We start from the raw sequence: 55,385 nt of genomic DNA on the forward strand, positions 1-55,385 counted from the left end.
AGAAGCTGCTCGCGGGGCTCGACGAGGTCCGCCAGGAAGACAGGGTGGCGAAGCTGCGCTTCCCGAAGCCGGCGCCCTGCGGCAAGACGCCGATGATGGCGAGCGGACTGTCGAAGTCGTACGGCTCGCTCGAGATCTTCACCGACGTCGACCTCGCGATCGATCGCGGTTCCAAGGTGGTCGTGCTCGGACTCAACGGTGCGGGCAAGACCACGCTGCTGCGCATGCTCGCGGGCGTCGACCAGCCGGACACCGGACAGCTGGAGCCGGGGCACGGTCTCAAGGTCGGCTACTACGCCCAGGAGCACGAGAACCTCGACGTGAATCGCTCGGTGCTCGAGAACATGGTCTCGGCCGCACCCCACATCACCGAGACCGAGGCGCGCAAGGTGCTGGGTTCGTTCCTCTTCACGGGAGACGACGTCCTCAAGCCCGCGGGCGTGCTGTCGGGCGGCGAGAAGACCCGACTCTCGCTCGCGACGCTCGTGGTCTCCTCGGCGAATCTGCTGCTGCTCGATGAGCCGACGAACAACCTCGACCCCGCCTCGCGCGAAGAGATCCTCGGTGCGCTCGCACACTACGAGGGTGCGGTCGTGCTCGTGTCGCACGACCCTGGCGCCGTGCAGTCGCTCAACCCCGAGCGCGTGCTGATCCTGCCCGACGGCGTCGAAGACATCTGGAGCCAGGAGTACCAGGACCTCATCGAACTCGCGTGAGCGCGCGACGTACGACGCCGACCGTGCACTGCGTGACCGGTCTTCGGGCTCGCACCGAGGTTGCGACCGTGAGGCGTGCGGGCTCGCCGAGCCATCGGACAGCACGAATGTCGGTTGCGGCTTGTAGCGTGACGGGATGGACCTGGATCGCATCCGTGCCGTGTGCTGGGACTGGAACGGCACGCTGCTCGACGACACGGAGATCTGCCGGCAGGTGATGAACTCCGTGCTCGAGGAGCACGCGCTCCCGGCGCTGGCCGACGAGCACGCGTACCGGTCGGTCTTCCGGTTCCCGATCCGTGATTTCTACGGCGCGGTCGGACTCGGCGACGACCTGTTCGTGCCCGCCGCGACGTCGTACCTGGAATTGCTCGCGGCGCGCGTCGGCGAGGCGCGACTGCATGCCGAGGCGAGTGCGACGCTCGGCGCACTCCAGGCGTACGGTATCCGCCAGGTTCTCGCCTCGGCGACCCTTCCCCAGGCTCTCGCCCTGCAGATGGAGCCACACGATCTCGACGCCGTGTTCGAGCAGGTGCTGTCCATCGACGACCCGTATCGCGCCTCGAAGCACGAGGTCATCCGCGCGTGGCTTGCCGCGTCGGGGTTGACGGCGGACGAGGTCCTCGTGATCGGCGACACCAACCACGACAGGGAGATCGCCCACGATCTCGGCACCGCCTTCGTCCACTTCGACGGCGGTCATCAGGCCTGGTCCGGCGACACCCCGCGCATTCAGGCGCTGGGCGAGCTGGTCGGCCTGTTGACTCCGCTCCGTGCGGGCGTCGGTTCCGTCGAGACCGACTGAACCGGGGAGTCAGCTGCGCTCCCATGGATGGCGACCGTGGACGGGGAGGGGATGCCGGATTCGCGCATCCTTATCCTCAAGGACGCCGATCCACGGGGTGGGCGTTCGCCGGGGCGCGATCGTCGGGCGAACGTGGTGAACGCTCTTGCGTGCTCACCGCACGTCGAGCAGCTCGTCCTCCACGTCGGCATCGTGGTCTTTGCGTTTCGACTTCTTGACCGGGGCGGGGATTCCCTCGACCTCTTCGCGGTGCTTCACGATCTCGGTGCGGATGATGTACCCGATGAAGATGAAGCCCATCAGGGCGAACAGGATCCACTGGATCGCGTACGACAGGTGAGGGCCGGGATCGTCGGTGGGTGAGTCGAAGCCCCCCAGTGCGACGCTCCCCGCAGGGTCCTCGCTCATGAGGCGTCCGTAAGCGCCGGTGATGACGTCGCCGTCGACCTGTTCAGCGATCGACGGCAGGTTGATGGTCGGCACCTGGCCGTCGGGTGCACCCCGCCCGGACGCCGGCAGCTGCTCGCCCGGTCGCAGACGTGCGGTGACCACGACCTCTCCCTCCGGCGGTGCGGGTACGGCGTCGGGCGCATCGCCTTCACCGGGCGGCACCCAGCCGCGGTCGACGATGAACACGCGGCCGTCCACATCGCGGAAGGGCACCAGCACCTCGAACGCACTCGTTCCGCCGTGCGGGCGATTCCGCACCAGGAGCTGCTGCTCGGCGAGGTATTCGCCCCGCAGGGTCACGGGGTGCCATTCGTCCGACGGATCGAGTTCACCGTCCTGGCCGATCAGGTCGGCGAGCGGCACCGCCTGGGCGTCGTAGTTCTGCTCCACGAGCTCGATCTGCGCCGCGCGGTCCTCGTTGCGTTCGAACTGCCAGTTCGAGAGGAAGACGCACGCGATGGCGAATCCGATGGCGATGAGTACGTAGACGGCCCACCGGGTCAGTCGTCGACTCATCCGGGAACCCCGTCGCGCACCGTCACCGGGAAGTCACGGGCGGCGAGGTAGTCGCGCAGGAACCCCACATGCTCGTCGCACGCCGGCCAGATCTTCTCACGGTCGGCGGCATGGATACGGGGGTTACGCCATACGACGTGGCTGGTGGCGGCGCTCCGGCACCCGGCGCGCGCGCATTCGAGGTCTGTCATCGGTCCTTCGGGCCTTCATGGATCGTGAACACGTGCGGGGCGGGGGCTTCGCTCTCGATCGGGGCCGGTGCCGGGGCATCGAGCTCGCGAACGGGGGACTCGGCCGTCGTCTCGGTGCTGTCGCTGCCGGCATTCGCGAAGACCACGGCGATGTACGGAAGCACGGCCGCGGAGATCCCGAAGACCCAGGTGTACCACCCGTACGGCTGCACGAGCACCATGAGGCCGAAGCACACGATGCGGATCGTCATCGTCAGGGCATAGCGGCGCACGCGATGGTCGGCCTCATCCCGCGGGGACTGCGGCAGTGAGGTGACAGCCGGGACTTCACGCGTGTTCTTCACGATGACTCAAGCCTACGCCGGTGCGGGCTCGCCGGCATGCCGGTGTGCCTCCGGCTCAGCTCGAGAAGACGAAAGGAAGTGTGAACGCGCCGAGGAACAGGAAGCTGATGATGGTGCTGATGAGCACGAACGCTCCGATGCCGACCACCGCGTAACCGAGGATGAGGCCGGTGATGGCCAGTCCGCGGCCGCCGATCGACGGATCGCGCTTGGTCTGTCCGAGGGCCATGTGGCCGGTGATGACGGCCGCGATCGAGGCCAGCAGCGGGATGATCGCCCAGAACAGCGCGACGCCGGCGATGCCGCACACGAGGGAGGTGATCGCCAATCCGCTCGTGGGGCGTTGCGCGACTGCGGGGTAACCCTGTGCGCCATAGGGCGCGTATCCAGGCTGCTGAGGTCCCGGTTGCATCGGAGCGACAGCGTAGGCGGGCTGTGCGGGAGGCGGCGCGTAACCGGGCTGCGGCGCTGCGGCGGGCTGGGCGCCATAGGCGGATGGGCCGGCACCGGGGGAGGGCGGTGTGGCCGCCGGATAAGTGGGCGCGGCGCCCGGGTAGCTCTGGATCGGCTGCGGCGCGGGCTCGACCGGATACGCCGGAAGGGCGGGCGTTGCCGTCGGCTCGACAGGAGGTGGCGGCGGGGGTGGGGTGAACGATGCCTCGTCGCGGGGGGAGGGTGCCTGATTCTCGCTCACGGTGCAGCCTTTCGTCTCGTTCAGGGTTCCAGTCGTCGCAGCGTCTGTCAAACGGTCGGCGATAGGCGCTGCGGGCATCGTCGGTAGGATCGGACGTGGCTCGGATCCCCGTGCCATCGGCCCCTGTCAGGAGTGTGTCCATGAGCGCTGAGCGCGTCGTCCTCGTCACCGGCGGAAATCGCGGGATCGGTCGCGCGATCGCGGAGCGCTTCGTGCGTGACGGCTATCGGGTGGCCGTCACCGCCCGCAGTGGGGAGGGCCCCGAGGGAACGCTCACGGTGCGCGCCGATGTGACGGACGCGGCGGCACTCGACGCCGCGTTCACCGAAGTGGAGCAGCAGCTCGGACCGGTCGAGATCGTCGTCGCCAACGCCGGCATCACCAAGGACACGCTGCTTCTCCGCATGAGCGAAGACGATTTCGACAGCGTGGTAGCCACCAATCTCGGCGGGACGTTCCGCGTCGTCAAGCGTGCGTCGAAGGGGATGCTCCGCGCGCGCTTCGGCCGCATCATCCTGATCTCGAGCGTCGTCGGTCTGTACGGGTCGGCAGGCCAGGTCAACTACTCCGCGTCGAAGAGCGCGCTGGTCGGGTTCGCACGATCGATCACCCGGGAACTCGGCTCACGCGGGATCACCGCGAACGTCGTGGCTCCCGGATTCATCGAGACCGACATGACCGCCGAACTGCCCGAGGAGACGCAGAAGCAGTACAAGGCGAACATCCCCGCAGCGCGCTTCGCGACCCCGGACGAGGTGGCGGGTGTCGTCACGTGGCTCGCGGGCGACGACGCCGGATACATCTCGGGCGCTGTCATCCCGGTCGACGGCGGCCTCGGGATGGGGCACTGACCCAGCCCTCGGGCCTCAGCGTGTGATCGCCGCGGCGAGCAGCTCTCCCAATCGCTCGGGGACAGAGAACTGCGGCCAGTGACCCGAGCCGATGCGGACGACCTCCGTGTCCTCGATCGCACGATACTCCTCTGCGAACGGCCCCCACTGATCGATCATGCCCTCGAACGTCGGCTGGTCGAGACCGCCCATCAGCAGCGTCACCGGTACCCCGTATCTGGCCGGATTCTCGAGAGTGATGCCGTCCGTCGGGACTCGGGCGGGAACACTGCGCGTGAGCGGCTGCGTCCGGGTGCGCGTCGCGGCATCGAGGTCGCTGACGTCTTCTTCCGGGAAGAAGTCCCACCCCGGAAAAGGGACGACTCCGTCGGTCGACTCGAACTCGCTGATGCCGTTTCCGGGAGGCGGCGGAACGGTGTCGACGAAGACGACGCGGCGCACACGGTCGGGGCGTGCATCGGCGACACCCCAGGCGACGTTGCCGCCACCGCTGTGTCCGACCACGACGACCTCGTCGCCGGGGATGGCGTCGACGGCGGTGACGGCCGCCGCGACCCAGTCGTCGATGTCGATCTCGGCGGACTCGGACGCCGGCGCGCCGAGGCCCGGCATGGTGAGCGGGTGCACGCGATGACCCGCCCGTTCCAGAATCGGCGTCACGGCGCTCCAGCTGGACGCATCGAGCCAGAGTCCGGGAATGAGGATGATGTCCATGTGCCGACGCTAGCGACGGGCGCGGACATTCGCCACGGGCTGGTGCTACGGCAGCAGTGCGATGACTTCGGACAGGTCCAGCGGGCCGATCACCAGGCTGGCGGCCTCCCGCACGGCGGGCTTGGCGTTGAAGGCGAGTCCGAGTCCGGCGACTGCCATCATCTGCAGGTCGTTCGCCCCGTCGCCGATCGCGATCGTGGCCCGAGGATCGATACCGAGCTCTGCCGCCCACTCCTGCAGGGATGAGGCTTTCGCGGCGCCGTCGACGATCTCTCCGTCGACGTGCCCGGACAGGGAGCCCGACGCGACTTCGAGGCGGTTCGCGCGCCATCGGTCGACGCCGAGTCCGGGGGCGACGTCGTCGAGGATCTCATGGAAGCCGCCGGAGACGACGCCGACGACGCCACCGCGTTCGTGGACGGCTGCCGTGAGCTCACGTACGCCTGCCGTCGGCTCGATCCGCGCCCTGACGCGCTCAAACGCCGAGACGGGGACGCCCTCCAACGCGGCGACGCGGGAACGCAGGCTCGCGGCGAAGTCGACCTCACCCCGCATCGCCGCCTCCGTGGCGGCCTGCACCTCCGCACGTCGTCCTGCCTCGTCGGCGAGCAACTCGATCACCTCGTTGCGGATGAGGGTGGAATCGGCATCGAGGACGACGAGGAAACGCGCGGCGGTCACGTATTCGAGCCTATCGAGCGCGCGCGCATGCGATGTGCCGCGTGACGCCGTCAGCGTTCGATGAAGACGCCCTTGCCGACTACGGTGATTCCGGACTCCGTGACCGTGAAGCCGCGCGCGAGATCTCGCTCGCGGTCCACACCCACGGTGGCTCCGTCCTCGAGGACCACGTTCTTGTCGAGGATCGCACGGTGGACGCGTGCTCCCTGGCCGACCTGCACGTGATCGAACACGACCGAGTCGGTGATGGTCGACCCGCCACCGGCGAGGGTCCACGGGCCGACGACGCTCCGTTCCAGGTGGGTTCCTGAGAGCACGGACCCGAGCGACACGATGGAGTCGATCGCGTTTCCGATGCGGCCGACCGAGTCGCGGACGAACTTCGCCGGCGGCGAATTGACCGCCTGCGAATGGATCGGCCACTCCATGTTGTAGAGGTTGAACACGGGCAGCGTCGAGATCAGGTCACGGTGTGCGTCGAAGAACGAATCGATGGTTCCGACGTCTCGCCAGTAGGAGCGGTCTCGTGGTGAGGATCCCGGCACCTCGTTCTGCTTCATGTCGTAGTACCCGGCCTCGCCGCGATCGACGAAGTACGGCACGATGTCGCCGCCCATGTCATGGCCGGAGGTGGGGGACTCGCCATCGGCCTCGACCGCGGCGATGAGTGCATCGGCATCGAAGATGTAGTTCCCCATCGAGGCGAGGACCTCGTGGGGAGAGTCCTCGAGGCCGGCGATGTCGGTCGGCTTCTCGAGGAACTGCTTGATCCGGCCGGACTCCGCATCCGCGTCGATCACGCCGAACTGCGACGCCAGGGCGAGCGGCTGGCGGATGCCGGCGACGGTCGCCTTCGCCCCGGACGCGATGTGGGCTTCGAGCATCTGCCGGAAGTCCATCCGGTACACGTGATCGGCGCCGATCACCACCACGATGTCGGGCTTCTCATCGTTGATCAGGTTCATGCTCTGCAGGATCGCGTCGGCGGAGCCGGAGAACCACCGCTTGCCGAGTCGCTGCTGAGCCGGGACCGAGGTCACGTAGGAGTCCAGGAGCGCCGACATGCGCCAGGTCTGTGAGATGTGCCGGTCGAGGCTGTGGGACTTGTACTGCGTCAGCACCACGATCTGTCGGAGCCCCGAGTTGATGAGGTTCGAGATCGCGAAGTCGATCAACCGGTACTGTCCGCCGAAGGGCACTGCGGGTTTCGCGCGATCCGCGGTGAGCGGCATGAGTCGCTTGCCCTCGCCACCGGCGAGGATGATCCCGAAGACCTTCTTTGGAGCGGACATGGCTCCACCATAGATGCGTTCCCGGCCGCTGTACTAGCGTTCAGACATGCGAGTCGAGATGATCACGAAGGAGTACCCGCCCGAGGTGTACGGCGGTGCCGGCGTGCACGTGGCGGAACTCGTCGCCGCGCTTCGCGAACACGTCGAGGTGCGGGTCCGTGCGTTCGGGGCGCACCGGGACGAGCCGGACACCTTCGCCTATCGGGCGCCGTCGGAGCTCGCCGCCGCCAACCCCGCGCTGCAGACGCTGGGCACGGATCTCGAGATCGCCGCCGCCGTCGCCGATGCCGACATCGTGCACAGTCACACCTGGTACGCGAACTTCGCGGGACATCTGGCCTCTCAGCTGCACGGGATACCGCATGTGCTCACCGCGCACAGCTTGGAACCCCTCCGCCCCTGGAAAGCCGAACAGCTCGGCGGCGGCTACGCGATCTCGAGCGGCATCGAGAAACTCGCCTACGAGAACGCCGCAGCCGTCATCGCCGTGAGCGCAGGGATGCGCGCCGACATCCTGCGCAGCTACCCGCAGGTCGACCCGGCGAAGGTGCGCGTGATCCACAACGGCATCGACGTCGAACGGTGGCGGCCGGTGCACGACACGGCTTTCCTGCAGTCGGTCGGACTCGACCCCGCGAGGCCGTCGGTCGTGTTCGTCGGGCGCATCACGAGGCAGAAGGGCCTTCCGTATCTGCTGCAGGCGGCGCGGCTGCTGCCTCCGGAAGTGCAGCTCGTTCTGTGCGCAGGCGCTCCCGACACGCCGGAGATCATGGCGGAGGTTCAAGAAGGCGTGCGGACACTCCAGCAGAGCCGGGACGGCGTCATCTGGATCGAGCGCATGCTCCCGCGCGACGAGCTGTCGGCGATCCTCACGGCCGCGACCACCTTCGTGTGTCCGTCGGTCTACGAGCCTCTCGGGATCGTGAATCTCGAGGCGATGGCGTGCGGCGCGGCCGTCGTCGGCACCGCCACCGGTGGCATCCCCGAGGTCGTGGCGGACGGCGTCACCGGCCGGCTCGTCCCCATCGAGCAGGTCCAGGACGGCACAGGAACGCCGGTCGATCCGGAGCGCTACGTCGCTGACCTGGCCGCAGTCCTCACCGAGGTGGCCATGGACCCGGAACGCGCACGCGCCTACGGCGAGGCCGGGCGCGTGCGAGCACGGGACGAGTTCAGCTGGGCGGCGATCGCCGAGACGACGCGCGCGCTCTACGCGGAGCTGACCGCCTGAGCCGATAGGCTGGGAGCATGCCGAGCGCTCTGGAATTCACCGACGTCGTCGTGCGCCGTGAGGGGCGCAACATCATCGATCACGTGACGTGGGAGGTCGACGATGACCAGCGATGGGTGATCCTCGGCCCGAACGGAGCGGGCAAGACGACGCTGCTGCAGCTGGCCGACACGCTGATGCATCCGACCTCGGGAACGGTGACCGTGCTGGGGGAGACCCTCGGCCGCACCGATGTGTTCGAGGTCCGGCCGCGCATCGGGTTCGCGTCCTCGGCGATGGCGAAGCGCGTGCCCCGCGACGAGACGGTCCTCAACACCGTGCTCACCGCCGCGTACTCCGTTCTCGGTCGCTGGAACGAGGACTACGAGGACATCGATGAGCGTCGTGCGCTCCGCGTTCTCGGGGACTGGCGTCTCGACCACCTCGCCGACCGCACGTTCGGCACGCTCAGCGACGGCGAGCAGAAGAGGGTCCAGATCGCACGTGCGGTCATGACCGACCCCGAGCTGCTGCTTCTCGATGAGCCGACCGCCTCGCTCGACCTCGGCTCCCGGGAGGAGCTCCTCGCGCTTCTCAGTGGCTACGCCTCGTCTCCGACCACTCCGGCGATGCTGATGGTGACCCACCATGTGGAGGAGATCCCCGTCGGCTTCACGCATGTGATGCTGATCCGCGACGGCGCCGTGGTCGCGGCAGGGCCGATCGCCGAGACGCTCACGGCGGAGGCTCTCACCGAGACGTTCGGCATGTCGATCGTCCTCAGCAGCGATGACGGCCGCTACGCCGCCAGGGCTGCGTCCTGACGAGCATCTGATAGAATCGATCCTTGGTGCTCTCTGCACCGCAGACTTCCCTCGTCCCTGGCACAATCCAGGGCAGCAACTAAGGAATCCCATGAAGACTGACATTCACCCCGAGTACAAGGCTGTCGTGTTCCGCGACCTCGGTTCGGGCGAGACGTTCCTCACCCGTTCGACCGTCTCGAGCGACAAGACCATCGAGCTCGACGGCGTGGAGTACCCCGTCATCGACGTCGAGATCTCCTCGGCTTCGCACCCGTTCTACACGGGCAAGCAGCGCATCATGGACTCGGCCGGCCGCGTCGAGAAGTTCAACCAGCGCTTCAAGGGCTTCGGCGGCTCGTCCAAGTAACGACTGCCATGAAGAAGGCCCCATGCTCCGCGGAGCGTGGGGCCTTCTGCATGGCAGACTGCGTCGGCGACGTTCTCAGATGTCGATGACGATGCGACCGGCGTCGATGCGGCTCGGCGGATCGCCGGGCGAAGGAGCCGGCGCCGTCCGCTGGGTCTGACGGTCTCGTTCCTGGCTCGCTTCATGCGCTGTGGGCGACCAGACGCTGTCGAAGACGCCCACCAGGCCGCCGTTCGCTACGTGCTCGTACTTCTTCTCCACCGGCTTGCGCGAGAAGGTGTGCGTGAGACCCACGATCAGCAGGGCGGGCCCCATGGCGAGCACGCCGATCACCGTCGCCCACGCCATCACGTCCTTCATGACAACAGGATAGGCAGCCCGGCAGGCCGCGGCATCCTCCCCGAGGGGGACACGTCAGCGGATGCGACGCCCCTGCGCGAGGTCGATGAGGCGCGAAAGCACCGGTCCCGAGCGGAGGCCGTTGTGCTCGTGCTCGCTGGTCTGCCAGAGCTGGACCCCGGGAATGAGCTTCGCCGTCTCGATCGAGAACTCGTACGGCACGTACACGTCGTTGACGTAGACGGCCGCCGCGCCGGTGGCACCTGACGCGGAGATGGCTTCGGCGCGGTAGATGCGCGGCCACTCGAACTCCGCGAGGGCGAGCGTGACCTCTCGCCAGGGGCGGAACGCCGGAACGGTCTCCGTCCACTCCCGGCGGATGTGCTCGCCCGTGAACAGGGTCGGGTCATCGCGGAAGTCCGTGGGTTCGGTGCGCTCGGCCGACCACCGGGTGGCGTGACCGTCGGCGTAGCTCGACTCGTGGAAGGCGAAGTACAGCGGGTTCCTGCCGTCGAACGGCATCGCGTGCATGAGGTCGTACCGGAAGGCGTTCGAGGAGGGGTCGCGCTCGAGCAGGGACCAGAGGGTCTGCCAACCGTCGTCCGTGCCGAGTGCGGAACCCACCGAACAAAGCCGCGAGCGCGAGACGACCTCGCCGTCGGGAAGCACGATGTCGCCGGCGTCGGCCAGGTCGATCAGGCGTCGCATCGCGTCTCGGTGCTCCGGGAAGCGGCGGTAGTAGCGCTCGGACGCGGCGCGCATCTTGTCGTAGCAGAGGGCGTACACGTCATCGGGGTGGCGGCCCACGGCGCTGAGACCGCCGGTGATGAAGACGTCCTCGAGCGAAGCGGCGTCGGTCGAGAGGTAGGCGAGGGTCGTGAAGCCGCCGAAGGACTGTCCCAGCACGCTCCAGGTGCGGGCTCCCAGGTGCTCGCGCATCGCCTCGCAGTCGCGCACGATCGCATCGGCGCGCAGATGGGTGAGGTGCTCGGCCACGGCCTCAGCGCCGCGGGAGAGATCGTCATCGCCGACCGGGGTCGATCGCCCCGTGCCGCGCTGGTCGAGGAGCACCAGGCGGTAATGGGCGAGTGCCTCGTCGAGCCAGGCCGGTGAAGGGGAGGAGTGGAAAGGGCGTGGAGCCTCATGTCCCGGACCTCCCTGCAGGAACACGAGGTAGGGGAGGGCCTCACCGCCTTCACGCGAGACCACGCGCGCGAAGACGTCGATGGTGCGGGAGTCGGCGGGGTCGTCCCAGACGAGCGGGACGGTGAGCGTGTGCTCTTCGACGGTGAGATCCAGCAGTGTGCGGACGACTGTGCTCATGGTCACATCACATTCCCGATGTACGAGTACTTGACGAAGACCTCCGAGGCGATGCCCGACTCCTCGAGCACGCCCTGCACGGCGGTCATCATGTAGTTGGAGTCCCAGCCCATGTAGAGGAAGTGGCCCTCGTCGAGTTCATCCCACTGCCCCTTCCACGCCTTGTCCTGGTAGATCGGTCCGCCGTGGGCGGCGCAGTAGGCGAGCGCCGCGTCACGGGTGTCGGTCCAGGCCCGTCGGAAGACCCGGTTGAACAGGTACTTGACGTCGGGAACCTCCCAGCGCTCACCGCGGTACTCGACGTAGTCGAACTCTCGCTCCCATCCGGTCGGCCACCCGCGCCGGCGGACGGCGTCCAGGATCGGCGTCAGACCGTCGTCGTCGATCTCGGGCAGCGCAGGTCGGGCCCAGATGCGGATCAGCTCGGACGTCAGAGCGACGGTGCGCTGCGTGATCGCCGCGGTGCCCCAGGCCGTGACCTCTCCGAGGTCGCGCGTTGCAGGCACGGCGCTGCGGGCATAGGCCTCGGCCCGCTTGACCGGGAAGGCCGCGCCGAACACGCGCTCCGCGAGCGGCTGTTCCAGGAGCGTCAGGTTGCCCAGGGTCGGGGCCAGCGCGCGGTGGCTGTTCTGCTCGTCCTCGGAGTACGCGCTCCAGGGGCGTTCGCCATCGCCCGACCACGCGTCGCCGGGAACCATCGGCACGATGTGCTCCACGTCGAAAGCGTCGAGGTTCTCCACGCCTTCCAGACGCCCCAGGACATAGGCGGGGTGGGGGAGTTCGCTGTACTTCAGCACGGCACTCACGCGCTCGTCCGAGGGGGTGATGCGGGCGAAGGCGCGCGCCAGGGAATCACGTCCGTCGCCGCGCGCGCGGCACAGACGGGCGATCAGGCGCTCGGCCGGAAGGTTGACCAGCGCTCGACGCAGGTACAGCGTCTGCAGCCACTCCAGGGTCTCGATGAGTTCCGCCCTGTCGATGACGCCGCGGACATGGTCGCTGTACGCACTCATCACGAGCGGGGCAGAAGACCGGCCGAAAGTAGCCACGTGGCGCAGCTGCTGCGCGATCTCTGGGTCCTGCTCGCGGGACGGGTCGAGGAGGACCCCGTAGATCTCCGCGTAGTGACGCCACTCGGCCGCATCAGCCTGCAGGTGGGCGATGTCGACCCGGGGGAACGACTGACGGAAGGCGCTGTACACGCCGTGTTCGCCGTTCGCCGCGACCTCCCGGCCGGTCACGAGCACGAGGTAGTGCCGCCAGAACGCGCCGATGGCTTCGCCCGTATGCTGTTCGATGGGAGCCCAGAACCGGCTCTCGACGTCGACCTGCTCCGCGTGGCTGAGCCCCATCAGGATGTAATTGTGGATGAGCTCGTGATCGCGCAGCGGCTCGCCCGTGGAGTTCAGGCTCTCGAAGATCTGCTGCGCGTTCGCCTGTGCCCCCAGCGTGATGGACACGTGCTCGAGCTTCTGCAGGCCCTCCCAGATGAGCGGGACCTCATCGGCGTGGATCTGGCTGCGGAAGAAGGCGTAGTTGTCGTCGAAGCGGGATTCCCGGTCCGCGTCGTGACGACGGTCGAGCACGACGGACTCATACAGGTCGGCCCACGCGTCGTGGGGGCGCAGTTTGGTGCGGGTCGGCGCATCGGAGCGCACCAGGACGCGTTCGAGCTCGGCGCCAAGCAGGGGGTCGGAGTCGCGGACCGCGTGGTGCAATGCGGCGACGAGCAGCATGAGCGTGGTGATGCGCTGCTGCCCGTCGATGAGGATCAGAGCCGCGTCGGTGGATGTGCCGTCCTCCGCGGAGAGGATCGAACCGATGAAGTGTCGGTGCGCCTGGTCTTCCCTGGCGACGGCGCGGATGTCGGAGAGGAGCCGCTCACAACCGCCGATGTCCCAGCGGTACTGGCGCTGATAGACCGGGACCACGATGGTGGTGGTTCCCGCCGCGAGCCACTCGATCGTGTTGACTGCTGTCGCCTCGACGTTGGTCGCGGTGCTCATGCTGGTGTCTCGTCCTCCCGTAGCGACGGGTGCCGAGGCCTCGCCGGGCGCCCCGATCAGTCTATTCGGTTATGCACGGCCGACCTCCGGAGGGCGCGCAGGCTTCGCTGTTAGGCTTGCCTTATCAGGGCCTGTTAAAACGTGCTGGCCCCCGATGAAAGGAACATGACTCGATCATGGGTTACATCAAGTCTGCTGCGCTCGAGGAAAAGGGATTCGTCGTCCTCGACAGCTACAACCAGGAGCTCGACCCCAAGGAGTGGCTCGACATCGAGTACAACGACTGGAAGTCGTCGGGCGACACCCGCTTCGCCCCGCTCGCCAGTGCCTTCGGTGACATCGAGTGCAACGGCTTCTGGAACCACAAGCCGCCGCGCACCGACAAGGACGGCGTCTGGATCGACTCGCAGACCGAGAAGGCCCCGAACCTGACGCGCCGCGCGCAGGAGCCGGGCGCCAACGTCGGTCGCTGCCGCGTGATCGAACTGCAGCCGACGCCCTACGGCGACTGCCTCTACAACCTGCACCAGGACGACAACAACCGTCTGAACCCCGACGGCACCGGCTGGGTGGTCCGCGGGTTCTTCAACCTGACCGACGACAAGGACAGCTACTTCGTCCTGCGCGAGAACCGCACCGACCCGAGCATCGAGTACCGCATCGCCCTTCCGGCGGGCGCGCAGCTCATCGTCGACACGCAGCGCCTGTGGCACGCTGCCACGCACAACGGTACCGAGCCGCGCTACTGCCTCATCACGTCGTGGACCTCGGGTCCCGAGCTCGACGCATACATCGAGAAGTACCACGGCACCGACGACGTGCCCAACTACGAGGTCGACCAGGAGACGCTGGAGTTCGGCTACGCCGAGCAGGCGCGCAAGGATGCCGCTCGCGCGGCCTACTACGCCGCGAAGGGCCAGCAGGTCAAGCAGGCCATGAGCGAGGCCTGATCCTCTCTCGTTGAGCCCAGACCCGCTCATCGCCGAGCTCGTCGAAGCACACGAAGGCCCCGGTCCCCGCGACCGGGGCCTTCGTCATGAATGACACGCTTGTGATTTCCGGCGAACTCGGCGAGAATGGGCGCACAACCGTATATTCTCGCCACTTCGTGGTTCAGGTCGTTGGGGAAGACGCACCTGATGAAACGGAGAGATCATGGCGACGGCTTACGCACGCGGAGTGGTGTTCATCCACTCTGCGCCTCGCGCGCTCTGCCCGCACCTCGAATGGGCGGTGGGTCGCGCTATCGGGCGTGCAGTGAACTTCGACTGGACGGAGCAGCCGGTCCTCGAGGGGGCCCGCCGCGCCGAGTTCTACTGGGACGGTCCGGTCGGTACCGGCGCTGCCCTCGCGACATCGATCCGCGGATGGGAACACCTCCGTTTCGAGGTGACCGAAGACCCGACGCCCCGAAGCGACGGAGGGCGCTGGCTGCACACTCCCGATCTCGGGATCCACTACGCGCAGACCGACGCGGCGGGCAACATCGTCATCGGCGAGGACCGCATCCGCTATGCGATGGAGATCGCCGCCGGCAGTGCGGTCGAGCTCCAGCGCGAACTCGACATCGCGCTCGGCTCCGCCTGGGACGAGGAACTCGAACCGTTCCGTCACGCCAGCGATGACGCGCGGGTCGTCTGGCTCCACAAGGTCGGTTAACCCGGCGCCGCAGACCGGGAGCGGGGGAGGCGTGAGTATCGGATGCCGGTGAATCATCCCGGACGCTGAGAAGACGTATCCCCGCTCCGCACGACGAGGACCCCGCCCCGTGAACCGAGGCGGGGTCCTCGTCGTCACAGCGGCCGCCGTCAGATGACGGCGGCGTGCTCCAGTCGGCCGGGACGGGACGACGCGCCTCCTCGGACGTCGTCCCAGGCCAGCGCCAATCGCTGCATGGCATCCGTCGCCCGCTCCGGCGGGAGGGTGATGGGAATCCGCAGACGCCGTTCGAGCACCCCGCCGGTCGTGAAGCGGGGGCCGGGCGGAAGTATCAGTCGTCGCTCGCGGGCGGCGAGAGACAGGGACGTCGACAGCGGGGTGCCGATGTCGATCCAGGCGGAGAGCCCACCGGGAGTGGATGGCATCGAGAAGCCGGGGATACGGGCGACACCGGCTTCGACCGCAGCGCGGCCTTCGTGGAGTCGACGGCGCACGTGGGTCGTGAGCGCCGGCATGTCGCTCAGCAGCTCTACCGCGATGCACTGTTCCAACAGGGCTGTCCCGAGTTCGAACGACGGCCGCACGGCCAGCAGACGGGCGATGATCGAGCGCTCAGCGCGGATCCAACCGATGCGCATGCCACCCCAGGCGATCTTCGACATCGATCCGACGGTGATGACGTTGGGGCCGTTCGCGCCCATCGGGACGGGCGACCATCCCCGGTCGATGTCGAGCTCGGTCGTCGTCTCATCGACGATGAGATGCGTACCGACGTTGCGGGCCGTCGTCACGATGCGCGGGCGCTCTTCATCGGGGAGCGTCGCGCCCGTCGGGTTGTGGAAGTCGGGGATCAGGTAGGCGACGTGGGGACGAGAGCTCAGGAGCGTCTCGTTCAGGTGCCGTGTGTCCCAGCCGTCCACGTCGACGGGAGTCGGCACGAGCCGGTACCCGTGACGGTGCAGGGCTTCCAGAGCGTGGGGGAACGTCGGCTGCTCGACGAGTGCCCGCTCGCCCCGTCGCCCGATCGCCGTCAGGATGAGGTTCACAGCGTTGAGTGCCCCCGAGGTGATGATGATCTCCTCGGCGGAGGTCGGCGCGCCGCGTTCGGCGAAGCGCTGCGCCACCGCGTCGCGGAGCTCGGGGAGCCCCTGCAGCGAGTATCCGCTCGTTCCGCGCAGTGCGGCGAGACGCGGAAGTGAGCGGACCGTCGCATCGTAGAGTCCCGGCGTCGAGTCCATCGATGCGATCGACAGGTCGATGGCATCGTCGACGGTGTCGGATCCTGGCGCGGCGTGGCCGTGCGGGAGCGTCACGCGGGTGCTGCCCCCATGCAGGCGCGAGACATAGCCGTCGGCCTCCAGCAGCCCGTAGGCGCGCGTGATCGTCGAGCGCGAGCGCCGCAGTTCGAGCGCGAGCGCTCGTTCGCTGGGGAGACGCTCGCCGACGGTGAGCCGTCCGTCCAGGATCAGCGCCCGGATGCCATCGGCCAGGGTCGCCGCGGCAGCGCCGGCGACGTTGGACGCTCCGAGCTGTTCCACGAGTCGTGATCCCATGGTTCCAGCATGGCGCAAAGTGGCCTGAATAACGCAGGCCACTTTGCCGAGAGTGGTCTCCCTGATGCGGTGCACGAAGACGTCAGAGTGGAAGCATGCTCCTCCGTGCTGTTCTCCTTCCTGTCACCGCCGCATCACGGCGGGACCTCCTCGAGCGCCTCGTGCAGCTGGTGGTCGGACTGTTCCTCTACGGGGTCGCGCTCGGCTTCATGGTGCGCGGCGGCATCGGCGTGTCGCCGTGGGACGTGCTGGCGCTCGGTCTCGCGGGGCAGACGGGTGTCGGCTACGGCAACATGACGGTGCTGATCTCGATCGCCGTGTTGCTGCTCTGGATCCCGCTGCGGCAGCGAGTAGGCCTCGGTACGGTGCTGAACGCGCTCCTGGTGGGTCCCAGCGCCGATCTCGCTCTCGCGGTCATCCCCGCGCCCGACTCGGTCTGGATCGGCGCTCCCATGTTCGTGTTCGGCATGCTGCTGCTCGCCTTCGCGACAGGCCTGTACATCGCCGCGGACTTCGGCCCCGGCCCACGTGACGGTCTCATGACCGGGCTGGTGCGGCGCACCGGCTGGGCGGTGTGGCTCGTTCGCACCCTGATCGAGGGCGGCGTGCTGCTCGTCGGATTCCTGCTGGGCGGACCCGTCGGCGTCGGCACGGTGCTCTTCGCGTTCGGCGTCGGACCGCTGATCGGGTGGTTCCTCCCACGCATCACGCGGATGCGAGAGTCGCGCTCTCGCCACCTGGCCTCGGCACCCCGCACCTGACGTTCAGCGGCAGAACGCCGCGTACTCGACCACGAAGAGAGCCCCTCGGATTTCCCGAGGGGCTCTCTTCGCCTCTGCGGACGTCAGTCGGTGCCGGCGACCACGAGGACGGCGTTGTGTCCGCCGAATCCGAAAGAGTTGCTGATCGCGATCTGCGGCCCGTCCCCGAGCGGCGTCGCCTCGACGGACAGCCGGAACGGCACAGCCGGGTCGGGCTCGGTCATGTTGATCGTCGGCGGTGCGACGCGATCCCGCAGGGCGAGGAGCGAGAAGATCGCCTCGAGCGCGCCGGTGCCGCCGAGCAGATGCCCGGTCGACGCCTTCGTCGCGGAGACCGGGATCTCGTCGATCCGGTCGCCGAACACCTTCTTGAGCGCGACGTACTCGTTCGGGTCGCCGACGGGCGTGGACGTCGCGTGCGCGTTGATGTGCGTGATCTGGTCGGCGGTGATGCCGGCTTCCTCGAGCGCCTGGGTGACGGCCCGCGCAGCGCCCTTGCCCTCTGGGTCGTTGCCGGTGATGTGGTACGCATCGGCCGTGACTCCGCCGCCGAGCACGTAGCCGTAGATCTTGGCACCGCGGGCCGTGGCGTGCTCCTCGGTCTCGAGGATGAGCGCGGCGGCTCCCTCGCCCATGACGAAGCCGTCACGGTCGATCGCCCCGGGGCGGGACGCGTGGGCAGGGTCGTCGTTGCGTCGGGAGAGCGCCTGCGCCGACGCGAAGGATGCCATCGTGATCGGGTGGATCGCGGACTCGGTGCCACCGGCGATGACGACGTCGGCCAGGCCGTCCTGGAGGTGGTGGTACGCGTGGATGATGGACTCGGTGCTGGAAGCGCACGCGCTGACGACGGTCTGCGCATAGGCGCGGGCCTCGAACTGGAGCGAGAGGTTGCCTGCGGCCGCGTTCGGCATCAGCATCGGCACCGTGAGCGGCATGACCCGGCGGGGGCCCTTCTCGCGAAGCGTGTCCCAGGCGTCGAGCAGCGTCCAGAGGCCGCCGATCCCGGTGGCGAAGTCGACGCCGAGCCGTTCGGGGGCGACTTCGGGGGAACCGGCGTCCGCCCAGGCCTCGCGCGCCGCGATCAACGCGAACTGCGACGAGGGGTCGAGGCGCTTGGCCTCATGGCGGGGGAGAACCTCTTCCGGGCGGACGATCGCCTCGGCGGCGAACGTGACGGGCAGCTCGTACTGCTGAACCCAGTCGTGTTCGAGCGTGCGGGTGCCGGACATTCCGGCCAGCAGGTTCGTCCAGTTCTCCGGGGCCGTACCGCCGATGGCGGAGGTGGCGCCGATGCCGGTGACGACGATGCGCTTGGTCATGGGGTGTGGTTCCTTGTCGAAACGAGGTCGAACGAGTGGGAGGGCAGGGCGGAGGATGCCACACCCCGCGAGTGCAGGGGTGGCATCCTGCCGGGATTACTCCTGACCCGCGACGATGAAGTTGACGGCGTCGCCGACGGTCTTCAGGTTCTTGACCTCGTCGTCGGGGATGGTGACGCCGAACTTCTCCTCGGCGTTGACGACGATCGTCATCATCGAGATCGAGTCGATGTCGAGGTCGTCGGTGAACGACTTCTCCAGCGCGACCTCGGAGGCGTTGATGCCGGTCTCGTCGGTGATCAGCTCTGCGAGGCCGGCGAGGACCTCATCGTTGGTGAAAGCCATGTGGTCTTCCTCTTTCTTGCGGGTTGTTTTCGGAACCGTGGAACAGTCTAGGGAAGGTCAGCGCATTCTCAGGGAAGGACGACGACCTGTGCGGCGAACACGAGTCCTGCGCCGAATCCGATCTGCAGGGCGAGTCCGCCGGAGAGTTCGGGGTGCTCGGCCATCAGCCGGTGGCTCGCCAGGGGGATCGATGCGGCCGAGGTGTTGCCCGTGGTCTCGATATCACGGGCGATCACCGTGGTCTCCGGCAGCTTCAGCTGCTTGGCGAATTCGTCGATGATGCGCATGTTGGCCTGGTGCGGGATGAAAGCGGCGATGTCGGACGGTTCCACGCCCGCCTTGTCGAGCGCCTCGCGTGCGACCTTCGCCATCTCCCACACCGCCCAACGGAAGACCGTCTGGCCCTCCTGGCGGAGGGTGGGCCAGGGCGCCACGCCGTCGCGGAAGTCGGTGAGAGTACCGTTCATGCCGACGGCGTCGGCCTTCGACCCGTCGGAGCCCCAGACCGCGGGCGCGATGCCCGGCGTGTCGCTCGGACCGAGCAGCGCGGCCCCCGCGCCATCACCGAGGAGGAACGAGATGCTGCGATCGGTCGGGTCGACCACGTCGGACAGCTTCTCGGTGCCGATCACGAGGGCGTACCGTGCGGCGCCGGCCTTGATCAGTGCGTCTGCCTGTGCGATGGCGTAGGCGTATCCCGCGCATGCCGCGTTGATGTCGTACGCCGCTGCCGGGTTCGCCCCGACTCGGTCCGCGACGATGGCCGAGACCGACGGCGTCTGCTTCGGGTTGCTGATCGTCGCGACGATCACCAGGTCGACCTGGTCGGCGGCGACGCCGGACTTCTCGATCGCCTCTGCCGCTGCCGCGGTCGCGAGGTCGATCGCGTCTGTGCCCTTGTCGGCCCGAGCGCGGGTGACGATACCGGTGCGCTGGCGGATCCACTCGTCGCTGGAGTCGATCGGACCGATCAGGTCTTCGTTCGGCACCGCGTTCTCACCGCGGGCAGCGCCGTACGAATAGATGCGCGTAAAGGCGGGGCCTGTGGCCTGGGCGAGGGTGACGCTCATGCGGCTGCTCCGTTCAGCAGCGCGACGGCTGCGTCGAGGTCTTCGGGGGTCTTCACGGCGACGGTCGGTACGCCGCGGAGACCGCGCTTCGCGAGTCCGACCAGGGCGCCGGCCGGGGCGAGTTCGATCACGCCGGTGACTCCGGCATCGGCGAAGGACTGCATGCACAGGTCCCAGCGCACGGGGGAGGAGACCTGGTCGACGAGGTAGTCGAGCGCCTGCGCGCCGTCGGTGACAGCGGAGCCGTCACGATTCGTCCACAGCGTGATGTCGGGAACCTGAGGGTCGACGTCCGTGACCGCTTCGCGGAGGGCGGAGACTGCTGCAGCCATGTAGCGGGTGTGGAACGCGCCGGCGACCTGCAGAGGGACGACGCGCGTACCCTTCACCGGCTCCTCCGCGAGCGCCGCCAGGGCAGGGAGCGCACCGGCGACCACGATCTGGCCGCCGCCGTTGTAGTTGGCGGGGGAGAGACCGAGTTCGGCGAGGCGGGCGAGGAGGGTCTCCTCGTCGCCGCCGAGAACCGCGCTCATGCCGGTCTGCTCCTGCGCAGCCGCGTCGGCCATCGCGCGACCGCGGATACCCACCAGACGCATGCCGGTGTCGGCATCGATCACGTTGCTCCCGACGAGAGCGGCGATCTCGCCGACCGAGTGTCCGGCGATGCCGTCGGCGCGTCGACCAGCCCGCTGCGTGAGGGCATCACCGGCGATCAGCGACGCGGCCACGATGAGGGGCTGCGCGATGCGCGTGTACCGGATCGTGTCGGCGTCGGACACCGTGCCGTGTTCGCGAAGATCGACTCCCGCGGCGTCTGAGAACGCGGCGAGGCGTTCGGCCACCCCGTCGAGCTCGAGCCAAGGGGCGAGGAATCCGGGGGTCTGCGAGCCCTGACCTGGGCATACGACGACAATCACCCACCCAGTCTGCCAACGTTTGCGGCGGAGCGGTGGATGATCCATCACAAGATTCGGAAAAACCCTTGTGTGTGGCGTACAGACACGCGCTCAGCGCTGTGGGCGCCGGAGCGGCGCGCGTCGCCGTCCCTGATCCGCGGCGCCGATCGAGCCGAGGATCAACGCCGTCTGCAGGATGAGCGCTTCGCGAGGGCCGGTGGCGTCCCAGCCGATGACCTCGCTCACGCGCTTGAGCCGGTAGCGCACGGTGTTGGGGTGCACGAAGAGCTCCCGCGCCGTCGCCTCGAGGGAACGGCCGTTGTCGAGGTAGCTCCACAGGGTGGTGACCAGATCGGTGGAGTGCGCCTGAAGGGGGCGGTAGATGCGTTCGATCAGAGTCTGCTTCGCCAGCGGGTCGCCGGCGAGGGCTCGTTCGGGCAGAAGGTCGTCGGCCTCGACCGGACGGGGAGCGCCACGCCACGCTCTGGCGACAGCGAACCCCGCGAGCGCGGCACGAGCGCTCTGGCTCGCATCCACGAGCGCGGCCACGGCCGGTCCGAGCACGACATATCCCGGTCCGAACGACGGCTCGAGGCGCGTGGCGATCTCCTGGAACCCGAGTTCGTCGTCATCGCCCTCCTGGCCCTCGGCGCGCGCGCGTCCGAGCACGAGGACGAGCCGGGACCCCTGCACGCCGATGAGGACGTCGACAGCGAGCTTCCTGGCTGTTCGGCGGACGAGATCGACGTCGAACTGCGGGGGCGTCGTGCCGACCAGTACGGCGACCTCGCCATGACCGTGCCATCCGAGGGCCGCGATCCTGCTCGGGAGTTCCTCGTCGGCCTCTCCGGTGAGGATCGAGTCGACGACGAGGGCTTCGAGGCGGGCGTCCCAGAGCCCGCGCGCCTCGGCGGCTCGCGCGTACACATCGGCTGCGGCGAAGGCCACATCGCGCGAATAGAGCAGGATCGCCTCGCGGAGATCGTCTCCTCGCCCCGCGACGCGCTCCTCGGTGACCTCGACCGTCACGCGGATGAGCTGGAGCGTCTGCTGGAGGCTGACACTCCGCAGCAGCTCACGGGGAGCCGCGGCGAAGATGTCGGCGGCGATCCACGGCGTGGAGGTGGGATCCTCGTACCACTGGATGAACGACGTGATGCCCGCCTGCGCCACCAGCCCGACCGCAGAGCGGCGGGCTGGTGGCATGTCGGCGTACCACGGGAGGGTGTCCTCCAGGCGCTTGATCGTCACGGAGGCGATGTCACCGGAGATCCGGCGCAGCCAGGTGAGCGTCGCGGCCTTGTCCATGCCGGAAGGGGATCCTGTCACCGAGGGCTCAGCTTTCGCCGCCCGCGTTTCCGCTGGTCCCGGCGTTCACGTCGTGCAGGCGGTACTTCTCGATGGCCTGCGCGGCGAGCGAGCGGTCGACCTTGCCGTCCTCTGCCAGCGACTGCAGCGTGCGGACGACGATCGACGGTCCGTCGATCTTGAAGAAGCGACGCGCTGCGGCACGGGTGTCCGAGAAACCGAAGCCGTCGGCGCCGAGCGTGGCGAAGCGGTTCGGAACCCAGGGACGGATCTGGTCCTGCACGGCGTGCATGAAGTCGCTGACGGCGACGACCGGACCCTCCGCGCCCTGCAGCTTCTGCGTCAGGTACGCGGTGCGCGGCTCCTGGTCGGGGTGGAGGAAGTTGTGCTCGTCGGCGGCGAGGCCGTCGCGGCGCAGCTCGGTCCAGGAGGTGACCGACCACACGTCGGCGACCACGCCCCAGTCGTTCTTCAGCAGCTCCTGTGCTTCGAGGGCCCAGGGGAGTCCGACGCCGGAGGCGAACAGCTGGGCGCGGGGCCCATCGCCCTCGCCGACCGAGACACGGTGGATGCCGCGGACGATCCCGTCCACATCCACGCCCTCCGGCTCGGCGGGCTGCACGAGAGGCTCGTTGTACACCGTGATGTAATACATCACGTTCGGGTCTTCGTGCTGGCCGCCGTACATGCGCTCCAGGCCGGACCGCATGATGTGCGCGATCTCGTAGCCGTAGGCGGGGTCGTACGACACCGTCGCCGGGTTGGTCGCCGCGAGCAGATGCGAGTGACCGTCCGCGTGCTGCAGGCCTTCGCCGGTGAGCGTCGTGCGACCGGCCGTGGCGCCGATGATGAAGCCGCGGGCCATCTGGTCGCCGGCGGCCCACTGGGCGTCGCCGGTGCGCTGGAAGCCGAACATCGAATAGAAGATGTAGATCGGGATCAGCGGCTCACCGTGCGTTGCGTAGGACGTGCCTGCCGCGGTGAACGCCGCGACCGCGCCGGCCTCGTTGATGCCGACGTGCACGATCTGGCCCTGCGGGCTCTCCTTGTAGGCGAGGAGGAGCTCACGGTCGACCGAGGTGTAGTGCTGGCCGTTCGGGTTGTAGATCTTCGCCGTCGGGAAGTACGCGTCCATGCCGAACGTGCGGGCTTCGTCGGGGATGATCGGCACGATGCGGTGACCGAAATCCTTCGAGCGCAGCAGATCCTTGAGCAGTCGGACGAACGCCATGGTCGTGGCGATCTCCTGCGTGCCGGAGCCCTTCTTCGGGAGGGCGTACGCGGTGTCGTCGGGCAGCGAGAGGCCGACGTGCGTCGACCGACGCTCCGGCAGGAAGCCGCCGAGTGCCTGGCGACGCTCGAGCATGTACTGGATTGTCTCGTCCTGGGGTCCCGGGTTGTAGTACGGGGGCAGGTACGGGTTCTCCTCGAGCTGCGCATCCGTGATCGGGATGTGCATGGCGTCGCGGAACGTCTTGAGGTTGTCCAGCGTCATCTTCTTCATCTGGTGGGTCGCGTTGCGGCCCTCGAAGTGCGGACCGAGGCCGTAGCCCTTGACGGTCTTCGCGAGGATGACGGTGGGCTTGCCCTTGTGCTCGGTCGCAGCCTTGAAAGCGGCGTAGACCTTGCGGTAGTCGTGGCCACCGCGCTTGAGGTTCCAGATGTCGTCATCGGAGTAGTCCTTGACGAGTGCGGCTGCGCGCTCGTCGCGGCCGAAGAAGTGCTCCCGGATGTACGCGCCGGACTCGGCCTTGTACGTCTGGTAGTCGCCGTCAGGGGTGACGTTCATGAGGTTGAGCAGGGCGCCCTCGGTGTCGCGGGCGAGAAGGTCGTCCCATTCGCGGCCCCAGACGACCTTGATGACGTTCCAGCCCGCGCCGCGGAAGAACGACTCGAGCTCCTGGACGATCTTGCCGTTTCCGCGCACGGGGCCGTCGAGGCGCTGCAGGTTGCAGTTCACGACGAACGTGAGGTTGTCGAGGCCCTCGTTGGCGGCGACCTGAAGCTGTCCGCGGCTCTCGACCTCGTCCATCTCGCCGTCGCCGAGGAACGCCCACACGTGCGACTGGGACGTGTCCTTGATGCCGCGGTTCTCGAGGTACTTGTTCGACATCGCCTGGTAGATCGCGTTGATCGGACCGAGGCCCATCGACACGGTCGGGAACTGCCAGTACTCCGGCATCAGCCGCGGATGCGGGTACGAGGGGATGCCGTGCGGCGCGTGCGACTTCTCCTGGCGGAAGCCGTCGAGCTGGTCCTCGCTCAGGCGTCCTTCGAGGAACGACCGTGCGTAGGTGCCGGGGGAGGCGTGGCCCTGGATGAAGATCTGGTCGGCGCCGCCGGGGCTGTCCGCACCCTTGAAGAAGTGGTTGAAGCCCACCTCGTACAGGGCAGCGGAGGAGGCGTACGTCGAGATGTGACCGCCAACGCCGATGCCAGGGCGCTGTGCGCGGTGCACCGTGATCGCGGCGTTCCACCGGATCCAGGCGCGGTAGCGGCGCTCGATCTCTTCATCGCCTGGGAACTCGGGCTCGTTCTCCGGGGCGATCGTGTTGATGTAGTCGGTGGTGGGGACCATCGGCACGCCCAGGTGCAGCTCCTTCGAGCGCTTGAGCAGGCTGAGCATGATCTCGCGGCCGCGGCCGTGGCCCTTGGCATCCACCAGCTCATCGAGGGACTGCTGCCACTCGCCGGTCTCCTCCGGATCGCTGTCGAGGGGGCCCTGGGAGTACGGATCCTGGTCGTGCACGGTCACGGGGGAACCTTTCGTCAAGCTGGCAGGTCATGCCAAGGAAACGGGAAGCGACACGGGCAGCCTTGTCAGCTGTGCACAACGCGCGCCGGATTCAGCCTATCCCTCTTCCACGACACGGGTGCGCATCGGGCGACCGATAGACTGACGGCACCAGGGCCTTTAGCTCAGCTGGTAGAGCGCCACGTTTACACCGTGGATGTCGTCGGTTCGATCCCGGCAGGGCCCACCTCGAAAGCACTCCGCGAGTTCAGCTCTGGCCGGCGCCCTGTCCCAGGACGTCCGCGACGATCGACATGACTACTGGGATCCGGCCGTGATCATCGAGCGGGGGATGTGCCCTGCGGCGAGCACGACCGCGGCGAGCGCGATCCAGGGATTCCCGAGCCACGCGGCACCGGCGAGGAACGCCGCGACCGGCAGCACCGCCATCGGCACCGGAATGCCGAGAGCCGGAGCGAACAGGGAGGCGCGCCGTCTGCCCGACGTCAGGAAGCGCACCCACAGCGCCCAATAGCCGGCGACGCAGAGGATCACCGGGACCACCGCCCACCAGAGCACGAAGGCCCCCACGGTGATGGCCGGAAGGGTGACGCAGAGCGCCTGCCCTGCGCGCTCCAGGATGTCGACGATGAGAGGTGCGTCATCGTCTTCGATCGCTGGCCGGGGCGGAAACCACAGGAGGAGAAGGTTCGGCGCGAAGACGGCAAGGCTCATCGCCAGCCCGAGTACGGAGAACCCCACGGCCGCGAGCGTATCGGCCGCTCAGCCCTGGCGGGTGCTTCCGCGCGGATCTAGGATCCCCGCATGGGACTCTTGACCTTCAGCATCAACGTCACCCTCGACGGCTGCATCGATCACGAAGTGGGGATCGCCGACGACGAGACCCATGCCTACTTCACCCGGCTCATGGACGAATCCGGAGCGATGCTGTGGGGCAGAACGACCTACGAGATGATGGAGGCCGCCTGGCCTGCTGTCGCCCGCGGAGACGTGGAAGCACCCCAGGCGCTCCGTGACTGGGCGGTCAAGCTCGAGGCCAAGCCGAAGTACGTGGTGTCTTCCACCCGGCAGGATTTCCCCTGGAACGACTCCCACGTGATCACGGGAGATCTGCGCGACAGCGTGCAGGCGCTCAAGGATGCGATCCCGGCCGGCGTGCTCCTCGGCAGCGGCAAGCTCGCGACCGAGCTCGACCGGCTCGACCTGATCGACGAGTACCGCTTCCTCGTGCATCCTCGGATCGTCGGACACGGCCCGACCCTGTACGAGAGCGGCCTGCTTGCGACCAGGCGGCTCGAACTGGTGTCGGCAGCGCCCATGAGCAACGGTGTCCTCATCACGCACTACCGACGCGTCGACTGAGTCCCGTCCGCGCGCGACGCGTACGCTGGGGTCCACGACCGAGCTCGTGGTCGTGGGACGGAGAACCCTCAATGGCGCGACGGATCGTCATCAGCGGAGCATCCGGCCTGATCGGGTCGGCGCTCGTCTCCGCCCTCCGCGCCGACGGTGTCGAGGTCACGACACTCGTGCGTCGCGCACCGCGTTCCGAGAATGAGACGCAGTGGGGTCCCGGAGACAGCGCCCTCGATCCTGGAGTACTCGATGGCGCTGAGGCCGTCGTCGCGCTCGGCGGGGCGAGTGTGGGACGTCTGCCGTGGACGAAGCGCTACCGCAGGGAGCTGGTCGACTCGCGCGTGCAGGCGACGCGCACCCTCACCACCGCGCTGCGCGCGTTGCGCACCGATGCGCCGGCGCTGGTGTCCGCATCCGCCGTCGGATACTACGGGTCGGCTCCGGGCGAAGTCCTCACCGAGGAATCGGCCGCGGGGGAGACGTTCCTCGCCGACCTCACGGTGCGCTGGGAGGCAGAGGCGCGACGGGCCGAAGATCATACTAGGGTCGCGCTGCTGCGAACGGCCCCGGTCATCCACCGTCGAGGCGTGCTGAAACCGCTGATCCAGCTCACGCGGTTCGGCGTCTCCGGGCCCCTCGGGCGGGGAACACAAGTGTGGCCGTGGATCTCTCTCGACGATGAGGTCCGCGCGATCCGTCACGTCCTGGACCGGAAGATCTCGGGGCCGGTCAACCTGTCGGGACCCGCATCGGCGACGGCGAACGACATCGGCCGAGCCCTCGCCGCGCAGATGCATCGCCCGTTCTGGCTCCCCGCGCCCGCCTGGGCGTTGCGGCTCACGCTCGGTGACGCCGCCGAGTCACTGCTCCTTCCCGATGCCGACGTCCGCCCTGCCGTGCTGGAGCGCTCGGGCTTCCGCTTCCTGCATCCCACGGCGGCGGATGCGGTCGCGGCAGCCCTCTGAAACTCACGGTCTCCGCCCCTCCCGGATCATCCGCCCCGCTGCGAGACTGAGCGCATGGGAATCATCGAGAACTCGAAGCTCACGGTCGTCGGTGCGGGAAGCGTCGGTTCGAGCGTCGCGTACGCCGCGCTGATCCGTGGATCCGCCCGTCACGTCGCGCTGTACGACATCGCGACCGAGAAGGTCGAGGCCGAGGTGCTCGACCTTGCTCACGGCACCCAGTTCACGGGCTCGAGCGACATCGTCGGCGGCAGTGACATCGCGGTGGCAGCCGGTTCGCACGTCGTGGTGATCACCGCGGGCGCGAAGCAGAAGCCGGGCCAGACGCGCATCGAGCTCGCCGAGGTCAACGCGGGCATCATCCGCGGCATGATGCCCCCGCTGCTCGAGGTCGCACCCCACGCGGTGTACGTGATCGTCACCAACCCGTGCGACGTCCTCACGGTGATCGCGCAGGAGGAGACCGGCCTGCCACCGGAACGGATCTTCGCCTCGGGCACGGTGCTCGACACCTCTCGGTTGCGGTGGAAGCTGGGCGAGCGGGCCGGGGTGTCGACCGCGAGCGTCCACGCCCACATCGTCGGGGAGCACGGCGACACGGAGTTCCCGCTGTGGTCGCGCGCGACGATCGGCACGGTGCCGATCCTGGAGTGGGAGACCCCGGGGCACCCGCGCTTCACGCTCGACGAGTTGGACGACATCGCCGTCGACGTGCGCGACGCCGCCTACAAGGTCATCCTCGGCAAGGGGGCGACCAACTACGCAATCGGCCTGTCGAGCGCGCGCATCGTGGAGGCGATCCTCGGCGACGAGCATGCGGTGATGCCCGTGAGCACAGTGCTGCGCGACTTCCACGGACTCGACGGTGTCGCGCTCTCCGTGCCGTCGATCGTGAGCGCGAGGGGTGCGGTGCCGATTCGGAACACGTCGTTCTCCGATCAGGAGCTTGCGTTGCTGCGGCAGTCGGCGGACGCCCTCACGGCAGCGGCGGCGTCGCTCCGGCGGTGATCGACCACCACTGCGGATCCACTGCCATCGAGGTCAGCGCGCGTGTGGATCGGTGCGGTTGAGCGTGGCGACGACCTGCTCGTAGTCGCCGCGTGCCTCGCCGTAGCGCAGGAACTTCACCCGCTCCACCTGGATCTCGGTGGCATCCGGCTGTGACTCGATCAGGGTCATCACCTCGTCGATGAACGCATCCAGCGGCATCGCCGCTTCGTTCTCCTCGTGCCCCGGCATGAGCGGCGTGCGCACGGCGGGCGGTTCCAGTTCGAGCACGGAGACCCTTGTCTCCGACAGCTGCAATCGCAACGACTCGCTGAGCATGTGGATCGCCGCCTTGCTGGCGTTGTACGTCGGCGTCACTCGGAGTGGGGTGAACGCGAGCCCGGACGAGACGGTCATGATCGTGGCGTCCGGCTGAGCGCGCAGGTGCTCGATGAAGGCGGCGATGAGTCGGATCGGACCGAGGATGTTCGTCGTGACGGTCTCCTCCGCGGTCGCGAGGAAGCCGGCGGGGGTGGCCCAGTCCTCGGCACGCATCACACCCGCCATCGTGATGAGGACGTTCGTACCCGGATGTGCGGTGAGTACCGTGCGGGTCGCCTCGTCGATGCTCTGAGGATCCGTCGTGTCGATGCGCACGGTGTGGATGCCGGGATGCTCGGCGGCGATGGCCGTGAGCCGCTCCTCGCGACGGCCTCCGACGATCACCGTGTTGCCCCGGTCGTGGAGCCGCAGTGCGAGTGCGAGACCGATGCCGCTGGTCGCGCCCGGGATGAAGATGGTGTTTCCGCTGATGTTCATGCGTTCAGCCTCGCGGCGCAGTCGGAACAGCTCCAGAGAGCGCTCATCCAGGGATCGAGGGTCCCTGGTTCGCTCGGATGCATCGGGGCATACTTCAGTGGTGGATCGTGACGCTCTGGCTGAATTCCTCCTCCGTCGGCGCGAGGCCCTGACACCCGCGGACGTCGGGCTCGCAGCAGGGGCCAGGAGGCGCACCGTCGGATTGCGCCGCGAGGAGGTGGCGCAGCTGGCGACGATGTCGACGGACTACTACACACGCCTCGAACAGCGTCGCGGACCGCAGCCCAGCGTCCAGATCCTCGCCGCGCTGGCCAGGGCGCTGCGGCTGACCGAGGACGAACGCGACTACCTGTTCCGGCTCTGCGGGCATAGCGCTCCCGATCGGGCGCATGCCACCGAATACGTGCGCCCGGGGATCCTGCGGGTACTCGACCGATTGCATGACACTCCGGCGTTCGTCGTCTCGCTCCTCGACGAGGTGCTGGTGCAGAATGACGCCTCCCGAGCGCTCATCGGCGATGCGAGTGGTCTCGTCGGCTTCGATCGCAGCGGGATCTACCGATGGTTCGCGCACCCGGAGGAGGAACGGCGACGGTATCGCGAGGTCGATCATGCCCGGCAGTCCCGCTCGCTGGTGGGGTCGCTGCGGGCCGCTCACGGGGTCATGGGCGCACGGTCGCGGGCGGGGGAGATCGTCGCGGAGCTGTCCGCCCGCAGCCCCGAGTTCGTGGAGCTGTGGGAGGCGCACGAGGTGAGCCGTCGGTTCGAGCAGCACAAGGTGATGGTGCATCCTGAGCTGGGCGAGATCGAGGTCGACTGTCAGGCGCTCTTCACCGAGGACGAGTCCCAAGCCCTGGTCGTTCTCACCGCTGCTCCGGGAAGCGAGGCCGCCAGCAAGCTCGAGTTCCTCCGTGTGCTGGGCACGCAGCGGGTCTGACCGACCTCAGGACTCCTCGTGGGTGCGCGGGTCGGCGCCGAACAGGCGGCCGTCCGGCTGTCCCAGCGCGGTGATCGCGGTCACCTCGGCATCGTCCAGCGCGATCTCGGCCGCTGCGAGGTTCGCCACCTGGTGCTCGAGCGAAGAGGCCTTCGGGATCGAGACCGTGCCGCGCGCGACATGCCACGCGAGGACCGCCTGTGCAGGGGTGGCGTCGTGCGCGACCGCGATCTCGCGGATCACCGCGTCGTCCAGCAGCTCCTTCGCGCGACCCAGCGGGCTCCACGCTTCGGTGAGGATGCCGTGTTCGCGGTGGTACGCGAGCTGCTCCTCCTGGGGGAAGAACGGATGCACCTCGATCTGGTTGACCACAGGTCGCACGCCCGTCTCCTGCTCGATGCGCTCGAGGTGCTCGGGCAGAAAGTTGGAGACTCCGATCTGTCGGACGACGCCGCGGGCCTGCGCGTCGACCAGCGCCGCCCACGCCTGCACGTATTCGTCCTGGCTCGGGTTGGGCCAGTGGATCAGGTGCAGATCGGTGGCGTCGATCCCGAGACGCGAGCGGCTCTCCTCGATGCTGGTGCGCGCCTTGGCTGTCGGGTGGTGGCGGCCGGGGAGCTTCGTCGTGACGATGATCTCCGCGCGATCCACATCGGAGTCGGCGACTCCGCGTCCGACGGAGCCCTCGTTCTCGTAGTTGAATGCAGTGTCGACGAGCCGGTAGCCCGCGCCGATACCGCTGGCGACGGCAGCGGATCCTGCATCGCCGTTGAGGCCGTACGTACCGAGGCCGATCGCCGGCAGCGCGAAGCCGTTGTGGGCGGTGAAGGTGGGGACAGTGGTCATCGTGACTCCTTCGGGGCGTTTCCTCGAGCGTACGCTGAGGGGATGACAGCGGACGCGGAGATGGCGGCGGATGACGTCGTGATCGACGATTCGGCGCGGTGCCCATGCAGTTCCGGCGACGTCTTCGGCGGGTGCTGCGGCCCGCTGCTCCGGGGAGTGCCTGCGCCGACCGCCGAGCGGCTCATGCGTTCCCGCTACACGGCCTTCGGCCTCCACGACGAGGTGCATCTCCTGCGCACGTGGCACTCGTCCGCGAGGCCGAGCACCGTCGAGTTCGAGCCCGACCTGGAGTGGCGTCGACTCGTGATCCTCGATCGGCATGCCGGCGGTCCGTTCGACCGCGACGGCGTCGTGGAGTTCGAGGCCTTCTGGCGTCAGGGCGCGCAGCGAGGCTCTCTGCACGAGCGCAGCCGGTTCGTCCGGGAGGACCGGCAGTGGTACTACGTCGACGGCGACGTGAGCTGATGGGCGGATGTCGTCCCAGCGACTAGATTTGAGAGCGTGAACGCCAGCCCCGAGAACCAGCGCACCCTGCTCGACATCGCCGACCTCGATCGACGCATCGCGCAGGCCGAGCGCGCCCGCACGAAGCCGAGCCAGGCGGGGCGGATCACCGAGCTCGTCGCGATCCGTCAGGACCAGCTCCGCGAATTGACCGCGCTCACGGGCACCCGCGACGACGTGCGCACCGAGCTCACGCGGCTCGAGTCCGATGTGGCCCTCGTCGAGCAGCGACGCAACCGCGACGCCGAGCGCCTCGCCACCGCGACAAGCCCCAAGGATGCGCAGGCACTGGAGCACGAGCTCGCGAGCCTTGCGAAGCGTCAGAGCGACCTCGAAGACGCCGAGCTCGATGTCATGGGTCGCCTGGAAGAGGCGGAAGCGGCCGTCGCGGCTCAGCAGGCGCTGCTGCAGACGACCACGGAGGAGGGAACGGCCCTCACCGCACAGGCGAAGGCCGACGTCGCCGCGGCGACCGAACTGGGTGCGCAACTGGCGCGTGACCGCGCCGCCGTCGCCGAAGGCGTGTCGCCGCAGCTGCTCGCCGAGTATACCCGCCGCGCGGCGAACAGCGCGGGGGCCGCGCTCCTCACGCGGGGCACCTGCGAAGGCTGCCGCATCGTGCTTCCCAGCACCGACCTGAACGACATCCGACGAGCTGCGGACGACCTCGTCGTCTCGTGCCCCGAGTGTGGGTGCATCCTCGTGCGCACCGAGGAGTCCGGGCTCGCGTGACCTCGATGCACGCGCACCGGAGATGACGGCGCCGGCGTCGCCTGTCGAGCGGCGCATCGTGCTCCTCTCGCTCGGTCCGCAGGACTACGTCGCGATCGAACTCGACGGTGAAGACGAAGAGGCTGACCGCACTCTGCTGCGATCGGATGACCTCGCCGAATGGGTGGCCTCGGTCGAGGCGAGCGACGCTCCGCGGTGGATCATCCGCACGGCCGCCGAGACCTATGCGACCCTGCTCGCCGAGGGGGTGCGCGTGCGTCGCAGCCATGACCTGGTGCTGTGCCACGCCATCCTGCGCGACACCGCCGCGGTGGCATCCCCGCTTCCCGGATCCGCGGCGTGGGAACGGCGCGAGTCGACGGCCTCGGCGCCGTCGCTGTTCGACGCCTTCGAACAGGAGAGCGGTGAAGACACGGTCGCGGCGGCGCTCGAGCAGTATCGCGCGCAGCGCCGCGTGATCGCAGCGGCGCCGGACGGACGCCTCACGCTGCTGTGCGCCGCCGAATCGGCAGGAGGTCTCATCGCCGAGGAGATGCGGGTGGCCGGGCTGCCCTGGGACGAGCGCGTGCACGATGCGATCCTTACCGAGACGCTCGGTACGCGCCCGATCGCGGGAGGGCTGCCGAGTCGGATGGTCGCACTCGGCGATCAGGTGCGCGAGCAGCTGGGCGACGCCACACTCCATCTCGACAGTCAGCAGAAGCTGCTCAGGGCGCTGCATCGCGTCGGGGTCGATGTCGAGTCCACCAGCCGGTGGGAGCTCGCCGAGCATGATCATCCGGCCATCGAGCCTCTGCTCGCCTACAAGAAGCTCTCCCGACTGCTCAGCGCCAACGGCTGGGCGTGGCTCGCCGAGTGGGTGCACGACGGACGGTTCCGTCCCGTCTACATCCCCGGCGGCGTGGTCACCGGGCGTTGGGCGTCTGCGGGTGGCGGCGCCCTCCAGCTGCCACGCAGTCTGCGCCCTGCCGTGCGTGCCGATCCGGGATGGACGCTGGTCGTCGCCGACGTGGCTCAGCTCGAACCGCGGATGCTGGCCGCGATGGCTGCCGACGAGGCGATGGCCCAGGCTGCGCGAGGCCGCGACCTCTACGCCGGTGTGGTGGCTTCCGGTGCGGTCGCCTCCAGGGAGGAGGCGAAGTACGCGGTTCTCGGTGCGATGTACGGCGCGACGACCGGCGACAGCGGGCGGCTTGTCCCGCGCCTGCGAAAGGTGTATCCGCGGGCGATGGCACTGGTCGACGCCGCGGCTCGCACGGGGGAGGACGGGGGGATCGTGTCCACCTGGCTCGGCAGATCCTCCCCGCGCCCGTCTGTGGAATGGATGCGACTGCAGTCCGACGCGACAGGAGCAGACGCCGACCCCGCGGTGGTGGCTCTCGCCCGGCGTCGCGCTCGAGACTGGGGACGCTTCACGAGGAACTTCGTGGTGCAGGGCACTGCCGCGGAGTGGTCTCTGATCTGGCTGGCCGAGATCCGACACCGCCTGCAGCAGCTCCCGGAGGTGTTCGGGGAGGCACCGGCATCGGGGCCGTTCGCGCGGGTGCCCCATCTTGCGTTCTTCCTGCATGACGAGGTCATCCTGCACGTCCCGCTCGAACATGCGGAGACGGCGGCGGAGGCGGTGCGAGAGGCTGCTGCCACGGCGACGACGCGGCTGTTCGGCTCGTTCCCGATCGACGTGCCCCTCGATCTGCGTATCGCGGAGTCGGCGGAGAAGTAGCCGCAGACCGTCGGGCCGGAGAACGTAGAATGGAGATGCGAATGGGTCGACTGGACGGCCGCGTTGCGGGTGACCGCACCGAGGAACGTCCGGGCTCCTCAGGGCAGGACGGTGGGTAACGCCCACCCGGAGCAATCCGCGAGAAAGTGCCACAGAGAGCAGACCGCCCCGCAAGGGGTAAGGGTGAAAGGGTGGTGTAAGAGACCACCGGGGGCCATGGTGACATGGCCCGCCAGGTAAACCTCGTCCGGAGCAAGGTCAGACAGAGGATGATGACGCGGCTCGCCGAGTCCTCGGGTAGACCGCTAGAGTGCCACGGCAACGTGTCGCCGAGAGAGATGGCCGTCGAAGGGGCGAAGAACCCCGGAACAGAACCCGGCGTACAGGTCGGCCCATTCGCCTCACACGAAACGAAGGACCCGACGACGACGAGTCATCGGGTCCTTCGTTTCGTCGGAGTGGATGAGGGAGGTCAGTCCCCGGCGAGCGAGGCCGCGCCGATGATGCCCGAGTTGTTGCGGTGGATCGCCGGGACGATCGGGGTCTTGAGGTCGAGCAGCGGCAGGAAGTCCCCGGCGTTCTTCGACACGCCGCCTCCGACGACGAAGAGGTCGGGGCTGAACAGGAACTCGATGTGCGAGTAGAAGGCCTGCAAGCGTTCTGCCCACTCCTCCCAACTGAGGTTCTCGCGCTCGCGTGCGGACGTCGCGGCATAGGTCTCGACGGACTCGTACTCGCCGAAGTTGAGATGACCGAGCTCGGTGTTGGGCAGCAGCACGCCGTCGTAAAGGAACGCCGAGCCGATGCCCGTGCCGAGCGTGGTCAGCAGGGTGAAGCCGAGCACGTCGCGGGCGGCACCGTGGCGGGCCTCGGCGACACCGGCGGCGTCGGCGTCGTTCACGAAAACGATGTTGCGGCCGAGTCCGTCGCGGAAGAACCGCTCGGCGTCGAAGTCGATCCACTCCTTCGAGACGTTCGCCGCGGAGAGCGTCTTCCCACGCTTGACGATCGCCGGGAAGGCGACACCCAGCGGCAGTGTCGACTCGTGCACGTCGAGGGTCTTCAGCACCGTCTGCACGGCGATGAGCACGTCTTCCGGAGCAGCGCCCTCCGGCGTCGGGACACGTACCCGATCAGAGGCCATGGTGCCGTGTTCGAGGTCGACGATTCCTGCTTTGATACCCGTGCCGCCGATGTCGACGCCGATCGCTTTTGCCATGGCCGATAGCTTAGCGACCGCGGTGCACGCCAGTAGGATCGATGACATCACGTGAAGAAGGGACAGACATGTCTGACGGTGACCACAAGTACTGGTACAACTCCGAGACCGGCGAGGTCGAGTTCGGCATGATCTCGCCCTCCATCGACCGGATCGGTCCTTTCGACACGGAGGCCGAGGCCCGCCGCGCTCCCGAGGTTCTCAAGGAGCGCTCGCGCGCCTGGGCCGAGGAGGAAGCGGTCGAGCAGGGCTGGGACGTCAAGGGCGAGGCAAAGGGCCAGGGCGCAGAGTAGCCATGGACAAGCAGAGGGACTTCGTGCTCCGCACGATCGAGGAGCGCGGCGTCAAGTTCGTGCGACTGTGGTTCACCGATGTCATCGGAACGCTCAAGTCCGTGGCGATCGCCCCTGCCGAGGTGGAGGGCGCGTTCGCGGAGGGCATCGGGTTCGACGGCTCGGCGATCGAAGGCCTCACGCGCACGTATGAGTCCGACCTCCTGGCGCAGCCGGACCCGACGACCTTCCAGACGTTGCCGTGGCGGGGCGAGATCGACCCGACAGCGCGCATGTTCTGCGACCTCACGACCCCGGACGGTCAGCCGGCCGTCGCCGACCCGCGGCACGTGCTCAAGCGCACGCTGGCGAAAGCCGCAGACGCCGGGTTCACGTTCTACACGCATCCCGAGATCGAGTTCTACCTCCTCAAGTCCTCGTCGTTCGGCCCCGACGGACCGGTGCCGGTCGACTCTGCGGGCTACTTCGACAACGTGCCGGGCGGCACGGCCCACGACTTCCGCCGTCGCTCGGTCCGCATGCTCGAAGACCTCGGCATCTCGGTCGAGTTCAGCCACCATGAGGGCGGACCCGGGCAGAACGAGATCGACCTCCGTTACGCCGATGCGCTGACGACGGCCGACAACGTCATGACGTTCCGCACCGTGATCAAAGAGGTGGCGATCGAGCAGGGCGTCTATGCCACGTTCATGCCGAAGCCGCTCAGCGGGCACCCCGGCAGCGGGATGCACACGCACATGTCGCTGTTCGAGGGCGACCAGAACGCGTTCTACGAGGAGGGCGCGAAGTACCAGCTCTCCAAGACCGGACGCCACTTCATCGCCGGGCTCCTCAAGCATGCGAACGAGATCTCCGCGGTCACGAACCAGTTCGTGAACTCGTACAAGCGGCTCTGGGGCGGGGATGAGGCCCCGAGCTTCGTCACCTGGGGGCACAACAATCGGTCAGCGCTCGTCCGGGTGCCGATGTACAAGCCGAACAAGGGACAGTCCTCCCGCGTCGAGTACCGCGCGCTGGACTCCGCGGCGAACCCGTACCTCGCGTACGCGCTCATGCTCGCCGCCGGGCTCAAGGGCATCGAGGAGGGCTACGAGCTCCCGCCCGAGGCCGAGGACAACGTGTGGGCGCTGAGCGATGCCGAGCGACGTGCGTTGGGGTACTCCGCTCTGCCCGCGAGCCTCGACCACGCTCTCGAGTACATGGAGTCGTCTGAGCTGGTCGCCGAGACGCTCGGCGAGCAGGTGTTCAACTACGTGCTGCTCAACAAGCGCAAAGAGTGGGAGGCCTACCGCGGGCAGGTCACTCCCTTGGAGCTGAAGAACAACCTCGAGCTTCTCTGAGGCCCGGCATGGCCCGACCGGACGACTCCGTCTCGCTCTCCGCCCTGGCCAGGCTCGGGTTCACCGACCTGAGCGAGGCCGCCGCATCCCTGACGGAGCTGGCGACCATCCTCGATCGACCGCGCGGGGTGCTGTTGGAGGCATCGGACGCCGCGGATCCGGACGCTGCCGTGCGTGGCCTTCTCCGGGTCGCGCGTCGGGATGAGGTGCCGTTGCGGCGTCTCCTCGACGACGAGGCGACACGCCGACGCGTCTGGCGTGTGTTCGGTGCATCCGGAGGACTGGCCGAGTTCTTCCTGCGGCACCCGGAGCAGCTCACGGTGCTGGAGGAGGCGGTCGACGTGCTCCCGTCCGCGCAGGCGTTGCAGGAGCGGATGCTCGCTGCCGTCGATGCCCGTGACGGGTTCGCGCGAGCAGGGGATGACGACGCGATCGCGGCGATCCGTGTGGCCTATCGTCGCGAGCTGGCCGCCATCGCGGCCTATGACCTCATGCACGCGGCACCGCAGAACGTGGTGGCGGCCGTATCGGCCGCTCTGGCCGATCTCGCGGGTGCCGCTCTCGAAGCCTCCCTCGCCGTGGCCAGGACGCGCATCGGCGACGCGCTCCAGCGCGAGGATGTCGCTGCGACCCGACTCGCGGTGATCGGCATGGGGAAGGCGGGCGCGCGGGAGCTGAACTACGTCAGCGACGTCGACGTGATCTTCGTGGGGGGCAGCGGCGACGAGGAGACCGTGAGCGAGGCTCGTGCCATCGACATCGCCACGCGCCTGGCACGGGAGACCATGCGCAACCTCAGCGCCATCGAGGTCGAGCCCCCGCTGTGGGAGGTGGATGCCGCGTTGCGCCCTGAGGGGAAGCAGGGCGCGCTGGTCCGCTCTCTCGCCTCGCACCTGGCGTACTACGACCGTTGGGCGAAGAGCTGGGAGTTCCAAGCACTCCTGAAGGCCCGGCCGCTCGCGGGCGACCCCGAGCTCGGTGCGGAGTACATCACCGCGGTGCAGCCGAAGATCTGGTCGAGCGCAGCGCGGGAGGACTTCGTCGAGAGCGTGCAGCGGATGCGTGAGCGCGTGATGGAGCACATCGATCCCGAAGACGCGCCGTATCAGCTCAAGCTCGGCGCCGGCGGACTGCGCGACATCGAGTTCACCGTGCAGCTGCTGCAGCTCGTGCACGGGCTCACCGATGAGTCGCTGCGCACGCGGGGGACCCTCGAGAGCCTCGATGCCCTCGTGGATGGCGGGTACATCGGTCGTGTGGATGCGGCAGCCTTCGCCGACGACTACCGTCTGCTCCGCTTGATGGAGCACCGGCTGCAGCTCAGGGAGCTCAGCCGTACGCACCTGATGCCCCGCACCGCTGCCGGCTTGCGGATCCTGGCTCGCAGCTCCGGGCTGGCCGACAGCGGCGAGGGTGTGTGGGCGCGGTGGGAGGCGGTGCGTCGGGAGGTGCGCGAGATCCACACGCGGCTCTTCTACCGACCGCTGCTCTCCGCCGTCGCGGGCTTGCCCGAAGAGGAACGCACTCTGTCCGCCGCTCAGGCACACGATCGTCTGGCGGCCATCGGATTCCGGGACCCAGCGGGCGCTCTGCGTCACATCGGCGCCCTCACGAGCGGACTCAGCCGCAAGGCGACCATCCAGCGACATCTGATGCCGGTGATGGTGCGGTGGTTCGCCGACGGCAGCGACCCCGACTACGCGCTCCTCGCCTTCCGCCGCATCAGCGAACGCCTGGGCGACACCCCCTGGTTCCTGCGGATGCTGCGTGACTCGTCCGGGGCTGCCGAGAGTCTGACGCGCCTGTTGTCGTCGTCGCGCTACATCGGGGAGCTGATGGAGTGGATCCCGGAGTCGGTGGCATGGCTCGACAATTCGGAGCGTCTGCGACCGCGTGGGGCGTCGGCGCTGGACGACGAAGCACGTGCGATCCAGACCCGCCACGACACGATCGGCGATGCGCTGCGAGCCGTCAGGGCCCTGCGCCGGCGCGAACTCCTGCGCACGGCGATGGGAGCCGTGCTCGATGTGCTCACGATCGAAGAAGTCGCGACGGCGCTCACCGAGATCACGGCGGCCACGATCCAGGCTGCTCTGCGCGCGGTGATGCGTGAGGTCGTCCCTCCGGAGGACGAAGCGCTGGACTTCGCGGTGATCGCGATGGGGCGCTTCGGCGGCGCCGAGCTCGGCTTCGGATCCGATGCGGACATCCTCTACGTCTATGACGCGAACGGCGTCGACCCCCAGCGTGCGCAGCGTCATGCGACGCAGATCGTCGCGGGCCTGCGGGAGCAGCTCACGGATCACCGCCTTCCCCTCGATCTGGACGCCGGGTTGCGGCCAGAGGGTCGGAACGGGCCGCTCGTGCGGACGCTCGACGCCTACGCCGAGTATTACCGCCGCTGGTCACTGTCCTGGGAGGCGCAGGCGTTGCTGCGTGCCAGGGGAGTGGCCGGCAGCGCCAAGCTCATCGCGCGCTTCATGACCCTGGCCGACGCGATCCGCTACCCGGAGTCGGTCGATTTGCAGGGCACGCGCGAGATCAAGCGGATCAAAGCCAGAGTCGAAGGGGAGCGCCTGCCTCAAGGGGCCGATCCTCGACGGCATCTCAAGCTCGGCCCCGGCACTCTCAGCGATGTCGAGTGGCTGGTGCAGCTGCTTCAACTCCAGCACGCGCACGCTGTGCCCGGTCTGCGCACGACGTCGACGCTCGGAGCGCTGGACGCGGCCGTGGCCGCCGACCTCGTCCCCGAGGAGGACGCCGTGCGTCTGCGTGAGGCGTGGCTGCTTTCGAGCCGGCTCCGATCGGCGATCACCCTGCTCACCGGCCAGACCAGCGATGTCCTCCCTGCGGATCGCCGGCAGCTCGATGCGATCGGACGCCTGCTCGGGTACCCCGATCGTTCGGCGACCGAGCTCGAAGAGGACTATCTCGGGGTGACGCGGCGCGCCAGGAGGACGTTCGAGCAGCTGTTCTACGGGTAGGCCGCGGCGATGAGTTTGCGGTATCGGACGTCCTGTCGCAAGCTGACGATATGACCCACTCGCGCATCGGCATCGTCTGGAACCCTTCGAAGGTCGAGAAGGGGGTTCTGCAGACAGCCGTGAACGAGGTGTTCGGCGATCAGCAGGACATCCGCTGGTGGGACACGACGCCGGAGGATCCGGGCAGGGGCATGGCCCGCGAGGCGCGCGAAGACGGCAGGGAGATCGTCATCGCCGTGGGCGGGGACGGTACGATCCGAGCGGTCGCGGAGTCGCTCGCCGGTTCGGATACCGCACTCGGCATCGTGCCGCAGGGCACCGGCAACCTCCTCGCGCGCAACCTCGAGGTCCCGTTGAACAACGTGACAGCGGCCCTCGAGCGGATCCGCGACGGCGAGCCGCGTCGCATCGACCTCGGCTGGGTGTCGTACGACGGCACCGAACATGCTTTCGCCGTGATGGTGGGGTTCGGCATCGACGCGCAGATGCTGGTGGAGACCGACGACGACCTCAAGTCGAAAGCGGGGTGGTTGGCTTACGTCGAGGCGATGGGGCGGGCCCTCGCCGGCACGGAGATGACCGACCTCACGATCGCCATCGATGGAGACAAGGCGGTCGCGGTGCGCGGGCACACGATGCTCATCGGCAACTGCGGGATGGTGCAGGGCGGAATCCGCCTGCTTCCCGACGCGGTCCTCGATGACGGGAAGCTCGACGTGCTCATGATCAGCGCGGATGGCGCGCTCCAGTGGCTGGAGACCCTGCGCTCCTTCGTGTGGGACAACGGGATCCGCCGGATCTTCGGAGCCACGGACGAAGCCGTCAGCACCGACTCCGCGCGTCACCTCCCCGTCGAGACCGTGTCGGTCGAGTTGAAGACGCCTCTCGTCTTCGAGATCGACGGCGAGGAGATGGGCGAGGTCTCGGCGTTCGACGTGCGCGTCGAGCCGGGCGCGCTGCTCGTGCGCTGAGACATCTCCCCGGAGCGAGTGCCTTCGGCCGGTCAGGATGCCGTGATCACCGGCGGTGCCTTCTTCCGATCCTGCGCGGGGAAGATCACCTTCTGGACGATGATGATGATGCTCGCCGCGATGGGGATGGCGACGAGCGCACCGAGGATGCCGCCGAGGGCGCCGCCGGCGACGGCGGCGATCACCACCAGGGCCCCGGGCACCGCGACCGCACGACTCATGATGCGCGGCGAGAGGACGTATGCCTCTATCTGCATGTAGACGAGGTAGTACCCGAACGCGATGAGAGCCGTCACGGGTGAGACGAACAGGCAGATCAAGGAGTTGATGATCGAGGCCGTGAGCGTTCCGACGAGGGGGATCATCGATCCGATGAAGGCGATGAGCGCGAGGAGCGCCGGGACGGGGGCCCCGATGATCGAGAGGACGATCAGGCTCAGCACGCCGTTGATGAGCGCCAGACTGGCCTGCCCCATCACGTAGCGGCCGACCGCCCCCGAGACGTCCTCCAGGAGCTCGCTGAAGGTGTCGCGCTGGTACGCGGGGACGAAGCGCGCGGCTGTGCGCTTCATGCTGCGCAGCGACGCCATGAAGTACAGCGTCAGGATCAGGACGATCGTCACTCCGGTGAGACCGCCGGCGATGCCCGCCCCGACGGCGAAGACGCCACCGCCGATGTCGAGGAAGTTGTCCGGATCCTGGACGAAATCGAGCACGCCCTGGGCCGCGTCCTGGATCGTCGTGCCGAACTGCCCGCTCACATCCTTGAACCACTGACTGTCCATGAACTCCTCGACCATCTTCGGGCCGTCCTTGATGAGGTTGCCGATCTGTTCGACGAGCACGGGGACGATTGCGAGGATGATGCCGGCGAAGGCGAGGATGACGACGGCGACCACGATGGTCACGGCCGCTGGGCGGGGGAGTTTCTTCTCGATGAACGTGACGATCGGGTCCAGACCCAGCGCGAGGAAGAGAGCGACGCCGATGTAGACGAGCACGGTGGCGAGCTGGTCGACGATCCCGCCGATGGCCAGCGCCACCAGCACGCCGAGGGCGCCGAGCAGACCGAACATGAACGGGTTGGCGCGCGCTGCTGCGACGACCGTGGTCGTGGATCTGCGCTGGGCCGCCGTCGTCTGCGGTTCGTTGGGCGCGATCACTCTCTTGCGGCGCATGGGCCCTCCCTCTCTCCGGACTCAGTCGATCTTCCTCCACGCCGGCCACGTGCGCACTGAGCGACACCCTGCGTCCTCACGGACGGCGTCGGATCACTCGTCGGAATCTTCGCCTGGCTTGCCCGCGCCGGAGTTCTCCGAACCGGGCTTGCCCTTGCCGGGGCTGCCTTTGCCGGGGTTGCCCTTGCCGGGGTCGTCCTTACCCGGCTGGTCCTTGTTCCTCGACCCCTTGTCGGCTCCGGGCGTCCGGCTGTCGTCGTTCGACGATACGGGCGTCACCGCGGTCGGCTCCTGCGTCGTGGGCTCCGACTGCTCGGCCGGAACCGCAACCGGGTCCTGGCGCGGGGGCGCTGTCGCGGCCGTTCGTGCGATCTCCGGCTCCGCACTTCCGCTCGTCATCCACGCGACCGAGGCCGTCGATCCGACGACCACTGCGGCGACGGCAGCGCCCACGAGGCCGAGACGTCTCCGACGACGTGCGTCCGGTCGACGGCGGAGCCGGCGTGTCGAGTGCTCGAGCGTCTGCGCGTCGACGGCAGGCAGAGGTCTCGTCCGCGCTGGTTCGGCAGACGGCGGTGCGGCCGCGGCGATCCGCGGCGGCGGAGCGGCGGCCAGAGCCCTGATCGAGCGCGCCGCATCGAGCGCATGCGGACGAGCATCGGGGTCGAGAGCGGTCATCCGCGTGAGGAGGCCGACCCAATCCGGCCCGAGCGTTTCGGGGATGTCCGGCGAGATGTGCAGTCGCGCCAGAGCCGACTGCACGCCGAGCCCGGAGGGGAAACCCGGCTGTCCGGTCAGAGCCTCGAGCAGTACGAGTCCGAGGGCGTAGATGTCCAGCGACGGACGGAGGTCCGCGTTCCGCAGCTGCTCGGGCGCCATGTAGGCCACCGTGCCGAGGACGAACCCGGGGGAGGTGACCCTGGAGGCGTCCAGGGTGCACGCGATTCCGAAGTCCGCGAGCTTGGCATGCCAGCGGTCGCCGTCGGACGAGGGCGGCACGAGAAGAACGTTCGACGGCTTCACATCGCGGTGCACGATGCCGGCGGCGTGCACCGCATGCAGCGCCTCGGCGATGTCGGCCCCGATGTGCGCGACCTCGACGGGAGGGATGGGTGACCGTGCCATCCTCGTGCTCATGGCGGGCCCGGCGACGTATTCCATCACGAGGTACTGTTCGCTCCCGGGGTCCAGCTTGGCGTCGAGCAGCGTGACCAGGCAGGGATGGTTGAGGGAGGCGAGCAGCGCCTTCTCGGTGTGGGCGCGATCTGCTGAGCCCATCACGGAGCGCGGCTCACGTCGGATGACCTTGACCGCGACGGTCCGGCCGAGGAGGACATCCTCGGCGCGATAGACGGTCGCCATGCCGCCCTCGCCGACCACCTCGGCGAGGCGATAGCGTGCATCGAGCAGCGCCTCGGTCGGCGCTGCATCCTCGGTCCACATCGCTGCCTCCTGGTCGCACGGATCGGGTCATCCCTGCGACTCCGGAGATACTACGGGCGCAGCGCAGGAGCGGCACCGGGCTTGACGTGGAGGCCGCGACCTGCATGTGCGCCGACCACGTGACGAGAGCCCGCCCCTGCGAAGCAGGAACGGGCTCTCGAGAGGACTTCTGGATCAGACGCCGAAGTACAGCTCGTACTCGAAGGGGTGCGGGCGCTGCGCCATCGGCAGGATCTCGTTCTCGTACTTGTACGAGATCCAGGTCTCGATAAGCTCCTTGGTGAACACGCCGCCCTCGAGGAGGAACTGGTGGTCGGCCGCCAGTGCGTCGAGCGAGTCGAGCAGGGAGTTCGGCACCTGGGGGATGTCCTTGGCCTCCTCGGGCGGGAGCTCGTAGAGGTCCTTGTCGACCGGCTCGTGCGGCTCGATGCGGTTCTTGATGCCGTCGAGGCCCGCCATGAGCTGCGCGGCGAAGGCGAGGTACGGGTTGCCCGATGCGTCGGGAGCGCGGAACTCGATGCGCTTCGCCTTCGGGTTGGAGCCCGTGATCGGGATGCGGATCGCGGCAGAACGGTTGCCCGCCGAGTAGACCAGGTTCACCGGAGCTTCGAAGCCCTTGACCAGGCGGTGGTAGCTGTTCAGCGTGGGGTTCGTGAACGCGAGCAGCGCCGGGGCGTGTGCCAGGATGCCGCCGATGTACCAGCGCGCGATGTCGCTCAGCTGGCCGTAGCCGGCCTCGTCGTAGAACAGCGGCTTGCCGTCGTTCCACAGCGACTGGTGGGTGTGCATGCCCGAGCCGTTGTCGCCGTAGAGCGGCTTCGGCATGAAGGTCGCGACCTTGCCCCACTCGTTGGCGGTGTTCTTGACGATGTACTTGAACTTCAGGATGTCATCCGCCGCGTGCACCATGGTGTCGAAGCGGTAGTTGATCTCCTGCTGCCCGGCCGTGCCCACCTCGTGGTGCGAGCGCTCGAGGATGAATCCCGCCTCGATCAGCTTGAGGGTGATGTCGTCGCGCAGGTCGGCGGTCTTGTCGACCGGGCTGACCGGGAAGTACCCGCCCTTGTACGGCGTCTTGTTGGCGAGGTTCCCGCCCTCTTCCTCACGGCCGGTGTTCCAGGCGGCCTCTTCGGAGTCGACCTTGTAGAAGCTCTCGCCGGCGGTGACGGAGTAGCGCACGTCGTCGAAGATGTAGAACTCCGCCTCGGGGGCGAAGAAAGCGGTGTCGGCGATGCCCGTGGAGGCCAGGTACTTCTCGGCCTTCTTGGCGACCTGACGCGGATCCTTGGAGTAGATCTCGCCGGTGCGCGGGTTGTAGATGTCGAACAGCATCACGAGGGTGCTGGCCTCGCGGAAGGGGTCGACGTACGCCGTCGTGACATCGGGGATGAGCTGCATGTCGGACTCGTGGATGCTCGCGAAGCCGCGGATCGAGGAGCCGTCGAACAGCTGGCCGTCGGTGAAGAACGCCTCGTCCACAGTCGATGCAGGAATGTTGAAGTGCTGCTGTACACCCGGGAGATCGGTGAAACGGATGTCAAGGAACTTGACGTCGTTCTCCTTGATGTAGGCCAGTACCTCGGACGAATCTTTGAACATGTACGACTCCTGTAATGCGGATCGATGGCTTCACGGCCATTCTGCAGAGTACGGACGGGGGATTTCTCTACGGTATCCGCTTTGTTTCGGGCGTGTTACAGGAGCCGCGGCGACAGCCCCGCATGCGACCCTCGGTAGGCTGGGGGAGTGACGGATGCTGTGAACACGTACCCCGGCGAGCGACTCGGACTCCCCGAATCCGGATCCGGGAGCATCGCACGACCCGGTCGTCGCATCGGAGCACTCCTGATCGACTACGCGGCAGCCACGATCATCGCGACGGGTTTCCTCGGTTACGACCAGTTCGCGTTGCCCACCGAGGCCGGACTGACGCAGTTCGCACCGATGCTCGTGTTCGCTGTGCTGCAGATCGTGTTCATCCCGACGGCCGGCGGAAGCCCGGGCCACCGGATCCTCGGAATGCGTCTGGTCCGACGCGATGGCGGGTGGATCGGGCTGTGGCGTCCGATCGTCCGCACGCTGCTCCTCGTGGTCGTGGTGCCAGCGGTCATCTGGGATGCGGATCAGCGGGGCCTCCACGACAAGGCGGTCGGCACGATCCTGATCCGCGCCTGAGCCGGATCACGCCCTGCCGCGGTTGCGGCGACGAGCCTCCCGTGGAGCGCGACCGCCGAGGAACGACCGTGCCGGGTCGACGGTGAATCCCTGTCGCAGGGCTTCCCGGCCGATGAGCATCCGGAAGCCCATCTCGTCGCGGTTGCTCAGCGTCACCTCGGCGAGGACCTCCCGGTCGACGAGACGGATCAGCAGCTCGACGACGAACCGTTCCTGCGCGTGTCCTGAGGAGCTGCGCACCGCACGACGATCGTGAACAGGGCACTCGACCACGACGGCGTCCTCTTGACTGTCCTGCCAGGGTTTGACCTTGAAGCGCACCCACGGCTGGTCGTCCTGCTCGAACTCCACGACGTCGAATGCGTGCAGGGAAGACGTGCGCGCGCCCGTGTCGATCTTGGCTTTGAGCCAGTCGACTCCGAGATCGGGCAGGCTCACCCATTCTCGCCACCCCGTAAGGGTGTTTGAATGGGGGGTAGTCCTACTCACCTGATACATCCTGGCAGGAAAAATCCCCCGTGAAGATCGCAGTGCTCTCCCGCGCGCCGCAGGCGTACTCCACCCAGCGTCTGCGTGCCGCCGCTCTTCAGCGAGGGCACAACGTGAAGGTTCTCAACACGCTGCGTTTCGCGATCGATCTGACCTCGGACGAACCCGACCTCCACTATCGAGGTCGGCAGCTCAGCGACTACGACGCGATCCTTCCGCGCATCGGCAACTCGATCACCTACTTCGGCACGGCCGTGGTGCGGCAGTTCGAGCAGATGGACGTCTACACGCCGAACACCGCGAACGGGATATCCAGCGCGCGGGACAAACTGCGCGCGAACCAGATCCTGTCGCGGCACAACATCGCGATGCCGCCCACCGCGTTCGTCCGCAACCGCGCCGACGTGCGTCCGGCGATCGAGCGGGTCGGCGGGGCGCCCGTCGTCATCAAGCTGCTCGAGGGCACGCAGGGGATCGGCGTGATCCTCGCTCCCCAGGTGAAGGTCGCCGAGGCGATCATCGAGACACTGCACTCCACCAAGCAGAACGTGCTGATCCAGAAGTTCATCTCCGAGAGCCGTGGTCGCGACATCCGCGCGCTGGTCGTCGGAGACCGCGTGGTCGCCGCGATGCGGCGCTCAGCCGCCGGTGACGAGTTCCGGTCGAACGTCCATCGGGGCGGCTCGGTCGAGGCCATCGAACTCGACCCCGTCTACGAGCGTGCCGCCGTGCGCTCGGCCCAGATCATGGGCCTTCGCGTCGCAGGCGTCGACATGCTCGAGGGCGACGACGGCCCGCTCGTCATGGAGGTCAACTCCTCGCCGGGTCTTCAGGGCATCGAGACCGCGACCAAGCTCGACGTGGCCGGTGCCATCATCGACTACATCGCCGGGCAGGTCGCGTTCCCCGAGATCGATGTGCGCCAGCGGCTCACGGTCTCGACGGGCTACGGCGTCGCAGAGCTGATGGTGCACGGCGCTGTCGACCTGGTGGGGAAGACCCTCGGCGAAGCAGGACTCTGGGAGCGTGACATCACGGTGCTCACGCTCCACCGAGGCGTCAGCGTGATCCCCAACCCTCGTAAGCACGTCGTGCTGGAGGCCGATGACCGGCTGTTCTGCTTCGGCAAGCTCGACGAGATGCGCTCGATGGTCCCCGAGCGTCGTCGACGCCGCGCCAAGGTCCGTCGTCTGCCGCGGCAGCCGCTCTCCGAGTGAGCACGACGAACGCGGCCGCCCTCCGAGGAGGACGGCCGCGTTCGTCGAGCTTGTGCGGTACGGGAACTCAGCGGGGACGCTGAGAGCGCACCTTCGTCGGGTCGATCCCCTTCGGGATCGGCAGCGACGACAGCGACTGCGACACCGAGTCGACGCGGCGGATGACGGCGGCCATCGTCGCCTTGTCGATCGCCTTGGGGAGCTTCTTGATCGTCTTCGCGAGGTCGGCGATCGCGACGTCGTCGTCGCCGTGCCCGACGTAGAGGACGGTGACGGGGACGCCGTGCGCGACGCGCTGAGCCTTGCTGCGCTCTTCGTTCACCAGGCGGGTGAGCCGCCCGCGCGCGCCTTCGCCGACGACGACGATGCCGCCGCGGCCGATGGTGCGGTAGACGGCTTCCTGCGTCTTGGGGTTGATCCCGACGGGAGTCTCCGACGCCTGCCAGCTGCGGCCGAGGCTCGTGCTGAGCACGTGGCCGGTGGCGCCGGGCATGCCGTCGATCTTCGTGTACATCGCCGAGGTCGACATGCGCGTCATGAGGAACAGGGCACCGAGGATGCCCAGCATGAGCCCGGTGATGCCCCACAGGATGAGGGTCCAGATCTGGAACGGCGGAATGAGGTATCCGGCGACGAGACCGATCAGGACGCCGCCGACGAGGATCGCGAGCTGTGCCCAGGGAAGCCACGGGTAGGCCTCGCGGGTGAACCGGAAGAGGGACTTGATCTGGGAGAAGAACCCAGGACGCTTTTCGGGTTCAGGAGCACGCTTTGCCATGGAGACCAGCCTACCGAGTCCGCGGGCCGGGTGATGTCGGCGTTCGCGCGAAGCGGAGCGGTGGAGCGGACCGTTCCTGCACATTCGGAGTTCGAGGGATATCGACGCACATCGCCGATGAACGTGGGGCCACGCGTCCGTGGATGAGCTGTGATGGACGAATGGCAGACATCAGGACCGACGAGGCGCGGGACACGGCCCTCGTCACGGGAGCGCATCGCTTGGTCAGGATGCTCGATGCGTCGGAGGGACCCTTCGCGGGAGCTCTGGTGACGTGCGGCGGAACGGTGGCCGTGCGACGGGATGCGGACGACCTCGCCGGATGGGCCGGCTGGCGCTTTGCAGGAAGCGAGCACATCGCGGCACCGACTGACGTGATCCGCCGCGCGGGAGGGCACGAGGTGTTGCTCCCATGGTGCACGGAACGGGTATCGGCGTTCGTGGTCCGTCGCACGGCTGCGGACGCACCGCTGACACCGGGGGAGTCGACCACGCTCGTGATCAGCATGCTGCGTGGACTGGACGAGATCGGCGTCGGCGTCGAGGGTGTCCGCGGGGGCGAGTGGTGGTTGACCGATGGCGGACGACCGGTGTTCGTCTTCGGAACGGGGACCGACGCTCGTGCGGGAGCGGAGGAGATCGTCGCCCGCCTGGCGGAGCACAGCTTCGACAAGGTGATGGTGCGTGCACTGGGGGTGGTGGAACGCGCGCTCCAGAGCTCGGCCGGTCAGCCGCGCGTTCCGCGGAAGCTGCTCGAGGCGGGGGAACTCGAGCTGTTGAACGTGGCCGCACCGCAGCCCCTCGATCTCGGTCGGCGCGCGCCGGAAGCCCCGACGGAGGTCGCACACGCCCTCAGGCCACGCGAACAGACCTCACCGCGCGCGGAGTTGCGACGCAGGTCCGGAACCGGCGCGACGACAGGCAGCCTCGGTCGGGGAGCTCTCGCCCTGCAGGCCGGTGTCGGCGCCGTCGTCGCCCGCGCCGAGGAACTCTTCCGGTTTGCGTGGCGGTCGCGACGGGCATCTCAGAAGGCGGGAACCGGCCCGGCCGACATGCGGCGTGGTCGACGGCGGCGGTCGATGATCATCGCGGGGACGGCCGCCGCGGCCGTGCTCGTGGGCGGACTGCTCTGGCCTACCGGGGGCGCGGAGGGAGCACCCTCCGACGCGTCTCACCGTGCGGCTGCGGACACGCGATCGGGCGCCGCCGACACTGCAGGTCACCCCGACGGCGCGCGGGCGGATCAGAGCGACGCCGGAGCAGGTACATCAGAAGACAGTGCCGTAGCGACGCTCCCGGTCGCGTCGCCGACGGACCCCAGCCCTGAGATCGCTGCCGCTGCCCTGCTCGAGACCATCGCCGGCTGTCGCGCTCGGGAGGATGAAACGTGCGCCGATGGCGTGGCGGCCGGGGCACAAGGTGTGGTCGCCGCACTCGGCGCGGCCGCCGATGCCGCGCCGGGAATCGAATTGGTCGACGAGTACGGAGATGTCGCCGTGGTGCGACTCGTCGTCGATCCATCAGCGGAGGGGAATGCGGATGCGGACACGGCCGGACGACTCATGGTCGTGCTCATCCGCGCAGAAGAGAAATGGCTGGTCCGCGACGTGTACGACGTCGCGGACCAGCCAGGATGATTCTCGGTCAGGCGCCGAGCTGAGAGGCGAACTGCGCCGACTCGAGTCGAGCCTTGACCGCGCCGAGGAAGCGTGCGGCGTCTGCACCGTCGATGATCCGGTGGTCGTACGACAGGGCGAGGTACACGTACGACCGGATGGCGATGGCGTCTGCACCTCCGACCTTCACCAGACCGGGACGCTTGACGACGGTGCCCGTTCCGAGGATCGCGGACTGCGGCAGGAAGACGACGGGAGTGTCGAACAATGCGCCGCGCGAACCCGTGTTGGTGAGCGTGAACGTGCCACCGGCGAGCTCGTCGGGCTTCAGCTTGTTGTCGCGGGTGCGAGCGGCGAGGTCGGCGATCTCGTGAGCGATCTGGGCGATGTTCTTCGAGGCTGCGTCCCGGAGAACCGGGGTGAGCAGACCGCGCTCGGTGTCGACCGCGATCGAGACGTTCTCACTCGCCGGGTAGACGATGTTCTCGCCGTCGACCGTCGCGTTCACGATCGGGAAGGCCTGAAGGGCCTCGGCGGTAGCGAGCGCGAAGAACGGCAGGAACGAGAGCTTGTCGCCGGTCTTCTCGAGGAACGACGCCTTCACGCTGTCGCGGTACTCCGAGAGGGCGGTGACGTCGACCTCGACGACCGTCGTGAGCTGAGCGGTCTGCTGCATCGACTCCACGGCGCGCTTGGCGAGCACCTTGCGCAGGCGCGACATCGGCTGGGTCGTACCGCGCAGCGGAGAGACCTCCAGCGGAGCGGGTGCAGCAGCGGCAGCCGCGGGGGCGGCCGATGCGGTCTCTGCAGCCTTGAGGACGTCTTCCTTGCGGATGCGACCACCGACGCCGGTGCCCTTGACCGAGGCCAGATCCACGCCCTGCTGGGCAGCCAGCCGGCGGACCAACGGCGTCACGTACAGGTTGTCGCTCTCGGCCGGCAGCGTGAGCTTCGGCGCAGCAGGCGCCGGCGCGGAGGCAGGCGCGGGAGCTGCGGCCGGGGCGGGAGCCGGAGCAGCGGCCGGGGCGGGAGCTGGGGCCGGGGCGGGAGCTGGGGCCGGGGCGGGAGCCGGAGCAGCAGGCGCTGCGGGGGCGGGAGCGGCAGGTGCTTCCGCGGCAGGAGCAGCAGGTGCTTCCGCAGCAGGGGCGGCAGGTGCTTCCGCGGCAGGGGCATCAGCTGCAGGCGCGGCGGGAGCGGCGCCAGAGCCGACACGTGCCAGCACGGCGCCGACGGCGACCGTCTCGTCCTCCGCAGCGACGATCTCCTGCAGCACACCGGCGATGGGCGAGGGGATCTCGGTGTCGACCTTGTCGGTCGAGATCTCCAGAAGTGCCTCGTCGACAGCCACGGTGTCGCCGACCTGCTTCAGCCAACGGGTGACGGTGCCTTCGGTGACGCTCTCGCCCAATTCGGGAAGCACGATGTCCGTCGCGTCTCCGGACGGTGCTGCCGGTGCCGCTTCGGGTGCGGGCGCCTCTGCGGCCGGCGCCGGCGTTTCGGGTGCGGGCGCCTCGGCGGGCGCGGCCTCAGCGGGTGCCTCTTCGGCAGCGGGAGCTGCGGCTTCGGGAGCGTCTGCAGCAGGAGCTGCTCCGCTGCCGTCGCCGATGCGAGCGAGAAGGGCGCCGACCTCGACGGTCTCGTCCTCGGCCACGAGGATCTCCTCGATCACACCGGTGACAGGGGAGGGGATCTCGGTGTCGACTTTGTCGGTCGAGATCTCGAGCAGGCCCTCATCTGCCTGCACGGTGTCGCCCACCTGCTTGAGCCAACGGGTGACCGTACCCTCTGTGACGCTCTCGCCGAGAGCGGGGAGGACCACGGATGTGCTCATGACTGAGTCTCCTTCAGAAGTTGTATGACGCTTGTCTAGCTTAGTGACTCGGGCACCGGTTGGTGCTCAGAGGGCGTGCAGGGGCTTGCCGGCCAGTGCCAGGAAGGCTTCGCCGAGTGCCTCGCTCTGGGTCGGGTGGGCGTGGATCAGTGGGGCGATGTCCTCCGGGTGCGCCTCCCAGGCGACGGCGAGCTGGCCTTCGGTGATGAGTTCTCCGACCCGATCACCGAGCAGGTGAACACCCACGACCGGCCCGTCCTTGAGACGGACGACCTTGACGAGACCGCTGGTGCCGATGATCTCGCTCTTCCCGTTGCCTGCGAGGTTGTACTCGTAAGCGACGATCGAGTCCGCACCGTGCTCTTCCGCCGCCGCGGCCTCGCTCAGGCCGACGGAGGCGACTTCGGGGCTCGAGTAGGTGACCTTAGGGATCTGCGCGTCGGGGATGTTCGCCGGCGACAAGCCCGCGATGCGCTCGGCGACGGCGATGCCCTGCTGGAAGCCGCGGTGGGCGAGCTGGAGTCCTGGCACGATGTCCCCGACCGCCCACACGCCGGGCACTCCCGTGCGAAGCTCCTCGTCGACCGTGACGAAGCCGCGATCGAGGGTCACGCCGGCCTCTTCGAAACCGAGGTCGGCGGTCACGGGCCCGCGTCCGACCGCCACCAGGAGGTAGTCGGCGGTGAACTCCTTGCCGTCTTCGAGCGTGACGGTGACGGATGCCTCATCCTGTCGTGCGGTCTGGAAGCGCACGCCGAGGGAGTACTGGATCCCGCGGCGACGGAACGCCCGCTCCAGTCCCTTGCTGAGGGCGATGTCCTCATTCGGAACCAGGTGCGGCAGAGCCTCGATGATCGTGACCTCGGAACCGAATGACCGCCACACGCTGGCGAACTCGACACCGATCACACCTCCACCCAGGATGAGGACTCGTTCGGGGATGACGTCGAGCGCCAGCGCCTGCTCGCTCGTGAGGATCCGGCCACCGATGTCGAGTCCGGGCAGCGAGCGGCTGTAGGAGCCGGTCGCGAGCACGACGTCGCTACCGACGTACACGTCGTCACCCACAGCCACGCTGCGGTCGGGGTTGAGGCGACCGAGGCCGGCGACGGTCGTGATGCCGCGCGCCTTGACGAGGCCTTCGAGACCCTTGTACTTCTTGGCGACGATCCCTTCGCGGTAGGCGCGGACGCCGGTGGGATCGATGCCCTCCAACGTCGCGGTGACGCCGACCGATGCGGCATCGCGCACGTGCTCTGCGACCTCGGCCGCGTGCAGGAGCGCCTTGGTGGGGATGCACCCGCGGTGCAGGCAGGTTCCGCCGACCTTGTCCTTCTCGATCAGGGCGACGGACTTGCCGAGTTCACTCGCGCGCAATGCGGCGGCATAACCACCGCTGCCGCCGCCCAGGACGACGATGTCGAAGGTGTGGGTTGTCATGTGTCATGCCTCCGTGTGGGATGCGTCGGCGAAGGCGACGATCGATCGGACCATCGCCCCCGTTGGGCCCTTCTCGGTGAAGCCGTACGCTGCGCCGGCGTGTTCGCCGGAGCCCGCGATGTCGAGGTGCACCCAGGGGATGCGGGGAGCGTCGTCAGCGTCGGACGTACGGCCGACGAACCGGCGGAGGAACAGCCCTGCGAACGACGCGCCGCCCATCCGATCTCCCATGTTGGCGTTCTGCAGATCGGCGATGGGCGATTCGAGCGACTCCTCCATATAGGACGGGAGGGGCATGTGCCAGGCGGGCTCATCCACCTGTTCCGCAGCGGCGAGGAACTCCGCGACGGTGTCGTCGTCGCCGAAGACGCCCGTGTGCCGGTGACCGAGGGCCGCGACGATGGCACCCGTGAGCGTGGCGACGTCGATGATGACATCGGGGTGTTCGCGGCTCGCCGCCACGAGTCCATCCGCGAGCACGAGGCGCCCCTCGGCGTCGGTGTTCTGGACCTCCACGGTCGTGCCGTCGAGGATGCGGATGACGTCTCCAGGGCGCAGAGCGCGGCCGGACGGCATGTTGTCGGTGATGCACAGCCACGCGGTGACGTGCACGGGGAGGCCCAGCGTCGCGATCGCGCGCAGAGCTGCGAGCGAGGTCGCGGCTCCCGCCATGTCGAACTTCATTCCCACCATCGACGCCGCCGGCTTCAGCGACAACCCGCCGGTGTCGAACGTGATCCCCTTGCCGACCAGCGCGATGTGACGCGAGGCGTCGGCGGGGGAGTAGTCGAGGCGCACCAGCCGAGGCGGCCGGTCCGAGCCCTGGCCGACACCCAGGATGCCGCCGAAGCCCTGGTCGGCGAGCGCCTTCTCGTCGAGGATGTCGACGGTGACGTCGAGGTCGGCGACGCTGTCGGCGGCACTCTGCGCGAGCTGTGCCGGACTCTGCCACTCGGCCGGGACGTTCACGAGGTCCTTGATGAGCGCCACCGCGTCGCCGATCACCTGCGCGCGCACAGCGCTCTCTTCGGTGAGAGCGGCGTGCAGCGTGACCGCGGTCGCGCGCGTCTTGCCCTTCTCGGTGCGGTAGCCGTCGAAGCGGTGGCCGCCGAGCACAGCGCCTTCCGCGGCTGCGTCGGCGAACCTCTCGAGACCGTCGGCGAGGCCCAGTGCGATGTGGTCGAATCCGGTGAGCGAGCGAAGAGCCACGCCAGCCGCATTGCGCACCGCGCCGGCATCCGGTGCATCGCCGGCGCCCACGACGGCGAATGGCGCGGGGAAGACATCGGGAAGGTGAACCCTCGCGAAGGATCCGGCTGAGCCGGTGAACCCGATTCCGGCGAGCGTGTCGGCGAGTCCAGGGTAGGAGGCGAGCGATTCCGCCGACTCGGGAAGAGCCGAGACGACGAGCACTGCGGCATCTGCAGCGCTTCCGGGGAACTGATCGGTGGTGTGCGAGAGCACGGGAAGCGTCATACCTCCATCCTAGGATCTCCGTCCCAGCGCAGACGTGCGCCCCCTCCCCGCGTGTTCGCTCTCAGCGAGACGGGCCGGGGCCCGGTGCGAGGACGTGCTCGTAGCATGGAGTCATGCCCTTCTCCGGTGAGATCCACGAACGCGTCGCGAATGCGCCGACGGTGCCGCATGGCCTGCCCCTGGTGCTTCTCCTGACGGGTTTCACCGATGCCGGCAGTGCCGTCTCCGGACTGATCGATCATCTGCGCGAGACGGCGTCGCCCGAACCGGTCGTCATCTTCGACAACGATGTGCTCCTCGACTACCGAGCCCGCCGGCCTGTGATCGCGTTCGATCAGGACCACCTCACCGAGTTCCGTCCGCCGCGCCTTGAGCTCTCCCTCGCGACGGATGCCCTCGGGCGCCCGTTCCTCCTTCTCGCCGGGTACGAGCCGGACTTCGCATGGAACGGCTTCGCGAGCACGGTGCTCGACCTCGCGGCGGAGTTCGAGGTGTCCGGTCTGCACTGGGTGCACTCGATCGCCATGCCCGTGCCGCACACCCGTCCGATCGGTACCACCGTGAGCGGCAACCGCCGCGAACTGACGGTCGCTCACTCGGTGTGGCGCCCGCGCACCCAGGTGCCTGCCACGGCGGGGCATCTGCTCGAGTTCCGGTTCGTCGAGCGCGGAGAACGCGCGGTCGGCTTCGTGCTGCTGGTCCCGCATTACCTGGCGGAGACCGAGAACCCGGAGGCCGTGATCGCCGCGGCCGAGCGTCTGATGGCGTCGACCGGTCTCGTGCTGATGCTCGACGCCGTGCAGGAACGCCGAGAGGACTACCTGGCGCGCGTCGACGAGCAGGTCGCGGGGAACGACGAGCTCCAGCAGATGGTGCACAACCTCGAGCGTCGCTACGACGCGTACATGGCGGGGCGGAACCCCGACGACGACACCTACGACGAGGGCGGGTTCAGCGAGCGGGACCTGCCGAGTGCGGACGAACTGGCGGCAGAGTTGGAGCGCTACCTGGCCTCTCGCCCCTCCGGCGACGAAGACAAGCCGGGCCGCGGCTGAGTCCGATCGGAGAGAACTTCGCCGGAATGCGTCCGCA

53 protein-coding genes, 1 tRNA gene and 1 other RNA gene (1 of these 55 cut by a window edge) are annotated in these 55,385 nt (G+C 68.2%); 26 read left to right on the forward strand and 29 right to left on the reverse strand.

Annotated features, from left to right (window positions below; genetic code table 11):
• Window positions 1–716 carry the 3' end of a ribosomal protection-like ABC-F family protein gene (gene abc-f / locus AB0E56_RS10185; protein ID WP_359798642.1) on the forward strand. It extends 883 nt beyond the left edge of the window, so only the last 716 of its 1,599 coding nucleotides appear in the window; the start codon falls outside the window, past its left edge; it ends in the stop codon at window positions 714–716.
• Window positions 717–852: 136 nt separating this feature from the next.
• Window positions 853–1,521: an HAD family hydrolase gene (locus AB0E56_RS10190; RefSeq protein ID WP_359798643.1), complete on the forward strand. Its 669-nt coding sequence runs from the start codon at window positions 853–855 to the stop codon at window positions 1,519–1,521.
• A gap of 153 nt (window positions 1,522–1,674) precedes the next feature.
• On the opposite strand, the gene AB0E56_RS10195 is transcribed toward AB0E56_RS10190, so the two are convergent.
• From AB0E56_RS10195 to AB0E56_RS10210, 4 genes are read right to left on the reverse strand one after another with little or no spacing between them, the layout of a single operon-like run.
• Entirely contained in the window at window positions 1,675–2,487 is an 813-nt protein-coding gene (locus AB0E56_RS10195) for an SURF1 family protein (protein ID WP_359798645.1), read from the reverse strand.
• Entirely contained in the window at window positions 2,484–2,678 is a 195-nt protein-coding gene (locus tag AB0E56_RS10200; protein ID WP_359798646.1) for a hypothetical protein, read from the reverse strand. The genes AB0E56_RS10195 and AB0E56_RS10200 overlap by 4 nt, the downstream gene beginning before the upstream one ends.
• A complete protein-coding gene (locus AB0E56_RS10205; RefSeq protein ID WP_359798648.1) occupies window positions 2,675–3,022 on the reverse strand; it encodes a DUF3099 domain-containing protein in 348 nt (115 codons plus the stop codon). The genes AB0E56_RS10200 and AB0E56_RS10205 overlap by 4 nt, the downstream gene beginning before the upstream one ends.
• A gap of 55 nt (window positions 3,023–3,077) precedes the next feature.
• Window positions 3,078–3,716, reverse strand: a complete 639-nt coding sequence (locus tag AB0E56_RS10210; RefSeq protein WP_359798650.1) for a DUF4190 domain-containing protein — start codon at window positions 3,714–3,716, stop codon at window positions 3,078–3,080.
• 140 nt (window positions 3,717–3,856) lie between these two features.
• On the opposite strand from AB0E56_RS10210, the gene AB0E56_RS10215 reads away from it, so the two are divergent.
• Window positions 3,857–4,567, forward strand: a complete 711-nt coding sequence (locus AB0E56_RS10215; RefSeq protein WP_359798652.1) for a beta-ketoacyl-ACP reductase — start codon at window positions 3,857–3,859, stop codon at window positions 4,565–4,567.
• A 15-nt stretch (window positions 4,568–4,582) separates the two neighbouring features.
• Here the strand turns inward: AB0E56_RS10215 and AB0E56_RS10220 are convergent, their stop codons facing one another.
• The 3 genes from AB0E56_RS10220 to AB0E56_RS10230 are packed head-to-tail and all read right to left on the reverse strand — an operon-like array spanning window position 4,583 to window position 7,254.
• Window positions 4,583–5,281, reverse strand: a complete 699-nt coding sequence (locus AB0E56_RS10220) for an alpha/beta hydrolase (RefSeq protein WP_359798653.1) — start codon at window positions 5,279–5,281, stop codon at window positions 4,583–4,585.
• Window positions 5,282–5,326: 45 nt separating this feature from the next.
• Window positions 5,327–5,962 carry a phosphoserine phosphatase SerB gene (gene serB / locus AB0E56_RS10225; protein WP_359798655.1) on the reverse strand — a complete coding sequence of 212 codons (636 nt, stop codon included), beginning with the start codon at window positions 5,960–5,962 and terminating at the stop codon, window positions 5,327–5,329.
• A gap of 50 nt (window positions 5,963–6,012) precedes the next feature.
• A complete protein-coding gene (locus AB0E56_RS10230) occupies window positions 6,013–7,254 on the reverse strand; it encodes a glucose-1-phosphate adenylyltransferase (RefSeq protein WP_359798657.1) in 1,242 nt (413 codons plus the stop codon).
• Window positions 7,255–7,300: 46 nt separating this feature from the next.
• Here AB0E56_RS10230 and glgA point away from each other — a divergent pair, with 46 nt between their 5' ends.
• The 3 genes from glgA (at window position 7,301) to AB0E56_RS10245 (ending at window position 9,637) form a co-directional block, all read left to right on the forward strand.
• Window positions 7,301–8,485, forward strand: a complete 1,185-nt coding sequence (glgA, locus tag AB0E56_RS10235; RefSeq protein ID WP_359798658.1) for a glycogen synthase — start codon at window positions 7,301–7,303, stop codon at window positions 8,483–8,485.
• Window positions 8,486–8,502: 17 nt separating this feature from the next.
• A complete protein-coding gene (locus AB0E56_RS10240) occupies window positions 8,503–9,288 on the forward strand; it encodes an ABC transporter ATP-binding protein (protein ID WP_359798659.1) in 786 nt (261 codons plus the stop codon).
• 91 nt (window positions 9,289–9,379) lie between these two features.
• Window positions 9,380–9,637, forward strand: a complete 258-nt coding sequence (locus AB0E56_RS10245) for a type B 50S ribosomal protein L31 (protein ID WP_021200734.1) — start codon at window positions 9,380–9,382, stop codon at window positions 9,635–9,637.
• Window positions 9,638–9,712: 75 nt separating this feature from the next.
• Here AB0E56_RS10245 and AB0E56_RS10250 read toward each other — a convergent pair whose 3' ends face one another.
• The 3 genes from AB0E56_RS10250 to AB0E56_RS10260 are packed head-to-tail and all read right to left on the reverse strand — an operon-like array spanning window position 9,713 to window position 13,305.
• Window positions 9,713–9,997, reverse strand: a complete 285-nt coding sequence (locus AB0E56_RS10250) for a hypothetical protein (RefSeq protein WP_359798661.1) — start codon at window positions 9,995–9,997, stop codon at window positions 9,713–9,715.
• Window positions 9,998–10,051: 54 nt separating this feature from the next.
• On the reverse strand, window positions 10,052–11,305 hold the full coding sequence (locus tag AB0E56_RS10255) for an alpha/beta fold hydrolase (protein WP_359798663.1): 1,254 nt from the start codon (window positions 11,303–11,305) through the stop codon (window positions 10,052–10,054).
• Complete coding sequence (locus AB0E56_RS10260; protein WP_359798664.1) at window positions 11,302–13,305, reverse strand: DUF262 domain-containing protein; 2,004 nt, start codon at window positions 13,303–13,305, stop codon at window positions 11,302–11,304. The genes AB0E56_RS10255 and AB0E56_RS10260 overlap by 4 nt, the downstream gene beginning before the upstream one ends.
• A 176-nt stretch (window positions 13,306–13,481) precedes the next feature.
• Between AB0E56_RS10260 and AB0E56_RS10265 the strand changes: the two genes are divergently transcribed.
• Both AB0E56_RS10265 and AB0E56_RS10270 read left to right on the forward strand, forming a co-directional pair.
• The gene (locus AB0E56_RS10265) at window positions 13,482–14,255 is read left to right on the forward strand and encodes a hypothetical protein (RefSeq protein WP_021200730.1); all 774 of its coding nucleotides are present in this window, start codon (window positions 13,482–13,484) and stop codon (window positions 14,253–14,255) included.
• Between the two features lie 205 nt (window positions 14,256–14,460).
• On the forward strand, window positions 14,461–14,964 hold the full coding sequence (locus AB0E56_RS10270; RefSeq protein WP_183150148.1) for a DUF3145 domain-containing protein: 504 nt from the start codon (window positions 14,461–14,463) through the stop codon (window positions 14,962–14,964).
• A gap of 149 nt (window positions 14,965–15,113) precedes the next feature.
• Here AB0E56_RS10270 and AB0E56_RS10275 read toward each other — a convergent pair whose 3' ends face one another.
• On the reverse strand, window positions 15,114–16,517 hold the full coding sequence (locus tag AB0E56_RS10275; protein ID WP_359798667.1) for a PLP-dependent aminotransferase family protein: 1,404 nt from the start codon (window positions 16,515–16,517) through the stop codon (window positions 15,114–15,116).
• Between the two features lie 95 nt (window positions 16,518–16,612).
• Between AB0E56_RS10275 and AB0E56_RS10280 the strand changes: the two genes are divergently transcribed.
• Window positions 16,613–17,278 (forward strand): hypothetical protein, encoded by a 666-nt coding sequence (locus tag AB0E56_RS10280; RefSeq protein WP_359798668.1) that lies wholly within the window; start codon window positions 16,613–16,615, stop codon window positions 17,276–17,278.
• An 83-nt stretch (window positions 17,279–17,361) separates the two neighbouring features.
• Here AB0E56_RS10280 and AB0E56_RS10285 read toward each other — a convergent pair whose 3' ends face one another.
• From AB0E56_RS10285 to aceE, 6 genes are all read right to left on the reverse strand, one after another.
• Complete coding sequence (locus tag AB0E56_RS10285) at window positions 17,362–18,600, reverse strand: beta-ketoacyl-[acyl-carrier-protein] synthase family protein (protein WP_359798670.1); 1,239 nt, start codon at window positions 18,598–18,600, stop codon at window positions 17,362–17,364.
• A 96-nt stretch (window positions 18,601–18,696) separates the two neighbouring features.
• Window positions 18,697–18,945, reverse strand: coding sequence for an acyl carrier protein (locus AB0E56_RS10290; RefSeq protein WP_017202249.1), 249 nt, complete (start codon window positions 18,943–18,945; stop codon window positions 18,697–18,699).
• A 68-nt stretch (window positions 18,946–19,013) separates the two neighbouring features.
• Entirely contained in the window at window positions 19,014–20,015 is a 1,002-nt protein-coding gene (locus tag AB0E56_RS10295; protein ID WP_359798673.1) for a beta-ketoacyl-ACP synthase III, read from the reverse strand.
• Window positions 20,012–20,932, reverse strand: a complete 921-nt coding sequence (locus AB0E56_RS10300; RefSeq protein ID WP_359798675.1) for an ACP S-malonyltransferase — start codon at window positions 20,930–20,932, stop codon at window positions 20,012–20,014. Before AB0E56_RS10300 ends, AB0E56_RS10295 begins: the two co-directional genes overlap by 4 nt.
• Before the next feature lie 90 nt (window positions 20,933–21,022).
• A complete protein-coding gene (locus AB0E56_RS10305; RefSeq protein WP_359798676.1) occupies window positions 21,023–22,219 on the reverse strand; it encodes a helix-turn-helix domain-containing protein in 1,197 nt (398 codons plus the stop codon).
• Window positions 22,220–22,247: 28 nt separating this feature from the next.
• A complete protein-coding gene (gene aceE / locus AB0E56_RS10310) occupies window positions 22,248–24,974 on the reverse strand; it encodes a pyruvate dehydrogenase (acetyl-transferring), homodimeric type (RefSeq protein ID WP_359798678.1) in 2,727 nt (908 codons plus the stop codon).
• A 153-nt stretch (window positions 24,975–25,127) separates the two neighbouring features.
• On the opposite strand from aceE, the gene AB0E56_RS10315 reads away from it, so the two are divergent.
• A tRNA-Val gene (locus AB0E56_RS10315) sits at window positions 25,128–25,200 on the forward strand.
• A gap of 71 nt (window positions 25,201–25,271) precedes the next feature.
• Here the strand turns inward: AB0E56_RS10315 and AB0E56_RS10320 are convergent.
• Window positions 25,272–25,715: a hypothetical protein gene (locus AB0E56_RS10320; protein WP_359798680.1), complete on the reverse strand. Its 444-nt coding sequence runs from the start codon at window positions 25,713–25,715 to the stop codon at window positions 25,272–25,274.
• A 63-nt stretch (window positions 25,716–25,778) separates the two neighbouring features.
• On the opposite strand from AB0E56_RS10320, the gene AB0E56_RS10325 reads away from it, so the two are divergent.
• The 3 genes from AB0E56_RS10325 (at window position 25,779) to AB0E56_RS10335 (ending at window position 28,303) form a co-directional block, all read left to right on the forward strand.
• Window positions 25,779–26,336 carry a dihydrofolate reductase family protein gene (locus tag AB0E56_RS10325; RefSeq protein WP_359798681.1) on the forward strand — a complete coding sequence of 186 codons (558 nt, stop codon included), beginning with the start codon at window positions 25,779–25,781 and terminating at the stop codon, window positions 26,334–26,336.
• 71 nt (window positions 26,337–26,407) lie between these two features.
• Complete coding sequence (locus tag AB0E56_RS10330) at window positions 26,408–27,295, forward strand: TIGR01777 family oxidoreductase (protein WP_359798683.1); 888 nt, start codon at window positions 26,408–26,410, stop codon at window positions 27,293–27,295.
• A 54-nt stretch (window positions 27,296–27,349) separates the two neighbouring features.
• Window positions 27,350–28,303 carry an L-lactate dehydrogenase gene (locus AB0E56_RS10335; protein ID WP_359798685.1) on the forward strand — a complete coding sequence of 318 codons (954 nt, stop codon included), beginning with the start codon at window positions 27,350–27,352 and terminating at the stop codon, window positions 28,301–28,303.
• Between the two features lie 33 nt (window positions 28,304–28,336).
• Here the strand turns inward: AB0E56_RS10335 and AB0E56_RS10340 are convergent, their stop codons facing one another.
• A complete protein-coding gene (locus tag AB0E56_RS10340) occupies window positions 28,337–29,101 on the reverse strand; it encodes an SDR family NAD(P)-dependent oxidoreductase (RefSeq protein ID WP_359798686.1) in 765 nt (254 codons plus the stop codon).
• 100 nt (window positions 29,102–29,201) lie between these two features.
• On the opposite strand from AB0E56_RS10340, the gene AB0E56_RS10345 reads away from it, so the two are divergent.
• The gene (locus tag AB0E56_RS10345; protein WP_359798687.1) at window positions 29,202–30,038 is read left to right on the forward strand and encodes a helix-turn-helix transcriptional regulator; all 837 of its coding nucleotides are present in this window, start codon (window positions 29,202–29,204) and stop codon (window positions 30,036–30,038) included.
• Between the two features lie 6 nt (window positions 30,039–30,044).
• On the opposite strand, the gene AB0E56_RS10350 is transcribed toward AB0E56_RS10345, so the two are convergent.
• Complete coding sequence (locus AB0E56_RS10350; protein WP_359798688.1) at window positions 30,045–30,884, reverse strand: aldo/keto reductase; 840 nt, start codon at window positions 30,882–30,884, stop codon at window positions 30,045–30,047.
• 42 nt (window positions 30,885–30,926) lie between these two features.
• Between AB0E56_RS10350 and AB0E56_RS10355 the strand changes: the two genes are divergently transcribed.
• The 4 genes from AB0E56_RS10355 to rnpB all read left to right on the forward strand — a co-directional run bounded on the left by AB0E56_RS10355 (window position 30,927) and on the right by rnpB (window position 34,242).
• Window positions 30,927–31,349 (forward strand): YchJ family metal-binding protein, encoded by a 423-nt coding sequence (locus AB0E56_RS10355; protein ID WP_359798689.1) that lies wholly within the window; start codon window positions 30,927–30,929, stop codon window positions 31,347–31,349.
• A 36-nt stretch (window positions 31,350–31,385) separates the two neighbouring features.
• Complete coding sequence (locus AB0E56_RS10360; RefSeq protein WP_183150136.1) at window positions 31,386–32,120, forward strand: C4-type zinc ribbon domain-containing protein; 735 nt, start codon at window positions 31,386–31,388, stop codon at window positions 32,118–32,120.
• Between the two features lie 22 nt (window positions 32,121–32,142).
• Window positions 32,143–33,843, forward strand: coding sequence for a bifunctional 3'-5' exonuclease/DNA polymerase (locus AB0E56_RS10365; RefSeq protein WP_359798690.1), 1,701 nt, complete (start codon window positions 32,143–32,145; stop codon window positions 33,841–33,843).
• A gap of 42 nt (window positions 33,844–33,885) precedes the next feature.
• An RNA gene (gene rnpB, locus AB0E56_RS10370) (RNase P RNA component class A) lies at window positions 33,886–34,242 on the forward strand.
• Between the two features lie 73 nt (window positions 34,243–34,315).
• Here the strand turns inward: rnpB and ppgK are convergent.
• The gene (gene ppgK, locus AB0E56_RS10375) at window positions 34,316–35,062 is read right to left on the reverse strand and encodes a polyphosphate--glucose phosphotransferase (protein ID WP_359798691.1); all 747 of its coding nucleotides are present in this window, start codon (window positions 35,060–35,062) and stop codon (window positions 34,316–34,318) included.
• A 68-nt stretch (window positions 35,063–35,130) separates the two neighbouring features.
• Between ppgK and AB0E56_RS10380 the strand changes: the two genes are divergently transcribed.
• The 4 genes from AB0E56_RS10380 to AB0E56_RS10395 are packed head-to-tail and all read left to right on the forward strand — an operon-like array spanning window position 35,131 to window position 40,650.
• Window positions 35,131–35,355 carry an SPOR domain-containing protein gene (locus AB0E56_RS10380; protein WP_359798693.1) on the forward strand — a complete coding sequence of 75 codons (225 nt, stop codon included), beginning with the start codon at window positions 35,131–35,133 and terminating at the stop codon, window positions 35,353–35,355.
• 2 nt (window positions 35,356–35,357) lie between these two features.
• A complete protein-coding gene (gene glnA, locus AB0E56_RS10385; RefSeq protein ID WP_359798694.1) occupies window positions 35,358–36,695 on the forward strand; it encodes a type I glutamate--ammonia ligase in 1,338 nt (445 codons plus the stop codon).
• 8 nt (window positions 36,696–36,703) lie between these two features.
• Complete coding sequence (locus AB0E56_RS10390; RefSeq protein WP_359798696.1) at window positions 36,704–39,679, forward strand: bifunctional [glutamine synthetase] adenylyltransferase/[glutamine synthetase]-adenylyl-L-tyrosine phosphorylase; 2,976 nt, start codon at window positions 36,704–36,706, stop codon at window positions 39,677–39,679.
• A 50-nt stretch (window positions 39,680–39,729) separates the two neighbouring features.
• Window positions 39,730–40,650 carry a diacylglycerol kinase family protein gene (locus AB0E56_RS10395; protein ID WP_359798697.1) on the forward strand — a complete coding sequence of 307 codons (921 nt, stop codon included), beginning with the start codon at window positions 39,730–39,732 and terminating at the stop codon, window positions 40,648–40,650.
• Between the two features lie 32 nt (window positions 40,651–40,682).
• Here the strand turns inward: AB0E56_RS10395 and AB0E56_RS10400 are convergent, their stop codons facing one another.
• The 3 genes from AB0E56_RS10400 to glnA (AB0E56_RS10410) all read right to left on the reverse strand — a co-directional run bounded on the left by AB0E56_RS10400 (window position 40,683) and on the right by glnA (AB0E56_RS10410) (window position 44,870).
• Window positions 40,683–41,828 (reverse strand): AI-2E family transporter, encoded by a 1,146-nt coding sequence (locus AB0E56_RS10400; RefSeq protein ID WP_359798699.1) that lies wholly within the window; start codon window positions 41,826–41,828, stop codon window positions 40,683–40,685.
• A gap of 93 nt (window positions 41,829–41,921) precedes the next feature.
• A complete protein-coding gene (locus AB0E56_RS10405; protein WP_359798701.1) occupies window positions 41,922–43,271 on the reverse strand; it encodes a protein kinase in 1,350 nt (449 codons plus the stop codon).
• 174 nt (window positions 43,272–43,445) lie between these two features.
• Window positions 43,446–44,870: a type I glutamate--ammonia ligase gene (gene glnA / locus AB0E56_RS10410; protein ID WP_183150129.1), complete on the reverse strand. Its 1,425-nt coding sequence runs from the start codon at window positions 44,868–44,870 to the stop codon at window positions 43,446–43,448.
• A 147-nt stretch (window positions 44,871–45,017) separates the two neighbouring features.
• Between glnA (AB0E56_RS10410) and AB0E56_RS10415 the strand changes: the two genes are divergently transcribed.
• On the forward strand, window positions 45,018–45,446 hold the full coding sequence (locus AB0E56_RS10415; RefSeq protein ID WP_359798703.1) for an RDD family protein: 429 nt from the start codon (window positions 45,018–45,020) through the stop codon (window positions 45,444–45,446).
• Between the two features lie 6 nt (window positions 45,447–45,452).
• Here AB0E56_RS10415 and AB0E56_RS10420 read toward each other — a convergent pair whose 3' ends face one another.
• The gene (locus tag AB0E56_RS10420; protein ID WP_359798705.1) at window positions 45,453–45,944 is read right to left on the reverse strand and encodes an ATP-dependent zinc protease; all 492 of its coding nucleotides are present in this window, start codon (window positions 45,942–45,944) and stop codon (window positions 45,453–45,455) included.
• 20 nt (window positions 45,945–45,964) lie between these two features.
• Between AB0E56_RS10420 and AB0E56_RS10425 the strand changes: the two genes are divergently transcribed.
• On the forward strand, window positions 45,965–47,152 hold the full coding sequence (locus AB0E56_RS10425) for a RimK family alpha-L-glutamate ligase (RefSeq protein WP_017202222.1): 1,188 nt from the start codon (window positions 45,965–45,967) through the stop codon (window positions 47,150–47,152).
• A gap of 67 nt (window positions 47,153–47,219) precedes the next feature.
• On the opposite strand, the gene AB0E56_RS10430 is transcribed toward AB0E56_RS10425, so the two are convergent.
• On the reverse strand, window positions 47,220–47,930 hold the full coding sequence (locus AB0E56_RS10430) for a DUF4191 domain-containing protein (RefSeq protein ID WP_359798707.1): 711 nt from the start codon (window positions 47,928–47,930) through the stop codon (window positions 47,220–47,222).
• 161 nt (window positions 47,931–48,091) lie between these two features.
• Here AB0E56_RS10430 and AB0E56_RS10435 point away from each other — a divergent pair, with 161 nt between their 5' ends.
• Window positions 48,092–49,567, forward strand: a complete 1,476-nt coding sequence (locus AB0E56_RS10435; protein ID WP_359798708.1) for a hypothetical protein — start codon at window positions 48,092–48,094, stop codon at window positions 49,565–49,567.
• Between the two features lie 7 nt (window positions 49,568–49,574).
• On the opposite strand, the gene sucB is transcribed toward AB0E56_RS10435, so the two are convergent.
• The 3 genes from sucB to AB0E56_RS10450 all read right to left on the reverse strand — a co-directional run bounded on the left by sucB (window position 49,575) and on the right by AB0E56_RS10450 (window position 54,293).
• Window positions 49,575–51,377, reverse strand: a complete 1,803-nt coding sequence (gene sucB, locus AB0E56_RS10440) for a 2-oxoglutarate dehydrogenase, E2 component, dihydrolipoamide succinyltransferase (protein WP_359798709.1) — start codon at window positions 51,375–51,377, stop codon at window positions 49,575–49,577.
• Window positions 51,378–51,443: 66 nt separating this feature from the next.
• Entirely contained in the window at window positions 51,444–52,817 is a 1,374-nt protein-coding gene (gene lpdA, locus AB0E56_RS10445; RefSeq protein ID WP_359798711.1) for a dihydrolipoyl dehydrogenase, read from the reverse strand.
• A 3-nt stretch (window positions 52,818–52,820) separates the two neighbouring features.
• Window positions 52,821–54,293 (reverse strand): leucyl aminopeptidase, encoded by a 1,473-nt coding sequence (locus tag AB0E56_RS10450; protein ID WP_359798712.1) that lies wholly within the window; start codon window positions 54,291–54,293, stop codon window positions 52,821–52,823.
• A 113-nt stretch (window positions 54,294–54,406) separates the two neighbouring features.
• On the opposite strand from AB0E56_RS10450, the gene AB0E56_RS10455 reads away from it, so the two are divergent.
• Window positions 54,407–55,348: a PAC2 family protein gene (locus AB0E56_RS10455; RefSeq protein WP_359798714.1), complete on the forward strand. Its 942-nt coding sequence runs from the start codon at window positions 54,407–54,409 to the stop codon at window positions 55,346–55,348.
• The last annotated feature ends 37 nt before the right edge of the window (window positions 55,349–55,385 follow it).

Origin of the sequence: Microbacterium sp. NPDC028030, from assembly GCF_040637855.1 — a bacterium.
Lineage (GTDB): Bacteria > Actinomycetota > Actinomycetes > Actinomycetales > Microbacteriaceae > Microbacterium.

Bases quoted from the DNA above. Each gene is read 5' to 3' on its own strand.
- AB0E56_RS10190 (WP_359798643.1), top strand. From the start codon at position 853: ATGGACCTGGATCGCATCCGTGCCGTGTGCTGGGACTGGAACGGCACG.
- AB0E56_RS10195 (WP_359798645.1), bottom strand. From the start codon at position 2,487: ATGAGTCGACGACTGACCCGGTGGGCCGTCTACGTACTCATCGCCATC.
- AB0E56_RS10200 (WP_359798646.1), bottom strand. From the start codon at position 2,678: ATGACAGACCTCGAATGCGCGCGCGCCGGGTGCCGGAGCGCCGCCACC.
- AB0E56_RS10215 (WP_359798652.1), top strand. From the start codon at position 3,857: ATGAGCGCTGAGCGCGTCGTCCTCGTCACCGGCGGAAATCGCGGGATC.
- AB0E56_RS10220 (WP_359798653.1), bottom strand. From the start codon at position 5,281: ATGGACATCATCCTCATTCCCGGACTCTGGCTCGATGCGTCCAGCTGG.
- AB0E56_RS10230 (WP_359798657.1), bottom strand. From the start codon at position 7,254: ATGTCCGCTCCAAAGAAGGTCTTCGGGATCATCCTCGCCGGTGGCGAG.
- glgA (WP_359798658.1), top strand. From the start codon at position 7,301: ATGCGAGTCGAGATGATCACGAAGGAGTACCCGCCCGAGGTGTACGGC.
- AB0E56_RS10240 (WP_359798659.1), top strand. From the start codon at position 8,503: ATGCCGAGCGCTCTGGAATTCACCGACGTCGTCGTGCGCCGTGAGGGG.
- AB0E56_RS10245 (WP_021200734.1), top strand. From the start codon at position 9,380: ATGAAGACTGACATTCACCCCGAGTACAAGGCTGTCGTGTTCCGCGAC.
- AB0E56_RS10250 (WP_359798661.1), bottom strand. From the start codon at position 9,997: ATGAAGGACGTGATGGCGTGGGCGACGGTGATCGGCGTGCTCGCCATG.
- AB0E56_RS10260 (WP_359798664.1), bottom strand. From the start codon at position 13,305: ATGAGCACCGCGACCAACGTCGAGGCGACAGCAGTCAACACGATCGAG.
- AB0E56_RS10265 (WP_021200730.1), top strand. From the start codon at position 13,482: ATGGGTTACATCAAGTCTGCTGCGCTCGAGGAAAAGGGATTCGTCGTC.
- AB0E56_RS10270 (WP_183150148.1), top strand. From the start codon at position 14,461: ATGGCGACGGCTTACGCACGCGGAGTGGTGTTCATCCACTCTGCGCCT.
- AB0E56_RS10275 (WP_359798667.1), bottom strand. From the start codon at position 16,517: ATGGGATCACGACTCGTGGAACAGCTCGGAGCGTCCAACGTCGCCGGC.
- AB0E56_RS10280 (WP_359798668.1), top strand. From the start codon at position 16,613: ATGCTCCTCCGTGCTGTTCTCCTTCCTGTCACCGCCGCATCACGGCGG.
- AB0E56_RS10285 (WP_359798670.1), bottom strand. From the start codon at position 18,600: ATGACCAAGCGCATCGTCGTCACCGGCATCGGCGCCACCTCCGCCATC.
- AB0E56_RS10290 (WP_017202249.1), bottom strand. From the start codon at position 18,945: ATGGCTTTCACCAACGATGAGGTCCTCGCCGGCCTCGCAGAGCTGATC.
- AB0E56_RS10295 (WP_359798673.1), bottom strand. From the start codon at position 20,015: ATGAGCGTCACCCTCGCCCAGGCCACAGGCCCCGCCTTTACGCGCATC.
- AB0E56_RS10305 (WP_359798676.1), bottom strand. From the start codon at position 22,219: ATGGACAAGGCCGCGACGCTCACCTGGCTGCGCCGGATCTCCGGTGAC.
- AB0E56_RS10325 (WP_359798681.1), top strand. From the start codon at position 25,779: ATGGGACTCTTGACCTTCAGCATCAACGTCACCCTCGACGGCTGCATC.
- AB0E56_RS10330 (WP_359798683.1), top strand. From the start codon at position 26,408: ATGGCGCGACGGATCGTCATCAGCGGAGCATCCGGCCTGATCGGGTCG.
- AB0E56_RS10335 (WP_359798685.1), top strand. From the start codon at position 27,350: ATGGGAATCATCGAGAACTCGAAGCTCACGGTCGTCGGTGCGGGAAGC.
- AB0E56_RS10340 (WP_359798686.1), bottom strand. From the start codon at position 29,101: ATGAACATCAGCGGAAACACCATCTTCATCCCGGGCGCGACCAGCGGC.
- AB0E56_RS10350 (WP_359798688.1), bottom strand. From the start codon at position 30,884: ATGACCACTGTCCCCACCTTCACCGCCCACAACGGCTTCGCGCTGCCG.
- AB0E56_RS10355 (WP_359798689.1), top strand. From the start codon at position 30,927: ATGACAGCGGACGCGGAGATGGCGGCGGATGACGTCGTGATCGACGAT.
- AB0E56_RS10365 (WP_359798690.1), top strand. From the start codon at position 32,143: ATGACGGCGCCGGCGTCGCCTGTCGAGCGGCGCATCGTGCTCCTCTCG.
- ppgK (WP_359798691.1), bottom strand. From the start codon at position 35,062: ATGGCAAAAGCGATCGGCGTCGACATCGGCGGCACGGGTATCAAAGCA.
- AB0E56_RS10380 (WP_359798693.1), top strand. From the start codon at position 35,131: ATGTCTGACGGTGACCACAAGTACTGGTACAACTCCGAGACCGGCGAG.
- glnA (WP_359798694.1), top strand. From the start codon at position 35,358: ATGGACAAGCAGAGGGACTTCGTGCTCCGCACGATCGAGGAGCGCGGC.
- AB0E56_RS10390 (WP_359798696.1), top strand. From the start codon at position 36,704: ATGGCCCGACCGGACGACTCCGTCTCGCTCTCCGCCCTGGCCAGGCTC.
- AB0E56_RS10395 (WP_359798697.1), top strand. From the start codon at position 39,730: ATGACCCACTCGCGCATCGGCATCGTCTGGAACCCTTCGAAGGTCGAG.
- AB0E56_RS10400 (WP_359798699.1), bottom strand. From the start codon at position 41,828: ATGCGCCGCAAGAGAGTGATCGCGCCCAACGAACCGCAGACGACGGCG.
- AB0E56_RS10405 (WP_359798701.1), bottom strand. From the start codon at position 43,271: ATGTGGACCGAGGATGCAGCGCCGACCGAGGCGCTGCTCGATGCACGC.
- glnA (WP_183150129.1), bottom strand. From the start codon at position 44,870: ATGTTCAAAGATTCGTCCGAGGTACTGGCCTACATCAAGGAGAACGAC.
- AB0E56_RS10420 (WP_359798705.1), bottom strand. From the start codon at position 45,944: ATGTATCAGGTGAGTAGGACTACCCCCCATTCAAACACCCTTACGGGG.
- AB0E56_RS10430 (WP_359798707.1), bottom strand. From the start codon at position 47,930: ATGGCAAAGCGTGCTCCTGAACCCGAAAAGCGTCCTGGGTTCTTCTCC.
- AB0E56_RS10435 (WP_359798708.1), top strand. From the start codon at position 48,092: ATGGCAGACATCAGGACCGACGAGGCGCGGGACACGGCCCTCGTCACG.
- sucB (WP_359798709.1), bottom strand. From the start codon at position 51,377: ATGAGCACATCCGTGGTCCTCCCCGCTCTCGGCGAGAGCGTCACAGAG.
- lpdA (WP_359798711.1), bottom strand. From the start codon at position 52,817: ATGACAACCCACACCTTCGACATCGTCGTCCTGGGCGGCGGCAGCGGT.
- AB0E56_RS10450 (WP_359798712.1), bottom strand. From the start codon at position 54,293: ATGACGCTTCCCGTGCTCTCGCACACCACCGATCAGTTCCCCGGAAGC.
- AB0E56_RS10455 (WP_359798714.1), top strand. From the start codon at position 54,407: ATGCCCTTCTCCGGTGAGATCCACGAACGCGTCGCGAATGCGCCGACG.